A 57,671-nucleotide genomic window follows, 5' to 3' on the forward strand; every position below is an offset into this window, starting at 1 on the left:
GCCGACCTCGTCGGAGATGTCTACGTTGGTGTAGACGTTCTGTACGTCGTCGCTGTCCTCGAGCGCGTCGACCAACTTGAATACCTTGCGCGCGCCATCGACGTCGACGGCGACCGATACCGACGGCTGGAAGCCGGATTCGGCGGAGTCGTAATCGATTCCGGCATCCTGCAGCGCCTTGCGCACCGGGAACAAATCCGATGGCTCACTGATGACCTCGAAGGACTCACCGAGGTCGTTGACCTCCTCGGCGCCAGCGTCGAGCACGGCCACCAGCACGTCGTCCTCGGACAGCCCGTTCTTCTCCAGGGTCACGATGCCCTTGCGGTGGAACAGATAGGAAACCGAACCCGGATCGGCCATATTGCCGCCATTGCGAGTCATCGCCACGCGCACCTCGCCAGCGGCGCGGTTGCGGTTGTCGGTGAGGCATTCGATCAGCACCGCGACACCATTGGGGCCGTAGCCCTCGTACATGATGGTCTGCCAGTCGGCGCCGCCGGCCTCTTCACCGCCGCCGCGCTTGCGAGCACGCTCGATGTTGTCGTTCGGAACCGACGACTTCTTCGCCTTCTGGATGGCGTCGTACAGCGTCGGATTTCCCGCGGGGTCACTGCCACCAGTGCGGGCCGCCACCTCGATGTTCTTGATCAACTTGGCGAAGAGCTTGCCGCGCTTCGCGTCGATCCCCGCCTTCTTGTGCTTGGTGGTGGCCCATTTGGAGTGGCCGCTCATTCCCTACTTCCTCCAGTCGACAGCACGTTTGATCGTGCGCACGGTACCCGCACCGGCCGGGTAGACAACTCTCTCAGCCTACTCGTCCGGTTACGGCGAGTTCCTATGGGCGACTACTGGACGTCGCGAACCAGATCGACGAACATCTGGTGCACCCGCAAATCGCCGGTGACCTCCGGATGGAACGACGTCGCGACTACCTTTCCCTGTCGCACTGCGACAATGCGCCCGGCGGCCGGGCCACTGGGAACAGTCGCAAGCACCTCGACACCCGCGCCCACCCGCTCCACCCACGGCGCCCGGATGAACACCGCGCGCACCGGGCCGTCGGTCAGCCCGGCGAAGTCCAGATCGGTCTCGAACGAATCGACCTGACGTCCGAATGCATTGCGCCGCACCGTCATATCGATACCGGACAGATGCTTGGCATCCGGGCGGGTGTCGAGCACTTCGGAGGCGAGCAGGATCATCCCGGCGCAGGATCCGAAGGCGGGCATACCTTCCCGCAGTCGCGCGCGCACCGGTTCGAGGAGTTCGAAGACCTCCAGCAGCTTGCTGATCGCGGTCGATTCGCCACCGGGCAGCACCAGCGCATCCACCGCGGCCAGCTCGGAGATGCGACGCACCAGCACCGGTTGCGCACCGCATTCCGCGAGTGCGGCGACATGTTCGCGCACGTCACCCTGCAAGGCCAGCACGCCGATGGTGGGCCGGTCGGGACTGCGCTGCGCGCCCGTTGCGGGCGAGGCGACCGATGCGTTCACGCCATGAGCTTACGAGGCGCGCTACTGTGGCCCTGCTCACGGTGGTAATCGGCGTCGCATTCACCATCGCGCAGACCGGCATTGAGTCCGGGCGCTGCCCAGTCAGCGACGAACTCGAACGCGAACTACGTCGGATGACCGAAACCGTGGCGTGCCACCCGTGCATCCATGTGGCCAGCGCCCGACGAGACGCATCCGGCCGGTCAGCTGGTGAATTTGCAGCTCTGGTAGCCGGAGCTCACGTAGGTGCTGGCACCCGGATCGAGGTAGATCGAATCCCCTTGACCGTCCGTCCTGGCGTACAGCCAGACCGTCGCATTCGTCTGGTTGTCCGCCGCTCCCCGGCCGATGGCTATGTTGTAGGTCCGGTACTCGTCCGGATTATCGATCCGGTCCGAATAGCCAGATCCGTTCTGGTAGGAAAAGCTCCCGACAGCCACATTCCTGCCTCCATTCTTGACGCATTGAAACCGTCGTTCCTGGTCGGCGACTTCTTTGCGCGGCAGTCTACGAGCCGCCCGAGCAAAATACAGACCGTTCGGCATTTCCCGACACTGGGAAAACTGAGCGTTTCGGCGCTCACTCCCCGCGTAAGGTGCGAATCAAGCCCTCTTGCACAACCGCGGCAACCAACTCGCCCGCGCGGTTGAAAATCTTGCCGCCGGTCAGTGCACGACCGAAGCCCGCGGACGGCGAGGACTGGTCGTAGAGCAGCCACTCGTCGGCACGGAACGGGCGCAGGAACCACATGGCGTGATCGAGCGAGGCGTTCTGGGTCGGCTCATCGGGGTGAGTGACCTTGGAGGAGCCGAGCAGGGTCATATCGCTCATGTAGGCGAGGGTGCACACGTGCACGACCGGGTCGTCGGGCAGCGGATGCCGGTAGCGGAACCACACCTGCTGCGGGGAGACGACGCCGTCACGGCGGGTCACCACATCCTGGGGCACGGTGCGGATATCCCAGTGCTCCCATTCGCGCATCGCCCACAGTCGCTCGGGACTCATCGTGGTGCTGGCATCGGGAAGCTCATCCGGCCCCTGCACCTGCGGCATCTCGTCCTGGTGTTCCGGACCCGAGTCACCGACATGGAACGACGCCGACATGGTGAATATCGCGGCGCCGTCCTGTACGCCGGTGACCCGGCGGGTGCAGAAGGACCGGCCGTCGCGGATGCGCTCCACGAGGTACACGGTCCGCTCTTCCGGATTGCCCGGCCGCAAGAAGTATCCGTGCAGCGAATGCACCTGGAACCGCGGCTCCACCGTCCGCACCGCCGACACCAGCGCCTGGCCGGCAACCTGTCCGCCGAATGTGCGCACGAGCTGGGTCTTGGTGGACGCGCCACGGAAGATGTCCCGCTCGAGCCGCTCGATCTCCAGCGCCTCTTCGATTGTCGCCATGAGGCCGAGATTATCCCGAGCGCTGATGCGGCCTGTCGGTGACCTCTCGGCAATGTCCGTGTCCGCCGCCCAGAACGGGGTTCGACAGCATCGTTTGATGGAATGGATCGGTGCCGCATTTCGATCCGATCACCCTGGACGGCCTCGTCGAACTCGTCGTCGACCGTATCCGCGAGCTGGGCGGGCGGGTGCTGATCGCCATCGACGGTGCCGACGCCGCCGAACCCGTCACGATCGCGGACCGAATCGCCACCGCACTGCGTGACACCGGACGCACCGCCGAGGTCGTCGCGCTGCACGATTACATCCGCCCCGCCTCGCTCCGCATGGAATTCGGCCGCACCGACGAAATGTCTTATCGCACTGCCTGGTTCGATTACGCCGCACTCGACCGCGAAGTCATCCGAGCGCTACGCCACGACACCCGTTGGCTCCCGGCACTATGGGACGAGGCACGCGACCGCTCGGCCCGCTCCCCCATCCGCACTGCCGCCCCTGACACCGTCCTGTTCGTCGCGGGCCCCATGCTGTTGGGCCGCGGCCTCGACTTCGATCTGACCGTCCACCTCGACATGTCCCAACCGGCCCTACACCGCCGCACCCCACCCGATGACCGGTGGACCATCCCCGCCCTCCTCCGCCACGACCGCGACAACCCCAGCATCCCAAGCTTTTTCATCCGCTGGGACCACCCGGATCGTCCGGCACTCCGAATAGACGACACCACTCGTCGGTAGTCGTACGATCCCAGAACACTGGCCGCCCCTCCTTGCAATTTTGTTCGGTGACAGACATTTCCGCTATCCATATTTAGATGCGCATATCTACGTATCAATATGTCTGTGCACCAGGAGTCGATTCCCTTCTGGGGATCCGTTCCCCTGCGGGAGCCCGTAAGGGGCGCGAAACCCTAGGAAGAGTGGGAATATTCGCGATGGAAGACGCAGTGAGGCGGTGAGCAGGATGCTCACCGCCTCGAATCACCTACTCCCCCGGCCGAACCCACCCGCGGCCGGGATCAGGGACTAACCGCAGGCCGTCGACTGCTGACCGAGATTGGTCAACATGGTGCAGGCCCAACTCTTTTCGACCTTCCACTTACCATCCTCGGCTACGAAGGGCACATCGACGATGTTCTCCTGGCCGTTGATGGTGAACTTCGACTTGGCATTGAGTGCGTCGCCGAAGGCGCTCACCTCGATGACCTCGGCTTTGGCGCCCGCCTGCTGGTAGGCCTGCGCCAAGCGGTTCGGCAGTTCCGGATCCGCGGTCGCGCCTTGCACCAGATCCAGCTTTTCCGAACTCGGTACCGACGGGTCCAGCGCACGGAGCAACTGAGCGTTGAGATCGGCGACGCTCGGGGTCGGCGGGACGTTCGCATTCGACCTCGTGACGCTGGTCGAGGATTTGGTCGGCGTGGTCGCGGTCTTCGAGTCATCGCTGCCACACGCCGACAGGCTGAGCGCGGCCACGGCGGCCAGACCCGCGATCGCGATACGTCCGGTCTTACGAAGCTTCAACTGATCATCCTTTGCCGTTCGGACAGTCCGTGACCCTGGCGGTGCCGCGCGAACTGCCCGCACGGCCGTCGACGTACACCGAATTCCGAAGCTAGCCACCAGCTCTGTGGCGGGCATAAGACAACTGTGAGGGCCGCAACAGCTTCTCCTCCATCGCACAGAACGCGCAACGCCCGCGGCAGTGGATCAAGCAATCCCGGTGCCGCGGGCGTCGATTCGATTCAGCGGTCGATCACCAACCGCGCTCGGCCAGCCGGTGATCGACCGGCAGCTCCTCGACATTGATGCCGACCATGGCTTCGCCCAGACCGCGCGAAACCTTCGCCAGCACATCCGGGTCGTCGTAGAAGGTGGTCGCCTTGACAATGGCGGCGGCGCGTTCGGCCGGATTGCCGGACTTGAAGATGCCCGAGCCGACGAAGACACCCTCGGCGCCGAGCTGCATCATCATCGCGGCGTCGGCGGGGGTGGCGATGCCGCCCGCGGTGAACAGCACCACCGGCAGCTTGCCGGTCTGGGCGACCTCCCGCACCAGCTCGTACGGCGCCTGCAGCTCCTTGGCGGCGACGAACAGCTCGTCCTCCGGCAGCGACGACAGCTTGCGGATCTCGGCGCGAATCTTGCGCATGTGGGTGGTGGCATTGGAGACGTCGCCAGTGCCGGCCTCACCCTTCGAGCGAATCATGGCCGCACCCTCGGTGATCCGGCGCAGCGCCTCGCCCAGGTTGGTGGCACCGCACACGAACGGCACGGTGAAGTTCCACTTATCGATGTGGTTGGCGTAGTCGGCGGGGGTCAGCACCTCGGATTCGTCGATGTAGTCGACGCCGAGGCTCTGCAGGATCTGCGCCTCCACGAAGTGGCCGATACGCGCCTTGGCCATGACCGGAATGGAGACGGCGGAGATGATGCCGTCGATCATGTCCGGATCGCTCATCCGGGAGACGCCGCCCTGTGCGCGGATATCGGCCGGAACACGCTCCAGGGCCATCACCGCGACCGCGCCGGCGTCCTCGGCGATTTTGGCCTGCTCGGGGGTGACGACATCCATGATCACCCCGCCCTTGAGCATCTCGGCCATCCCGCGCTTCACGCGGGCGGTGCCGATGGTGTTGGTGGTCTCGGGCGTGGTCACGGCAAACTCCTGAGTCATGTGCGCCAATCGGGTCGCTTGGAACTAACGCCACCGATTCTAGGCGGGCCGATCAGGCCACTTGATAGCCAGTTGGACAGCACTGGCCTTGCCCCGACCAGCGAGTCTACGTCCGGCCCGCAGCCACTGGACCCGTCACGAGACGGATCCGTCGGGCCGACGCAAGTATTGCGCCGCCCCGGACGAACACCCGACAAGAACTACAGCGGGCCGACTACCAGCAACTGGGCCCAATACCCCGCGGCATCAGAACCCAACAACGGCAATAAGAAATCGAACAACAGGTAGGACATGTACTGCATACCTTCCACACGCCAACGGACCATCTCACTGCAGTGGAAGTACCACCAGAACTTCCGGTAGCGCTCCCCCACCAGCACTACCCATGCGGCAGCAATCCAGTCGCGACGCTATCACGATCGTGAAACACATCACAGCCGAAAGATCCAGGCGCGCACGCTGATCGCGCACCGGCGGCGGTAACCGACCCGAGCCCGGTGCTCGCGCCGATGCGGCGGGAAGCCGCGCAGTCGAGGCAGGAATGGGCGCTCGGGGCAATCCCCGATCACCGGATAGACCGCACCTGAGGATCGGAATCGGCCAGCGCAGCTGCGGCAGCTTCGGGAAGCAGCTGGTCCAAGTGGTACGGATAGACGGTCTCGCCGGTGTGATCCAAGGCGACGATATCCGCCCCGGTGCACCACTTGTTGTCGGTAATGCTGCGCCGCTCGACCGCGGTCAGATTGCCCGGTTCGGGGTCGAAGGCGGGGACGCGCAGGGCGAAGAACAGCTCCTCGGCGCGGATAAGTTCACCGTCGAACGGAAATACCGCGACCCGCCGCCAGATGGGACCGCGCAGACTGGTCGGATCCGCGGTATATCCAGTCTCCTCCCAGAGCTCGCGCACCGCGGCACTGCGCAGGGTTTCCCCCGGTTCCACACCGCCGCCGATCGTGAACCAGAAGAAGACGTCGGGGGTTTTCGGGTCGTTGCCGCGCATGAGCAGCACGCGGTCCTGTTCGTCGAGCAGCACTACACGCGCCGAGGTGCGCACCGTATCGACAGCCAAGCCGGTCGAGGCCGCCGGGGTGGCGCGTTCGCTGATCTCGAAGTACGTCGGGAGCGGCGCGGTGCCGCCCAGGTGCAAGATGCGTACCGGGCGGCGGGTGCGCAGGGCGAGGGTGTCGCGGACCGCGTCGTTGTGGAAGCGGCGCGCGATGAGCACCCGGGCCTCGGCATCGGCGAGTTCGGCGACCTGCTGTGGGCGCAACTGGGCGATATCGACCGTGGAAAGTGCTGCGGAAAGCTGATTTTCGATGGTTTCGCGGTCGGCGCGGCCCGCACGCTCGGCCCGATCGGCAAGTGCGGTCAGCCGTTTGGCCTGCTCGACCAGCGCGGAATCGGCGCTCGGGCCCGCTATGGCCACGGCGACCGACCTGGCCACCACCGCCCGCCGCGCCAGTGCACCGTCGAGGGCCTGCCAGGACTGATCCGACCGCACGTGCAGCCGGTCGAGCCGGTTCGCCGTCGAGGCAGCCCACAGACCGATCGCCACGACCACCGCCGCGATGAGCGCGAGTACGAGAACCGTTGTGGCGGAGAACGTAATCATGGAGCGGCCCTCACCGTGCAATCGATCATCCGGCGGCCCGCACGCGCGTATCCCCCACCGTGACGGTTTCGTAGACCCGCAGGATCTGTTCGGCGACCACGGGCCAGTCGTATTCGCTGACCACTTGGTTGGCGGTATGGATCAGGGCTTCGCGGCGCACATCATCGGTGAGCAGGGTATCCAGCGCCGCGGCGAGCAGAGTCGAATCCCCCACCGGGACAAGCATTCCCGCGGTGCCATCGCGCAATACTCGACGGAAGGCATCCAATTCGCTTGCCACCACGGCAGTTCCGGCCGCCATCGCCTCGATCAGAATGATGCCGAAGCTCTCCCCACCGAGATTCGGCGCGACGTACACATCCGCGCTGCGCATTGCCGAGGCCTTGTCCTCGTCCGATACCTGGCCGAGGAAGCGCAGGTGGCGGGCGAGCGGCCCGGCCTCGCGGCGCAGTCGGTCCTCGTCACCGCGCCCGACGATGAGGATCTCGACATCCGAGTGTCTGCGCACCAATTCGGGCAGCGCGCCGAGCAGGACTTCCATCCCCTTGCGTGGTTCGTCATAGCGACCGAGGAACAGCACCGTCCCGCCCGCGCGCGGATATCCGGGCAGCATCGGGGCCCGCGCGAACGCGGGCACATCGACACCGTTGGGGATCTCCACCGCATCCGAACCGAGCGCCTCCACCTGCCAGCGCCGCGCCAACTCGGAGACCGCGATCCGGCCGCTGATCTTCTCGTGATAGGGACGCAGCACACCCTGAAAAGTGCTCAGCACCAACGATTTCGTGGTCGAGGTGTGGAAGGTCGCGACGATCGGCCCCTCGGCGATCTTCAGCGCGAGCATGGACAGGCTCGGCGCATTCGGTTCGTGGATGTGCAGTACATCGAAGTCGTTGCCGTCGATCCAACGCCGAATCCTAGTGTAGGCCATGGGGCCGAAGGACAACCGGGCCACCGAACCGTTGTACGGAATCGCCACCGCACGACCGGCTGACACCACGAAATCCGGCAGCGGCGTGTCCTCCGATGCGGGCGCGAGCACGCTCACCTTGTGGCCGCGTTCGATGAATACCCGCGCCAATTCCACGACATGGGCCTGCACACCACCGGGGACATCGAACGAATAGGGGCAGACCATGCCGATTTTCATGGTGTCTTCTCCCCTTTGGCGCTTTCCATCCCGGCTTGTGCCGCGGCGATCCTGGCCCGCCGCTGCGCCGAAAGGTCCTGCTCCCATTGTGGCTGCAACATATGCCAATCGGCCGGGTGCTCGGCGATATTGGCCGCGAACCGGTCGGCCAGCGCCTGGGTGGCCGCCGCAACGCCGCCCGAAACATCCAGCGGCGTTTCGGTCTTCATTCCCCATCCTTCGCGACCATCGGCATCGACGGTGAACCAGAGGTGCACCGGAATCAGCGCCGCGCCGGTCTCGATGGCCAGCTTCGCCGCGCCCGCGGGCAGCCAAGTGCGCTCGCCGTACATGGTCACCGGGACGCCCTTACCGGTCAGGTCCCGCTCACCCATCAGGCATACGACATTGTTCGCGCGCAGGCGGGCGGCCAGCGCGGTGAACGGCGGCTGCTCACCACCGGTCAGCGGGAATACCTCGAACCCGAGGCTCTCCCGGTAGGCAACAAACCGCTCGAACAGCGATTCCGGCTTCAGCCGTTCAGCGACGGTCGCGAGGGTACCGCTGTGGTTGACCAACCAGACCCCGGCCGCATCCCAGTTCCCGGAGTGCGGCAGCGCCAGCACTACACCACGTCCCCGCGCCAGTGCGGCATCCAGATTCTCCACGCCCGCCACCGGCGAACCGGTCAATGAGGAGTGGTCCATCGTCGGCAGTCGGAAGGCTTCGCGCCAGTAGCGGGCGTAGGACCGCATGCTCGCGCGGATGAGTTCGTCGGGCACCTCGGCCGGGCTCACACTGAGCACGCGAGCGAGATTGCGCCGCAACTGATTGGGCCCGCCACCGGCACGGAATGCGCGATTCGCCTTGTCCGCGACCCGATTACCGCCCCAATCGAAGGCCCGCCGCGCCGTCGACTCGGGCAGCGCGCGCACCACCCGCCAACCCGCCGCATACGCCCAATCCGTCAGTCCGGACTTGATCCGTGAGCCGACGCCTTCGGACTCGGAACTCACGACCGCGCCTCGCTGGCTTTCGGCTCCGTCGTGCGCGAGAGCGCACTGTGTTGATGGTGCATTCGCTGGCGCTCGCTCACGAGGGCAACTCCGTCGCGTCCGCCGGATTCTGTGGCGGCGCGGGCGGAATCACGTCCCGCGCGCCCGGCGAATTCCGGACCGCCAGCACCCGCTGGAATACCGTGATAATGCTCAACACCGCCAGAATCCACATCGCCACGTGTACGGCCCAGGTCAGCCATTCGATCCCCCAATACCCACCGATACCGGTGAGCCCGGCGCCGACCAAAACGATGATCAGCCGATCCGGCCGCTCGATGAGTCCACCGTCCGCGGATAGGCCACTCGCCTCGGCGCGCGCCTTCGCGTACGAAATCACCTGGGAGGTAACCAGAACCACCAGGGTCGCCAGGAACAGCGGCTTACTGTTCTCGTGATACACCGCCCACCAGGCCAACCCGGCGAAAATAGCGCCGTCGGCGACCCGGTCGCAGGTGGCATCCAGTACCGCACCGTATTTCGTGCCGCCGCCACGGGCTCTGGCCATGGCGCCGTCGAGCATGTCGAACATGACGAACAGCCAGATCACCATGGTTCCCCAGAACAGATGTCCGGTCGGGAACAAGGTGACCGCGGCCGTGATCGAGGCGACGGTGCCGATCACCGTGATCGCGTCGGGAGTGAGTCCGGTACTGACAAGCGCTCTGCCCAGCGGCGCAGTCGCTTTGGAGAACGTCTCGCGGCCGAAGAAGCTGAGCACCCTACTCGACTTCCTTCCACGCCGCCGAAAGCAGCGCCCGAGTTTCCCGCAACAACTGCGGCATGACCTTCACACCGCCGACGATGGTGATGAAGTTGGCGTCCCCGCCCCAGCGCGGCACGATGTGCTGATGCAGGTGATCGGCGAGTGAGCCACCGGCCACCCCACCGAGATTCAGACCGACATTGAAACCGTGCGGCCGCGAGACCCGCTTCATCACCCGAATCGCTTGCTGGGTGAAAGACATCAGTTCGGCGCTCTCCTCGAGCGTCAGATCCTCGAGGTTGGCCACCTTACGGTAGGGCACGACCATCATGTGCCCCGGGTTGTACGGATAGAGATTCAGTACCGCGTAGACGTGTTCGCCACGAGCGATGACCAATCCGTCCTCATCCGTCATCTTCGGAATATCCGTGAACGGATGGCCCGTGGTGTCTTTCGGATTGGACGTGGCCGCCTCTGCGATATAGGACATCCGGTACGGAGTCCACAACCGCTGCAACCGATCCGGCTCCCCTGCCCCGCTATCCACGATGCTCCCGTGCTCGTCCGAGTCCGCGTTCAAATCCGCGAGCCCGTCCGGCGCCGTGCGCTCAGTCATGCTCTGTCCGTTCTGGTTTGAGCGGGGCCCCTCCGTGGTTACGCAAGCTTCTTCCTCCGGGCCCTGACCACTCATACCGTGCCCTTCACCACAAAACCCTCGGCGGTCGGCGAGGCGTTCTCCCGGTTCGCGATCCATTCCACGATCGTGGCCACCGCGGCGGCGACCGGCACGCCGTTGACCTGGGTGCCGTCGCGGAAGCGGAAGCTGACCGCACCCGCGTTCACATCGCGCTCACCGGCGAGCAACATGAAGGGGATCTTCTGCGCGGTGTTGTTGAAGATCTTCTTCTGCATCCGGTCGTCGCTGCGATCGACCTGCGCGCGAATGCCCGCGTCCCGCAGCTGTTCGATCACCGAATCCAGATGCGGCGCAAAGGTTTCCGCAACCGGGATGCCCACCACCTGGACCGGCGAGAGCCAGGCCGGGAAGGCGCCCGCGTAATGCTCGGTGAGCACGCCGAAGAAGCGCTCGATGGAACCGAACAGGGCGCGGTGGATCATTACCGGCCGCTGCTTGGTGCCGTCGGAGGCGGTGTATTCCAGGTTGAAGCGCTCGGGCAGGTTGAAGTCGAGCTGGATGGTCGACATCTGCCAGGTGCGACCGAGCGCATCCTTGGCCTGCACGGAGATCTTCGGACCGTAGAAGGCGGCGCCACCCGGATCCGGGACCAGCTCGAGTCCGGAAGCCTCGGCCACCTCGGCGAGGGTTTCGGTGGCCTCGTCCCAGATCTCGTCGGAGCCGACGAACTTCTTCGGATCCTTGGTGGACAGCTCGAGGTAGAAGTCGTCGAGGCCGTAGTCGGCGAGCAGGCCGAGCACGAATTGCAGCGTGCTGGTCAGCTCGGCGTGCATCTGCTCCTTGGTGCAGTAGATGTGCGCGTCGTCCTGGGTCATACCGCGCACCCGGGTCAGGCCGTGCACGACACCGGACTTCTCATAGCGGTAGACCGAGCCGAATTCGAACATCCGCAGCGGCAGTTCCCGATAAGACCGGCCGCGCGAGCGGAAGATCAGGTTGTGCATCGGGCAGTTCATCGGCTTGACGTAGTAGTCCTGGCCGGGCTTGCGGACGGTGCCATCCTCGTTGAGTTCGGCGTCCAGGTGCATGGCCGGGAACATGCCGTCCTTGTACCAGTCCAGGTGACCGGAGACCTCGAACAGATGTCCCTTGGTGATGTGCGGCGTATTGACGAATTCATAGCCCGCGGCGACGTGGCGACGGCGCGAGTACTCCTCGAGCTCCTTGCGGATGATGCCGCCCTTGGGATGGAAGACCGGCAGGCCGGAGCCGAGTTCGTCCGGGAAGCTGAACAGGTCCAGCTCCAGACCGAGTTTGCGGTGGTCGCGGCGCTCTGCCTCCTCGAGCAGGTGCAGATGCTCGTCGAGAGCCTCCTGCGATTCCCACGCGGTGCCGTAGATGCGCTGCAGATCCTCGCGGTTCTGGTCACCGCGCCAGTAGGCGGCGGAGCTGCGGGTCAGCTTGAAGGCGGGAATGAATTTGGTGGTCGGTATGTGCGGGCCGCGACACAGATCGCCCCAGACCTTTTCGCCGGTGCGGGGGTCCAGGTTGTCGTAGATGGTCAGCTCTTTACCGCCGACCTCCATGACCTCCGGATCGTCGATACCGGACTTATCACCGATCAGCTCGAGTTTGAACGGCTCCTTGGCCAGTTCGACGCGCGCGTCGTCGACCTCCACCACCCGGCGCGAAAACCGCTGCGCGCCTTTGACTATCTTCTTCATCCGGGATTCCAGCTTGGCCAGATCCTCGGGGGTGAACGGCCGGTCGACCTGGAAGTCGTAGTAGAAGCCGTCCTTGATGGGCGGACCGATGCCGAGCTTGGCCTCCGGGAACTCCTGCTGTACGGCCTGGGCCAGCACATGCGCGGCCGAATGCCGGATCACGCTGCGCCCGTCCTCGGTATTGGCGGCGACCGGCTCGACCTCGACATCGGTGTCCGGGGACCAGGACAGATCCTTGAGCCCCTCCGCATCGCGCACCACGACGATGGTGTCCGGCCCCTTCGTCGGCAGCCCCGCCTCGCGCACCGCGGCACCCGCCGTCGTCCCGGCCGGCACCCGAACGAGGGCGACAGGGCTGATAGGTGCTGAGGTGGTCACGGCGAGAGACTCCTTGGCGTTCGCTGGCGGGCGTGTTCCCGCGCTGGTGCGGGCGGTCGCCCACAGGTCATCGTCGGAGGCGAAATTGCTCCGGCGCGACCATGCTATCGGCACCATGGCGGCCCCGCGTCGATGGACTCGGATCGCCACGTCGTGGGCCGGCCGGCGCCGTTGCGCGAGACCCGAACGTGACATCGAGCATTCGGTTCCGTCACATGACCGCCGCCGGTTCGATGCGGTAAGCCCGGCGGCTCGACGCGCCCGAACGTGTTCGGATCCGACGCCTGGGCGAGCGATCAGCTTTCAGCGGCGAGCCGAGCCAGGAGCAGCTTGCGTTCGGCGGCGGGCCGCTTCGGGCAACTGGTGCACATTTCGCAGCTCGGCACCTCGAAGACCAGGCAGCACGAGATCCGGCGGACAAAGGCCCGCCCGTCGACATCCACGAACCGCGGTACCGGCAGTTTCCCTCCGACTTCGCTCGCAAGCCGCACCCCAGCTTCGGGCTGCCCCGCATCCAGGGCCCGATTCCCGATGGCATCGGCGGCAATCGCCCAGAGTGACGGCACTCCCGCACCAGAGACCGCCGCTACGGGGCCGATCACGGCCGCCAAGGTCTCCTGCAACGCCTTCGCGCAGGCATGGCCCAGGGCGGCGTCGGTCTCTTGCGGTGTGCCGCTCTCATCCGGCGCGGCTACGAGACCTTGACCTGCGACGGAGTGAATGCGGATGCGTTCTATGCCGCCGTCCGGGCGGACCTCGCAGTCGAGGCGGTCCAAGAACGGCTCCGGCGCGGGTCTGTCGTTCGCGTAGGCGCAGGCGAGCTGTTCGACCAGTGCCGATGCGACCATGCACCACCAGAGCGTGCCGGAGACGCGGGGTTCGGTGGTGCCCCAGGAGCGGCCCATTTCCGCGATGCGCGCCGACAGCCAGTCCGGTTCGGTCAGGGTTCGGCCGGGGACCGTGTTCACCACTGCAGGGGACCGCGCAACCACTGCCATTCGACTCCGATCCAGCCGCCGACCAACCCGAATGTTCCCAATACCCATAGTGTCGCGAGGACCAACGCGAAGGCCGCCACCGCCGCGAACACGCGCATGGCCGGCCCTCGTGCGGAGTACCACGCCATACCCTGCCGATACTTGTCACGCAGCCAGCCGAGCACCCGGCGCGCCCAGGCGAATTCGGTGGCGAGAATGCCAAGTCCGGCGAATACGATCGCCCAGCCGGGCCCGGGATAGGGAATCGCCAGGATTCCGATTGCGAGCACCGCGATACCGACCATCGCGACCCCGATCCGGTAGGCGAGGTTCAGCGTAGGTCGCGCGGCCAGCCGGGTACGGAAGGCGCGCCATCCGGTGCGCGCGGGTTCTGATTCCAACTCGACACTCATCTCCACCAGCCTACGAGCGACATGCGTGGATCCGCCCGAGCGAGGTCGGGCGGATCCAGCTGTCATCGACTCAGACGAGTTCCGGCGTGACCCGCGCGCCGTTGTCGTCGATATGGGCGACGCCGTTCACGGTCACCTCGATAACACGCGCGCTGGCGATATCGAAGAACAGGCCCGATACCGTCACATCACGCTCGCCCATCGCCGCGCGCACCGCGGGATGCCGGTGCAGCGTCTCCAACTGCACGGCCACATTCACCATGCTCAGCTGGTCGACCTCGCCGAATCCAGCGGCCGCGGCCGCCTGTGCCACCGGGTGCCCGAACTGGAACTGCTCCAGGCTCGGATGGGCATGGGCGAGCCAGGGTTCGATACCCGGTCCAGTGTCGGCGCCGGAATGCAGCGCCTTCATCGCTCCGCACGACGAATGCCCGCACACGACGATGGACCGCACATTCAATTCGTTCAGCGCGAAGACCAGTGCGGCCTCCACCGACGCGTCTCCGCTGTCCGGCACCAGATTGCCCACATTGCGCACCGTGAACATGTCACCGGGTCCGCTGTTGGTGATGACGTTCGGAACCACTCGGGAGTCCGCGCAGGTCAGGAAGAAGGTATCGGGATCCTGACGGTCACGCAGTTCGTCCAGATGCGGCCGCACCACATGGGCGTGGCTGCGATGGTAGGCGGCGACACCCGAGGTCACCCGGTCGGCATTCGCGTCGTCACCGCGCCACGGGCCGAGGATCTCGTCGAGCACCGCACGCCCGAATCCGCGGGCGGGCGGACCCGCGGTCGCGTGCGCCATCCGCGCACTGCCGATTTCCACGAAATCGACTGCGCCGCCGGTGCTTTCCTGCTGCCGCACCCAGTCTTCGATGGCTTCGAAGGCGGCATGGTCGAGGAAGTCGACCGTCATCTCGACGGTGACGTCCACGCCTGCGGGCACTTTCGCGAATTCCGCGGACAGCTTCGGCAGCGCGAGGAAGGTGCAGGAGCCGTCGATGGTCAGCAGCCAGCGCTGCGAACCGGGAATCTGCGTGGCCGCCACGGCAACTCGCACGACGCGCCACAGCAGCAGACCGAAAGCCAGTGCCAGACCGATGATTACGCCTTCCAGCAGATTAAGGAAGACCACGCTGACGATGGTGACGGCATAGATGAGCAGATCGCCGGTGCGCCTGGCCATCTTGATGTGGGCCAGCTTCACCAGCTGAATACCGATGACGATCAGCAGACCAGCGAGCGCGGACTTCGGAATCTGCTGCACCACCCCGGCCAGGACGACCGAGAACAGCAGAATCCAGCAGCCGTGCAGTATCGCCGAAGCGCGGCTGCGGGCACCCGCCTGCACATTGGTGGCACTGCGCACGATCACGCCGGTAACCGGCAGACCGCCTAGTAGACCCGAGAGCACATTGGCCGAGCCCTGACCGATCAGCTCACGGTCGAAATTGGTGCGCTTACCGGTATGCATCTTGTCCACGGCCACCGCCGATAGCAGACTCTCGACGCTGGCGATGAGCGCGACGGTCAGAATCATCAGCGCCACCGCGGACCAGTTGCCGCTGGGGAGCTGCGGCAGTCCGATGGCGTCGGACAGCGAGCCGTTCAACACGATTCGCTCGGCCTCGAAGGGCAGCACCAGCGACAACACCGTGCCGACCAAGACCGCCACCAGCGGTCCCGGCACCACCCGCACCTTGGCGGGCACCCGGCGCCAGCCGAGCATGATCGCGATGACCACCGCGCCGATGATTGCGTCATCGCCGTGCAGCGACAACAGTTGCGACGGCAACTGGGTGATGTTGTTCCAGGCGGAACTATGCGAGGACCCACCGAGCAGCACGTGAACCTGTTGCAGCGCAATGGTTATGCCGATGCCCGCGAGCATCGCGTGCACCACCACCGGCGCGACGGCCAACGCGGCCCGCGCAATCCGGCTGAGCCCGAATAGGATTTGCAGCACACCGGCCGCGACGACAATGAACGTGGTTGTCCGCCAGCCGAATTGGTTGATGGATTCGGCGACGACCACGGTCAGACCCGCGGCGGGTCCGCTGACCTGCAGCATCGAACCGCCGAGCGTGCCCGCGACGATGCCGCCGATGACGGCGGCGATGAGCCCGGCGGCGACGGGCGCGCCGGAGGCGACGGCGATGCCGAGGGACAGCGGCAACGCGACCAGGAAGACCACGATAGAGGACGGCAGATCGTGGCGCAGGATCGACGTCAGACGATCCGACAGAGGTTCGGAACTGCGATGGCCCTTGCCCTGTTCAGTGGGCGGTAACGGTGGTGCGGCTACAGCGCTATCAATAGCCATTGACTTCTCCTTCGCCGACTCGGCGCGAACGCCGAGGTCGGTTGACGATCAAAATGTCCAGCAGGGCACAGACCGCGAACCGGCATATCGCGGTGAAGCAGTTCCCGACACGGCGATGGGTCGAGAGGTAAATCGCATCAAGGCTATTGGTAAAGACTTAGCAAAGCCTGAGAACTTGGCGAAAAATGCTCGAATCCATACCTCCGAATCGGTGTGAAACGCGACACATCCGTGCCGAGTTGTCCTGTCGGGCCGCATCATTCGGCCCGACAGCACGCGACTAGACGGGCTCGGCAGCCACGCCCCGCACATCGACCAACCCATCGAACGCCTCGACCGTCAGCTCGTCGTCGAACTCGGCGATGCCGTCCATGGTCACCTCGATGACCCGGGCGGTCGCGAGATCGAAGAACAGTCCGGAGACCGCCACGCCCCGCTCCTCCATCGCCCGCCGGACCACGGGATGGGCATGCAGCCGTTCCAGTTGCACCGCCACATTCACCATGCCGAGCTGGTCGACCGGGCCGAATCCGGCGAATGCCGCGGCATCGGCGACCGGATGTCCGAGCCGGAACCGGTCCAGGCTCGGCCGCGCGTAGGCGAGCCAGTCGCCGAGCCCCGGTCCCGTGTGCACCGCTTGATGCAGTGCGTCCATCGCGCCGCAACCGGAGTGCCCGCAGACCACCACCGCCCGCACATCCAGCTTCTCCAGCGCATAGACCAGCGCGGCCTCCACCGAGACATCACTGCCGCCGGCCGGGACCAGATTGCCCACATTGCGAACGGTGAACAGATCCCCCGGCCCGCTATTGGTGATGACATTCGGCACGATGCGGGCATCAGCACAGGTCAGGAAGAAGGTGTCAGCGTCGGGCCGGTTGCGCAATCCATGCAAATGGGGACGCATCAGATGGGCGTGGCCGCGGTGATAGGCGGCGATACCGGCCGCGATCGGATCGGCCCGATTACCCGTCCGCCGCCACGGTCCGATGACCTCATCGATAACCTGACGCGAGCGCCCACGCTCGGGCGGACCCGCAACCGCGGTCGCCATACGCGCGCTACCGATTTCGACGAAATCGACTGCGCCACCCGCGACTGCACGCAGACCGGCCCAGTCGGTGATCAGCTCATAGGAGGCGTGGTCGAGGAAGTCGACCGTCATCTCGATGGTCACGTCGACGTCCGCGGGGACCTTCGCCAGTTCCGCGGTCAGCTTGGGCAGCGCGAGGAAGGTGCAGGTGCCATCGATGGTGACCAGCCAGCGGTGGGCGTCGACCACCGGTTCGGCGTGGATGGTCACCCGCACCACGCGCCACAGCAGCAGGCCGAAGGCAAGTACGAGACCGATCACCATGCCCTGCAACAGATTCAGGAACACCACACCCAGCACCGTGACCACGTAGACGAACAGGTCGCCGTTGCGCCGGGCCAACCGGATATGGGCCAGCTTGACCAGTTGCACGCCGATGAGGATGAGCAGCCCCGCGAGCGCCGCCTTGGGAATCTGCTGCACCAGCCCGGCCAGCGCGACCGCGAACAGCAGGATCCACACGCCGTGCAGTACCGTCGCGGCCCTGGTACGCGCGCCGGCATGGGCATTGGTAATGCTGCGAACGATCACTGCCGCAATCGGCAGACCACCGAGCAGACCCGACACCACATTGGCCGAGCCCTGCCCGATCAGTTCGCGATCGAAATTGGTTCGATGGTCGGGCCGCGTCTTGTCCACCGCGACCGCCGAGAGCAGGCTCTCAACGCTGGCGATCAGCGCGATCGTCACCATCGCCATCGCGACGGCGAACCAACTGCCGGACGGGATCGCGGGCAAACCGATGGAATCGAGCAGCGACCCGTTCAGCACGACGCGCTCGACATGAGTCGGCCCCACCAGCGACAGGAGCGTGGCGACCAGCACGGCGACGAGCGGCCCCGGTACGACCCGGATGGAGCGCGGGAGGAACTTCCAGCCGGTCAGGATGACGATAACCACCAGGCCGACGAACAGATCGCCGCGATGGACCGACATCAACTGATGCGGTAGCTGAGTGAGGCTGGCGAACGAGGAACTCAGCGAATTGCCGCCGAGCAGAATATGGACCTGTTGCAGCGCGATGATGACGCCGATACCGGCCAGCATCGCATGGACCACCACTGGTGCGATGGCGAGTGCGCCGCGCGCAACGCGACTGAGTCCGAACAGGATCTGCAATAGGCCCGCACCAATGGTGATGAAACAGGTAGCGGCCCAGCCGAATTGGTGCACGCTCTCGGCGACGACGACGGCAAGACTCGCCGTCGGCCCGCTGACCTGCACAGCCGAGCCGCCAAGTAGCCCGGCGACGACACCGCCGACTACGGCGGCAATGAGGCCCGCGGCGACCGGCGCGCCGGAGGCGACCGCGATACCGAGCGAAAGTGGTAGTGCGACAAGGAAAACCACGACTGAAGCGGGTAGGTCATGGCGGCCGACGGCGGCAAGACTTGCTGGAAGACTTGCGCGAAGCGGCGACGTCCGTGGTGCGGGATCGGTGTCGGTGGACATTATTCTCCTTCGCCGAAACGGCGTGAAGCCGATCGGTTCATCGGTCGAACATGTACTGGCATCGAAAGCGAGCGGCGGGCGAAGCTTTCTGGAGAACGCTGGGTGCTACGTGTGCTCCGCATGGAGCAACTTCGTGGAGCAGTGACCCCATGGCACGAAGGTCAGGCGCAATAGTAAAGACTTCGCAAAGCACATGGAAAGGTTTATGGTGCGGATGTGGTCTACTGCTATCAAAATGTGACCCAAGTCACAGCAGGCAAGAGGATTCCGATTCACGGAGCGGAGACGTGGCGGGCACTGCGCCGATAAGAAATAAGGCCGGGCACCCTTGGCGCACCGACCCTGATCGAATGGGTGGTCCCAGCTGGTTTCGAACCAGCGACCTTCCGCGTGTGAGGCGGACGCTCTCCCGCTGAGCTATGGGACCGAACTCGGCGCTCGAGCGGCGGCAGAGCAGCCGTTCGAACGAGATGGAACCTTAGCACGCACTACCGGCGTCCCACCAAATCGCCACCCCGACAGCGATGATCGGCCGTCGAGCTTTGCGACTGGCATTGGTGCGGACTCGTGAATTGCGAAGTAGTGCAGCAGCTCCCGGAGGGGTCACATCGGGTGGGTAGCCATGGATCACCCCATCGACCGCGATGCCGCTTGCCTACGTTCCCGCCCCATGGCGGTCCGGATGTGGCGCAAACGAAGGTGCGCCCCCCCTATCCGACACCTTCGCCCCGCGATGCGCCTTATCGCACCTCGCGAACAACACCGATGTAATTCAACTTCAGGCCTCTCTACCAGCGGATTTGTAGGTTGCGCCGAACGTCGGCTAATGTTCTGTCTCGCACCACGGCGGGCCGCAAGCCCCCGGAGATGCAAATGCGGATGTAGCGCAGCTGGTAGCGCATCACCTTGCCAAGGTGAGGGTCGCGGGTTCGAATCCCGTCATCCGCTCGAGGAGTAGGGCCAGGCAATAGTAAAGCCTTCCCCCTTCGCACGGTGGAGTGGCCGAGTGGTGAGGCAACGGCCTGCAAAGCCGTGCACACGGGTTCGATTCCCGTCTCCACCTCGCGCGATTAGCTCAGCGGGAGAGCGCTTCCCTGACACGGAAGAGGTCACTGGTTCAATCCCAGTATCGCGCACCACCGTTTTACCAGGTCAGCCCCGGTTCTTACCGGGGCTGACTTTGTTTGTGCCTCACGGCGCCTCACCACGCCCCTGGCGGCTACCCGAGTACGCGAACTCGCGAAGTTGCCGGATTACCTTCGGGACCATCTCGACCTCGGCGGGATGATTGATCATCGGGTCGAAGTAGTCGGTCCGCTGCTCGCCCTCGGCCAGGCGCAGGTTGATCTCGGCGAGTTTGCGGGTCCGGCCGCCGATGGCGCTGCCGATCAGATCGAAATGCACCTCGTGCTCGCGCAGATATTCTTCGAGTGCTTCGATGGAGGCGGATTTCGGTTGTGCCGCATCAGGTTCGGCGAATACCCAGGTAGGCATCGAATTGCCGAAACGGTACGGCATCAGGCCGCCGTACCTGGCGCGGGCCCAGCCGGTAGCGACGGTGATCACGAACCGACCGATTATGCCGCGGCCCGTGGTCGCAAGGGCGAAGTCCCATGGCTTGTCGTCGCGATCCAGCACGCGAAAGGCGAACCCGAGCACATCCGGTACGGCCCCCGGCAGCCCGGTGCCCTTCGACAGGCGGGCAATGACGGCCCGTTCACCGCTACCGAACAGGTTCTCGAACTCGTATTCGGCGTGCAGCCGACCCGACAGGTGCAGTCCGTCAGGATGGAAGACCCGCGCATGCCGGAGTCTGGCGCCGGCTGCGAACGCGCTTCGCACGACTGTGGCAGATAGATCGACCATGGCGAGTCCTCCGAGGTAGACGACGTTTCGTTACCCGGTTGCCCCGCGCGTAGCCGGATAAACGGTAGGCGCTCCCGAGTCCGCGATGGCACGGTCCGGAACCACCTTCGATGGCGCGCCGCCGAACGACGCATGACCGATGACAACGAGCCACGCGACCTCAGCGGCTCCCTGCACGCATGAGCGCAGGTCCTGCCGATGTCAATGGACCAGTTGGTCAGCCCACGGGGATGGCAGGGTTGCGCTGGATATGTCGGCGATTTCCCGTAGGCGGGAGGTGGGGATTCCTAAGCGGCTCAGTTGGATCAGGCCCTGGGAGATGACGATGATGTGGGCGCTGAGAGCCGAGACAATGGCGGGGTCGGCGGGGGCGCTATCGGGCAGGGCGGTTCGTAGGCGGTCGGCTACGCCTTCTTCCATGGCAGCGGTGGTGTGGGTGCCGATGATGGCGACTTCGGGAATGCGGGTGCCGAGTTGGGCGATGCTGTTGATCATCAGGCAACCGCGGCGGTCGGGCCGGGCGGCACAGTCGTCGATGACCGCTTGGAACAGGGCCCGGACGGCGGCGCGCGGTGAACCGGACGCGGATGTGACGACCTCGCGGACGAAACGAGCCCGGCGTTCGCAATAGCGCTCGAAGGCAGTGAGGAACAGGCCGCGTTTATTGCCGAAGGCGGCGTAGATGCTGCCGTTCCCGACACCGGTCGCGCGGGATACGTCCTCCACCGACGTCTCGTCGAACCCCTTCGACCAGAACAGTTCCGTCGCGGCATCGAGCAGGTTCGATTCATCGAACTGTCGCGGCCGTCCCATGCGCTCACCGTACCAACCGGGTCGTGATGTCGAGCACCTCACTTGTTCTGGAGGCGTACCTCCATAATACTGGTTGACATGTCCGTAAAATTCGGCGGTACGGCCCGCAGGCGAGTCGGTGTGCTGGTTTTCGACGGTGTCAAGATGCTCGACTTCGTCGGTCCCGCAGAGGTATTCGTGGAGGCGAACCAGTCGGTGGCGGGCTATGAGGTGGTACTCGTTTCGGCCGACGGCAAGGACGTGCACACCTCGATCGGCGCGCGCACGCAGGTGAGCTGCGCAGCGGCCGAGGCGGGTCGCTTCGACACAGTGGTGATTCCGGGCAGCGAGTTGCCCGTGGAAAAATTCGTGACTCCCGAGATGCTGGCTGCGGCGCGGTACCTGTCGTCGCATACCCGGCGGATTGCGTCGATCTGCAGTGGCGCGTTCGTCCTAGCCCAGCTCGGACTGCTCGACGGTAGGCGGGCGACGACCCATTGGAAGTTCACGGCCGACCTGGCGCGCCGGTTTCCGGCGGCGCTGGTGGAACCGGATGCGATTTTCGTGCGTGACGGCAACCTCTACAGTTCGGCCGGTGTCGCGGCCGGTGTGGATCTCGCGCTGGCGCTGGTCGAGGAGGATCATGGTGCCGATGTCGCCCGAAGGGTGGCACAGTCACTGGTGGTGTACATGCAACGTGCCGGTGGACAGTCGCAGTTCTCGGCATCACTGAGCGGGCCCGCGCCACGCAGTCCGCTGCTGCGCGGAGTCGTTGACCTGATCTGCGCGGACCCCGCGTACCCGCATACCGTGCAGAGCCTCGCCGCGCACGCGCGCATCAGCGTCCGGCACCTGACCCGGCTGTTCCGCACGGAGCTCGAACGTTCGCCCGGGGAGTATGTCGCGTTCATTCGGTTCGGGGTTGCCAGAGATATGCTGCACGCTGGACACAGCGTGACCGAGGCGGCGATGGCCGCCGGATACGGCAATAGCGAGGCATTGCGGCGGGCGTTCGTGGCGCGGCTCGGCATTTCGCCGCGCAAGTATCAGCAGCGTTTCCGGACAACCGGATCGACCATAGGCACCGAGTTCGCGGCGGCCGTGTCCTGATCGGGGGCATTTCCGGCCGGTAAAGGGGGGCGCGGGCGACAGGAGGCAGCGGAAACTGCTTTGGACACAGCGCCAGATCGAGAAAGGACCGCGATGTCCCCCGCGTCAACCCCAACCGTTGTACTCGTGCACGGCGCCTTCGCCGATGCGTCGAGTTGGTCGCCGGTCACCCAGCGGCTGCTCGACAAGGGCCACCGGGTCGCTGCACCGCCGGTGTTCAATCGCAGTCTGTCCGGCGACGCCGCCTACATCCGGGCGGTCGTCGAACAGATCGACGGTCCGGTGTTGTTGGCCGGGCATTCCTACGGCGGCGCGGTCATCACCGTCGCCGGCGTTGCCGAGAATGTCGTCGGCCTCGTCTATGTCTCCGGTTACGCGCTGGAGGAGGGCGAGAGCCTTGGCCAATTGCAGGGCCGGTTCCCGGATTCCGAGCTGGCGGCACATCTGGTCTACACCTCGTATCCGGTCGACGGCGAGACCACCGGAACCGATGTGTCCGTCGAAATCGACGCGTTCCCAGCTATTTTCGCAGCTGGAGTCGACGCCGCGAAGGCGCGGGTGCTGGCGGTGTCACAACGGCCGCTGTCGGCAACCGCGTTCGGTGAGGCCGCCACAGCCGCAGCCTGGAAGACCAAGCCGGCCTGGGGAATTGTGTCCAGCTCCGACCGCACCATCAATCCGGATGTCGAGCGTTACGGCTATCGACGGGCTGGGCTGCGGGCGGTGGTCGAGATCGACGCACCGCACCTGGTGATGCAGACCCATCCGGACCGGGTCGCGTCCGTCATCACCGACGCGATCACCGAATTGTCCTGATCCACAACACAAGAGAAAGGCACCACCATGTCAGGTAACCCGTTGGGTATCTCGCTCGAGCAGGCGGCGCAGGAGTTCGTCGACGCTACCTCGCAACCACCGTTCCTCTACCAGCTCGCCCCGGAAGAGGGACGCAAGGCGGTGGATTCGGTGCAGGACGCGGCGATTTTCAAGCCGGAGATCGATGAGCAGTGGGTCACGGTCGAGGGCGGTCCGACGGGGGCGGTGCGGGCGCGCATCGTCAAGCCGCAAGGTGTCACCGAGGTATTGCCGGTGATCATCTACACCCATGGCGCCGGTTGGGTGTTCGGCAACGCACACACCCATGACCGGCTCGTGCGCGATCTCGCCGTCGGGGTACGCGCGGCCGTTGTCTTTCCCGAATACGACCGGTCGCCGGAGGCGCGGTACCCGGTGGCCAACGAGCAGTCCTACCGGGTCGCCCAGTGGGTTACGACCGACGGCGCCGAGCACGGTCTCGACGCGTCTCGGATCGCGGTCGCGGGTGATTCGGTCGGCGGCAATATGGCCATCGCGCTGACGCTCATGGCGAAGGAGCGCGGCGACCTCTCGTTCGCGCAGCAGGTGCTGTTCTACCCGGTGACCGACGCCAACTTCGACACCGGTTCGTACCAGCAGTTCGCCGAGGGCTACTTCCTGACTCGCGCAGGGATGCAATGGTTCTGGGATCAGTACACCACCAGCGCGGAAGACCGTGCGCAGATCACCGTGTCGCCGCTGCGGGCCAGCACCGAGCAGTTGAGCGGACTGCCGCCCGCACTGGTCATCACCGCCGAGGCAGATGTGTTGCGCGATGAGGGCGAAGCCTTCGCCGGCAAGCTACGCGCGGCGGGCGTGCCGGTGACGCAGGCGCGCTACGGCGGGATCATCCACGACTTCGTCATGGTGAACGCGATGCACGATACCCACGCCGCCAAAGCCGCTGTCGCACAGGCGGTTGCGACGCTGAAGGCCGCCCTGCACACAGTGTGATCGCACCTCGTCCGCAAACAGATCAGGAGAAATCTATGACGGCTCCAACCATCGTGCTCGTCCACGGCGCGTTCGCCGATTCCTCCAGTTGGAACGGCGTCATCGAACGCCTACGCGCACAAGGACATTCCGTCATCGCCGCCGCAAATCCGCTGCGCGGCCTCGACAGTGACGCGGCTTACATCGCGTCGGTCGTCGACGGCATCGGGGGCCCATGTGTGCTCGTCGGACACTCGTACGGTGGCAGTGTCATCACCGTGGCGGCCGAGGGGAAGGCCGATGTCACCGCATTGGTTTATATTGCCGCGTTCATTCCCGACGAGAACGAGAGCGCGCTGGAGCTGACCGACAAGTTCCCCGGCTCCACCTTGGGGGCGGCCACCCGTCCGGCGAGCTACCCCCTGCCCGACGGGAGCACGGGATCCGAACTCTATATCCGCCACGAGGAGTTCCACCGGCAGTTCGCCGCCGACGTTCCGGCGGAAACGGCTGAGCTGATGGCCGCGACACAGCGGCCGGTCGCCCTTGCCGCGCTGCAGGAGACTGCTTCCGCGGCCGCATGGAAGTCGGTGTCCGCGTTCGCATTACTGACCACCGACGATAAGAACATCCCCATCGAGGTGCAGCGGTTCATGGCCGAACGCGCCGGTGCCGGCACCGTCGAAATCTCCGCCTCGCATGCGGTCTCGGTATCCGAGCCGCAGGCGGTCACCGACCTGATCGTCGGGGCGGTCGAGCGCTAGCTCGTCTCGAACCGGCTCGCGCCGCGGGGAATTGCGGCGTGAGCCGGGGTCAGGTCGGTGTGGTTTCGGGCGGCTGGGTTCGGCGGCGGGGCGGATGTCGATGACGCCTCGAGCCGGCGGACTCATATGGGCCCGATTCGGCGGCCGGTGGTGGGATGGGCCGGGTTGTCGGTGGTCGGCATTAGGCTTTGGCGCACATGTCGAGTGGAGCCGAGTCGTGGTCAGGGGTGCAGGTGACGGCAAACGAGCCCGATGGGCGCGATCGCGCCGCTGACGATGCCGAGGTGCTCGACGATATCGCCGCGGACGTGTCGTTCGATCTCGAGGAGATCAACGAACTTCTGGGGGAATTGATCGACATGCGCGGTGACCGCAAGCGGCGCGATGCCGAAATCGTGGGGTTTCGGCTGGGGGTGAATGGGCAGGCACCGGAGACGTTGGCGCGGATCGGTGCTCGATTCGATCTGTCGCGGGATCGGGTTCGACAGTTGCATACCCGGGCGGTGGCGCAGATTCTGCGGGAAGCGCAGTTGAGTGGACATCGAGCGGCCGAGGTCTTCGGGGCGCGGTATCCGGTAGGGACACGGGATCAGCAGTTGGTGCGGGCGCTGTTGGTGGAGACCTACGCGACCGATACCGATCTGGCCGCCAATGAGTTGGCTTACCTGAAGTTGCGGTTGGCAGGGCATGCGGGCGAGGATGCCAAGCGGGTCGCCGGATACGTCATGCAGCGGATCATGGCATGGCAGAAGAAGACGAACCGGCGGTTGGCGAAACTGCACGAGCCGCTGGCGACAAGTGAGCTGAATTCATGGCTGGGACAGGTCGATTGGCCCGCCGCCGCACCGGGCCCCGCTCCCCTGCCGCTCGCCTCGGCGCGGACAGTGGACGGCGATGACGAAGGACGCGGGCGGTTCTATCTCGACAAGGTCGGACGTGATATCGGGTTCGATTCCGGTCTGGAGGCCCGGCTGCTGCGGACGGTGAATGTCAGCGATCTGGTCGAGACGTTCCAGGAGCAACCGAGTGCGGTCGCCTACGAGGTAGACGGCGCGGACCGGATCTACTACCCCACCATCGTCGCACGACTTGCCGATGGCCGCGTGGTCCTGATCGATGTCGAACCGCTTGGACACGTCGGCTTCCATATCAATCGGATCAAGTCGGCGGCCGGTCGCGCCCATGCGCATGCAAACGGCTGGGGCTGGCTGGTGTGGACCGGCAGCAAGGTCGGGATTCCAGATCTGTTGCGGCGCAAGGTAGCTGCGCGGTCCGAAAGTCGGCTGCGCGAGCAGGTCGAGCGCGGACCGGTGGATTGGTCCGCGCTGCGACAGTTGCGCGCCGAGGTCGAGCTGGATCTGCTCGACCTGATCGCGGTGGTGCTGCGCAACGAATGGCGTTGGGACCGTGCGCCATTCCGCTTGAGCGGCACTCACCCGAACTGAACCGGCTCAGCGCACGAACATCGCTCCCGCGATGAATGTCACGATCAGCATCATCGCGCAGTAGGTGATCAGCTGCCAGTGACCGATCGCCTTCTGCATGCTCGCGATGGTGCCACGCAGGCTGGCGTCGATCCGGTGGTGATCGTCGAGCTTGCGCCTGACCTCGGCCAGCGAGTCCGCGTGTTCTTGCGCGGACTCCTCGGCGCGTTCCAGCCGGGTGGTAAGCTTCATGATCTGTTTCTGCTTGTCCCGCACGGTTTTTCGGGACACGGCCAGGGTGGTGCGTTGGTTGACCAACTCCTGGCGCTGCCGAGCGATGACGCTGGCCTGCGTCCTTGTGTGGTGTTCCCAGTCGGTCACGGTGGCCCAACCTCCTGTCATCACATCGCGGTAGCCCCACGCGATTTCACCCCGCACCCAGCCCTCCAGGAAATCGCGCAGTTCGTAGGGTTCCCGGCGCGGTACGACGAGCGCGCTGTTCGAGGCGTCCAACATGCCATCTTCGGCCCGGTAATCGCAGGCGGGCGGCGCGAAATCGGCGATGCCGAGCGCGGGCAGATGCCCGACCCAGTAACCCGGCGGGCACAGCCACAGCACCGTCACAGCCGGAGGTGCGCAGCCGCATCGTGTGGTGCTGCGCCGATTCCCGGTCCAGCGGCCCGGTGCGGACCTCGATGGCGTACTGCCGCTCGCCGCTGCGCCAGAGCACGTCCACCGGGACGTCACCCACCCGGCGATCCACCTCGGCCAGGTCCGCGCCGTAGGACGCGAGCCGACCGCACAGCCAATACTTGAGCCGCTGGATATCCCATTGCGCGGCGGCACATTCCGGACATGTGCAGCCGTACCCCCCAGCCCCCACCGCTGCGCGCACGGGTGCGCGACCATCCGGCACCCGGGTATCCGCGACGCGACCATCCGACAACCCCAATTCGGCGAGCATCGCCCGACGCCCGCACGCCCGCTCGACGCGCTGCTTCGTTCTCACGCAACCTCACCCCTGCCCAAAACCACCGCAGGTCAGGTACGACCTACGCCATAGATCAAGAGTGCGTCAGCTTTGGCCCGCCCGCCAGCCCCCTATACCCCGCGCTCGGGTGCGCCACAACCCGCGAATATGCTCCGACCAGCCGATGTGTGCTGTCTCACAAGCGATTTCACTGCGACACGCGAGAGCATCGCCACAGTTATTCCCATGATTGATAGTTGCGGCCATTCCTGGGACACGGACCGATACTCCGAACCAGCGGACGAAACCGGACGAAAAGTGCACAGCGCGGCCCCGGCCGGTACTCGAACCGGCGTCGGTACCGATCGACAGATAGAATCGGCCGGCCACGAGCGGAGTTTCGGGCAATACGGGGAAGAAGGTATGGGATGGACCACGACGAGCGGAGTGGCGAATCGATCGGCGCACTCTTGTCGAGTCTCGCGACGACCCTGCGCGAGGTGAGCAATAAACTCGACGCGGTTGCCGCGCACGTGGACGACGATCGTAATCTCGCCGGTCGCTTGGCCAAGCTGGAGGCGTGGGCTTTCCGTACGGGGGAGGATGTTTCCAAGATCGGGTCGCGGTTGGAGCAGGTCGTCACCGTCGAGCCGAGTGACGAACCGGCCGAGCCCGCGCTGCGGATCCATCCGGAGCCCGCTCCCGTGGCCAGGGAACGGCGCGAACCGATTCCATCGCGTCGCGACCGTCTCGATGCCGTCAACGGACGGGCCGACACCACGAGTGCGCGTGCCGAGACCGGACGCACCGACCTCCCGGATATCACGACCGTGCTCAGCGAGACGCCGACCGGACGCAACAACCGCTCCAATACCACCGGAACAAACGAGCGCCTCGAGCCCGCGACCGGCCGCAATGAACGCATCACGCCCGCCACCGGAACCAACGGGCGGCTAGGGAACACGACGGGACGTCAAGACGCCCCGACCGGACGCAACGAGCGACTTGAAGCGCCCGAAGACCCCGCGAACATCGCGCCCCGCCCCGCACGGACCGAGTTCACCGCGCCGATCGCCCGCACCGAACACCTCGAACCCTTCGGCCCCGCAACACCCAACGACTCCCTGCCCCTCCCTTCGCGGACACCGCAGCCCGTGCCGCCCGCGGTCCCTCCGACCTACCGCAGCGAACCGCTGTCCGCACCCACCGCCCGCCCCGATTGGCTCGACTCGGCCACACCGGCCAGCACCGAACCTGCCGCGCCGACCTACACCAACTCGCAGCCGGCGACCAGCGGCGACCGGCTCGAATACGGCTCGATCGGCACGAGCAACGGCCGCCTGGAGCCGCTCACCTCCCCGCCCCGCAACGGCTACGAACCCGCAACGCCCACAACCCGTCCCGATAACGGCATGACCGCGCCCCGCGCCGAGGACAAGGGCGCACTGACCCCTGGCGCGCACCGCGCGGACACCGGGGAGGATTCCTCCCACGTGGACAAGTTGCAGGCCATGCTCGACGAACTCAAGCGCAATCCCAACGGCCCGTTCGGCCGCCCCGAACCGACCTCCGCACCGAACGAGCTACCCGGCGTGGACCCGAACTTCGCGATCCGTACCGAGGGCTGAGCAACTCACCGGCCGGACGAGTCCAGACCGGCGAGGGTGCCGCGAATCAATTCGCGCAGCCATCGGTGGCCGTTGTCGGCGGTGTTACGGGGGTGCCATGCCATAGCGATGGCGATTTCGGGGAGGGGTAGGGGGATTTCGAAGGCGCACAGGCCGAGTGCGGTGCGAGTTGTCGCGGTGAGAGCGGCGGGGACAGGGCAGACCAGATCGCCGGAGCGGACCGCTAGCAGGGCGCTGGTCAGGTCGGGAACGGTGGCCACGACTCGACGGGTGCGGCCGTGCAGCGCCAAGCGATCGTCGATGGGACCGCGGGCGCGGCCGCGGCGGGAGATGCCGAGTTGGGCGGCCGCGGCGAACCGCGCCACGGTCACGCGGTCGGTGATCAGCGGATGTTGTGGTGCGGCAACGCCGATTACGCGGTCGCGCAGTACACGTTGCACAGTGGTCTCGGGATCGGTGTGCTCGATGACGCCGACCGCGATATCGACGCGGCCGTCGCGTATCGCGGCGGTGCCCTCGTCGCGGTCCGGGAGCAGGTGCATTGTCACTCCGGGCGCCTGCGCGCGGACGGCGGCCAGCAGCGGCGTCGCCAATTCGCCGAGAACCATATCGCCCGCTCGCACCGAGAAGTCGCGTTTCAACGTTGTCGGGTCGAGGGGGCCGCGCGGGGTGAGCAGCGTCCGTCCACGCTCCACCAGAACGCTTACCTCATAACGCAATTCGAGTGCGCGCGGCGTCGGCACCAGGTTACGGCCCGCGCGCACCAGCAGCGGATCGCCGAGCACGCGTCGCAACTTTGCCAGCGTTCGACTCATCGCGGGCGCCGAGGTGTGCAGCCGCTCGGCGGCCCGGGTGACGCTATTGGTCTCCAGCAGCGCATCCAGAGCAACCAGCAGATTCATGTCGAGGGCGTCCACTCCTGGATTATCCAGAATGGAATGACTGATAACCAACATTGCATTGGCGATAATCCGTCATGTCGGCCTCGACAGCACCGTCCCGCCCGATTGTCGACTCACGTCGAAAGGATCGCGCCCCCCGTGCGGCGTCGGTCACACTCTGAGCTTCTTCGACTCGAAACCCATAGTCGCACTGCGAAAATCGACATGCCCCCCGACCTTCTTTCGATCCCGCTTCCTTCCGGCGACCGCTGTCACGCGGGCGATTGGCCGGGCGAGGACCGCGAGATCCCTCCTCTGCGATCGTCGACGCCGATCGAACCCGTAAATGGGCGTACGCATGCCCTCTCGATGCCGCAGCCGAGATATAACGCGACAGCGTCGAGGAGCGCCCAGCCATCCCCGGGCGCATTGCGGGCAATCTACCTAGGGTGTGCGCTGTTCGACGGAGACCGCAGGGACGGTCTCCGGCGCGGGGGTCCGCACCGGTCCCTTCGACCGCTCCGCCAGCCCACGATACGAAGACGGCTTGATCATCCGGAACCATTGTGCCGCACGGGTTCTGCGCGGCAGCCGGAATTTCAGGTCGGCGAGCATCTCGTCGATATTGTGAATCGAGAACGGGGTGATGGCGCCGCCATGCGCGTGATGGCCGCCCGTGCGTTCGGCCATCCAGCGCAGCCGCTCATCGACGTGCGTGGTCATCTCCTCCTGCGTCGGCAGGGCGAGGCGGCCGCGCAGCAGTGCCGCGGTCCAATGCGCGCCGACCTCGGCGCTGAGCGTGCTGATGACCGAGGAGTTGTACCCGACGAAGCTCAGGTTGGGCACGCCGATCGGCAGGATCTGCCGGTACAGGCGGAAATTGCCGTCGTCGTCGGTGAGCTGACGCTGTACGTACGGGGTGAGGAACGGCACCCGCTGGTGGAATCCGGTCGCGCAGATGACGATATCGGCCTGCAGGGTCGTCCCGTTGGACAGTCGCACCTGGTTCGCGGCCATCTCGGTGATGGTGCTGTCGCGGTGCACCGCGATCAGTCCCATTCCCACCCGCTCGAAGAAGTCCTCGGTGACCAGGCTGACCGTGCTCTCCGCGATGTCCTCGAAGCGCCCCTCCGGCACCAGACCCAGCTCGCGCAGATGCGACTTCTTGGTGGCGAGCTCCTGGATCACATCCAAATTGCTGTCGCGGAAGCTGCGCCCAGAACCGTGCAGGAATCGCTCGATCCGCCCGAGTTCCTGATAGCGGAAGTGCGCCTCGCCCAGCCTGGTCAGCATCAGCCGCTCGTAATCCGCCAGCCCGCGCGCCAACTTGCGCGGCATCTTCCACAGCAGCCGCCGGGCGACCACATTCGTCGAGGCCGCGACATGACTGACCGCCTCAGCGATATCGCAGGCCGATTTGCCGTAGCCGACCACCACGACCGATTTACCGCGCGCCCACTCCACATCCAGGAACTCCGAGGCGTGCCCGATCTGCCCGCCCGCCTGCCGGAACCGCTCGACGCCCGGATAGTCGGGTATCGCGGGCTCATTGAAAATTCCGTTCGCGATGACCAGATGGTCGCAGGAGGTGCGGTGAACGCCGATATGGTCGCGGATCTCCAGCAGCCAGCCACTGTCCACCGGATCGGCCGCGACCACCTCGGTGCCCAGACGCAGGCTCTCGCCGAAGCCGAAGTGCCGCACGTACCCGTCGAGGTACTGCTGCATCTGCTGTCCATCCGGCACGCGCGGATAGTCGTCGGGCATCGGGAAGTCGGAGAAGTGATACGTGTGTTTGCTGTTCTGTGCGCGCAGACCGGGATACCGGCGCGTCGCACTCCATACGCCGCCGACGTCCGGGGTCCGATCGAATACCTCGACCGGAAATCCCTCTTGGCGCAACACTTTCGCGCAGGCAAGGCCTGCAATGCCCGCACCTACGATTGCGACGCGGTTCCCGCTCGTCATGGCACGGAGATTACGTCGCTCACGCGAATGCGGCAAAGCCTCGGTGCGATTTCACGAAGTTGAACGTGGGGTGACTACAATCCTGGCCTTCTCGCGCGGCACGGTGGTGATATTGCGCACCCGTGCGCGCTCGGATTTTGCCCCCTCGGGCGCGGCCAGGGTGTAGCGGGACAGGATCTCGCGCAGCACCGTGGTGCCCTCCATCAGCGAGAATCCGGCGCCGATACAGCGGCGTACCCCACCGCCGAAGGGCAGCCAGGTATTCGGTTCGACCTCCCCGTCCAGGAAGCGCGACGGACGGAAGCTCCAGGTGTCGGGATAGTTGGCCGGGCTGCGGTGCGCCAGCAGGATCGAACAGCTGACCACGGTGCCCGCGGGCAGCTCCCAGCCGCCGATGGTCATCTCCCTGGTGAGTTTGCGCACCGCTCCGGGTATGACAGTGCGCAGCCGCATCGCCTCCTTCACGACAGCCTCTAGCGCCTTGTCGTCATTGATGCGGACCGCTTCATGGGCGTCGCGTTGTACCTGCGGGTTGACCGACAGTTCGTGTAGCGCCCAGGACAGCGCCGCCGCGGTGGTTTCGTGACCGGCGAGCAGCAGGGTGATGAGTTGGTCGCGCAGTTCGGGGTCGGTGAGCGGCGGATCGGATTCGGTATCCCCGCCCACTTGCAGCAGCCGGGACAGGACATCGGTGCGTTCGGCGAGGTCGGGTGCGGTGCGCCGATCCGCGATCTCGGCGTACAGCAGATCATCGATGGCGGCCATATTGTCGTGGAAGGACTTCCACGGCGGAAACTTCTGCAGCGCCGGTTTCATCAGGCCGAGGTACTGCAGCGGGCCGACATCGACGATGCGGCCGAGGCGCGGTGCGAGCGAGGCCCGGGTGCGCTCATCGGTGACGCCGAAGACCACCCGCATGATCACCTCGAGGGTGAGCGCGTTCATCCGGTCGAGGGTGATCACCGTCGAACCGGGCCGCCAGCGGTCGACCTCCACGGCCGCGATCTCGGCGACCAGATCGCGGTAGCCGCGCAGGGCCGCGCCATTGAATGCGGGAATGAGCAAGCGGCGGGCCCTGGCGTGTTCGGCCTCATCGGTCAGCAGCACCGAATGCTCGCCCATGACCGGGCCGAGGATCTGGTTGCCTTCGCCCGCGTGCAGGTCGCGTGGGTCGCCCGCGAAGATTTCCTTGATGTGTTCAGGGTGGGTGAATACGACGAGGTCCCGCGCGAACGGCGGCACACGCAGCGAGAACACATCGCCGTAGCGCCGCCGCAACGGTGGCAGCATTTGGGCGCGGTTACGGATGTACAGCAGGCCCTGCAGAAATGCGGGGATAGGCGGACCGGGTGGATACGCCGCAGTCATCTTCCCTCCGCATCCGCCACCGGACGCATCGTTACGACCGGTTCTCTGCACTGTTGCACAGTTGTCCGGCATGACGGAAGCCCCTGGGGCACAACGCCTGATCAGCTGGGCCGTCCGCCGTTGGGCGCACAACCCACGCCGGACTCAACGCAGTGCGGGCGCTTCGGCCAATTCGACCGGAAGATCCTGCAATCCCCGAATGAGCATGCTCTCCCGCCAACGCAATTCCCCACCCTCGGCGGCCAAGCGCAGATCCGGGTACTGCTCGACCAAGCGTGTGATCGCGATGCGCGCCTCCAGCCGAGCCAGGCCCGCACCAAGGCAGTAGTGGATGCCGTGCCCGAACGCCAAATGACCGGAAGTGGAGCGCTGCGGATCGAACTCTGCGGCGTCGGCGAAGTGCCGTTCGTCGTGGTTGGCCGACCCCAGCGCGACGAGCACCATCTCGCCCGAGGGGATTTCGATGCCGCCCAACGTGACCGGTTCAGTCGTGTAACGCAACGTCGCGACATTCACCGGACCGTCGTAACGCAGCATCTCCTCGATCAGGGCGGGCACGGCCTCGGTATTGCCGTGCAGCGCACGGTAGCGCGCCGGATCCGACAACAGGGTGAGCACCGTATTACCGATCAGATTGACCGTGGTCTCATGACCCGCGACCAGGATGAGGAACACCATGGAGATCAGCTCGTCATCGGTGAGGCGGTCACCGTCGGCATTGGCGACGATCAGGTCCGAGACGAGATCCTCCCCCAGCCCCTCGGCCCGCCGTCGAGTGACCAGCCGCTCGAAATATTCGGCGATGGCATCGGTCGCTTGCCGGACCTCCTCGGGCGTCGCGGTGGACAGCTCGACGATGATGCGCGACCACTCCCGGAAATCCGCGCGATCGGCCACCGGCACACCGAGCAGTTCGCAGATGACGGTGATGGGCAGCGGAAATGCGTACTCCGACAACAGATCCACCCGGCCGGCGCCATCCGCGGCGATCCGGTCGAGGAGTTCGTCGGCGATCGCAAGCACGCGCGGGGTCAGCGCCTCGATCCGGGCGGGCGCGAATGCGGGCGCGACCAATCGGCGCAGCCGGGCGTGCCCCGGCGGATCGGTATTCAACAGGTGGTAGCTGATCCGGGCATTCACCGCACCGACGCCGGTGTCATCGATGGGCAGGCCGCGGGCCTTGCGGCTGGCGTCGGTGCGAGGGTCCTTGCGAATGGCCGGATGGCGCAGCACCTCACGCGCGACGTCCAGATCCACCACCAGCCAGGCGCGGACGCCGCTATTCAACTCGACCGGGTGCACGGGGCCTTCGGCGCGCAGCTCCTCATAGAAAGCATACGGTGTATGAAAGAAGTCCTGCGGCAGCTTTCTCATTCGACGGCCCTTCCCGTTCGCGAGTTGTCTTGCGCCCCTTCGATAGTGGCACGCGACACCGATCTCGACCACCCGCGCGCCGACCGTAGCCACCGAATCTGACCAGAGGATGACCTTCGCGCGCACCGCATCCGACGAAAGGATGACCGCGACAGGTTCACCAGGCACGGCCACGACGGGGCCGATACTCTCCGCAGATGGGACCGATTTCTCCTGTCCTGCGCGGAGCCCGGATCGCGAATTCGTTCGCCTTCGGGTTGCAGGGCTTTTTCTTCGCGGTGGTGCTCACCGAACTGCCCCAGCAGAAGGATCGGTTCGGCCTGTCCGATGGCCTGATCGCCGGTTCGGTGGTGCTGGTTTCGATCCTCGCGGGCGTCGGCAGTGTGGCGGCCGAGCAGGTGGCCACGCGATGGTCGAGTCGAGTCACGGTGCGGATCGGATTGCTGGGCATCACGGTCACCGGATGCGCCATCGCGCTGGCACCCGATACGCCGGTGCTGCTGATCACCCTCGGGCTCTACGGAATCGCGGTCGGCATTGTCGACGCGAGCACGAATATGCAGGGTGTGTTCATTCAGCACGGGTACGGGACATTCATCCTGTCCTCGTTCTACGCGGTGTGGAGTGCCGGATCAATACTCGGCGCGCTGTTCGTATCCGCCTGCGAGGCATTGGATGTCACACTCCGCGAATCGCTGTTGACGGCGGCGGGCATAGTTCTCGCGATCGGATTGCTGATAGGCCCACGCCTGCTCGGGGCCGCGGCGGCCGAGTCCGGCCCGGCGGAGGTGGCCAACGGCGAATCCTCGGCATTCGGGATGGTTCCGCTGCGCATGTACCTCGCCTTCGGGATCGCGGCATCGCTCGTATTCGCCATCGATCTCGCCGTCAGCAACTGGTCGGCGTTGTATCTGAAGGAGGATCTGCTCGCCAGTTCGTCCACGGCGGCGTTGGCGTTGGCGGTCTATCAGTGCGCGTCGCTGGCGGCCCGACTCAGCGGTGATCTTTGGGTTCGGCGGCTCGGTGGACGCCGGGTGGTGCGCATCGCGGGGGCGGTCGGCGTGCTCGGACTGGCCGTCGCGGTGGTCGCGTCCGGGCCGGTTGTCGCGATCGTCGGCTTCCTGATCGGCGGTTTCGGTACCGGCGTCGTCGCACCGCTGTGCTTCAGCGAGGCCGGCCAGCTGACCAGTGGGCGCCGGCTCGACGCACTCATCGCACGCCTGAATCTGTTCAACTACGCGGGCACACTCGTCGGCGGCGGACTGGTCGGTGCGATCGCCGCCGGGTTCGGACATCGGATCGGTTTTGTGATTCCCGTTCTGTTCATGGCAATCGTTATCGGACTCGCGCGTGTATTCCATTCCCGTTCCGAACCGGATGAGCTTTCGGCCTCCAGCGATGGTCGTGCTGTACTGGACACATGAGCAACATCCCAGTCACCGTCGACCGGGCCGGATTATGGGACGCCGAGGCCCTCAGTGACGTTGCGGCCGCGACCTTTCCGCTCGCCTGTCCCCCGCACGCAACTGCGGACGATATCGAGATCTACATCGCCGAGGCGCTCTCCGGTGAACGCTTCGGCGAATATCTGACCGACCCCGCCCGGATCGTGCTCAAGGCGGTGGCGGCCGGCGATATCGTCGGCTATGCGATGTTGCACTACGGCGACCCGGCCGATCCCGACATCGCCAAGGCCGTCGACCTGCGGCCGGCCGTCGAGATCAGCAAGATGTACGTACTGCCCGGCCACCATGGCGCCGGTGTGTCGAAGGCGCTGATGAACGCGTCGCTGGAACTGGCCCGCGAGGAGGCGGTCGCCGGGGTCTGGCTCGGGGTCAACCAGGAGAATGAGCGCGCCCAGCGGTTCTATCTCAAGCACGGGTTCGAACGGGTCGCCACCAAGACGTTCATCGTGGGCAGCCAGTTGCACCACGATTTCGTAATGCGGCGGGTTTTCTGACCGGATCAGGCCACGAACTCGACCAACGCCGCATGGAAATTCGGATCCACCACGGCCATCAGGTGATCGCCGGGCACGATCCGCAGCGTCGCGTCGGGTAGTGCGGCCGCGAGCCGATCGGGCTCGGCGGCGAACGGGTCCTTATCGCCGGCCAGGACCAGGCTCGGCACCGTGATATCGGCCAGGGTCTTTATCGGCTCGTCATCCAGGGCGGTCGCGACCGCCTCGATGGCATCGCGATCGGCGCGTACCGCGTCGGCGAGAATCCGGAACATCATCGCGATCGGTGGTGTGCCCGCGCCGTCACCACGCATGGCGGCGCGCAGATCGTCGATATCGATGACGCGCCGGTCGACGCCGCCGCAATCGAGCACACCCGAGCCGATGCCGCCCACAGCCAGCTTGCTCACCCGCTCGTCGGCACCCGCCACCAGCAGCGAGATGATCGCGCCCATCGAATAGCCCACCTGAACAACACGATCGAAGCCCAGTTCGTCGTAGAGCGCGCTGACATCGCGTGCCATCCCCGCCCACGAATACCGCGACGGATCATGGGGTTTCTCGGAACGACCGTGACCGCGCGCATCCAATGACACCACGGTGCGCCCGGCGGCCCGCAGGGCGCCGACCACGCCGGTGGCCATCCAGTTGGCATTCGTATCGGCAACCACGCCGTGTTGCAGAACGACCGGAGTGCCTGCGCCCTCCCACACGCGGTAGTTGAGCTCCAGTCCATCCCAGGTCTTGAACGTCGTCATGCCCGGATCGTAGCCCGACAGCGGAATTGACAAGTTCTGCTTGTTCAGTATGCACTGAACATCTCAGTCATTTTTGAACTTGCAGGAACTAGAAGACTTCTCGAAGGAGCGTCATGACCACCGCCGCGATCCGCACCGAGGGCCTGACCAAGCACTACGGCAAGCATGTCGCACTCACCGAACTGAACCTCGAGGTCGACCAGGGCGAGGTGTTCGGGTTTCTCGGGCCCAACGGTGCGGGCAAATCCACCACCATCCGCATCCTGCTGGATCTGATCCGACCGACCGCGGGCCGGGTCGAGGTGCTCGGCGTCGAGCCGCGCCTCGCCGGCGCGCAATTGCGCAAGCGCATCGGTTACCTGCCGGGCGAACTCGAGATCGAGGGCCGAAATACCGCACGTGAGCTGCTCACCTTCCTCGGCGATCTGCGCGGCGATGTCGCACCGAGGCGGATCACCGACCTTGCCGATCTGCTCGATCTGGATCTGTCCAAGAAGGTCGGCGCGATGTCCAAGGGCAATAAGCAGAAGGTCGGCATTATCGCCGCCTTCATGCACAACCCGGATCTGCTGATCCTCGACGAACCCACCTCCGGACTGGATCCGCTACTGCAGCAACGCTTTCTGGATCTGGTCGGCGCGGCCAAGCGCAATGGGCAGACGGTGTTCATGTCCTCGCACATTCTCAGCGAGGTACAGCAGAGCGCCGATCGGGCGGTCATCATGCGCGCCGGTCAACTGCTCGGCACCGAGAATGTCGAGGATCTGCGCAGGCGTTCGCCGCGCTCGGTCGAATTGGTCTTCGGCGAAGACATTTTCGGCGACGACTTCGCCAAGCTGCCCGGCGTGCGCGATTTGTCCGTCGACGGAAAAACCTTGCGCTGCACCACCGAGGGCGAGGTCGACGGCCTGTTCAAGGTGGCCGCGAAATACCAACTGGTGAGTGTGCTGTCCACCGAGCCGGACCTCGAACAGATCTTCTTCAGCCGCTACGGCCGCTGATCCTGCATCACCCGAATCATTAGCGCATAGGAGAATTCGTCATGACTCGCTCGATCTTCACCCAGACGTTGAAGGAACAGCGGCGCGGCCTGATCGGCTGGTCGATCGGCTTCGCCATCATCCCGATGATGTACCTGCCGTCCTATCAGTCACTGAAGGAGCAGGGCTCGCTCGATCTCGAGCAGAACAAGATGTACGACGCCATGGGCGTCAGCGATTTCGCCAGCGCCAGTGGATATTTGAACGCGACGGTGTACTCGCTGATGGGGCTGGTCCTGATGCTGATCTTCGCGGTCACATTCGCGAGCCGTTCGGTGACGCAGGAGGAGAACGGGGTGCTGGATCTGCTTCTCGCACAACCGATCAACCGGATGAATCTGCTGCTGCAGCGGTTCGCCGCGCTGTCCGCGCAGACCGCGATCGCCACCACCGTGCTCACCCTGAGCGTGATTGCGGGGGCCGATCAGGGTGGGCTGGACGTACCCACCGGCAATATCGTGGCCGCAAGCGCCGGCCTCGGATTGCTGGCGCTGGTCGTCGGCGCGATCACGCTGCTGATCGGCGCGGCCACTGGAAAGCGTTCGGTGACACTGGGTTCGGCGTCGCTGATCGCGGTGGCGGGCTATTTGGCCAATAACCTCGGCGGTGACTTCGTGCGCAAGCTGTCGCCCTTCTACTGGGCCAATGGCGGCGCGCCGCTCGTGCACGGCTGGAACGGTATCCATCTGGTGGTGCTGGTCGTCGTGGCCGCGATCGCCCTGGTGCTGGCGCTCGGTGCCTTCGATCGCCGCGATCTGGCGGTCTGATCGACCGATCCGGGGCGGTCCGACACGGTCCGCCCCGTGTACCGCGACCCGGATTCTAGAAGGGATACTTCTCCGATGGGCACCACCGACAACGAGCAGACAACCGAACCGAGCCCGGAAAAGTTGGCATTCGTCGAGGATTTCGCGCTCGTACTGGAGCGGATGGGCCTGGTCCGGATGACGGGTCGGGCCGCGGGGTGGTTGTTGGTCAGCGATCCGCCGGAGCAGACCTTCGGCCAGATCGCCGATGCGCTGCAGGCGTCCAAGGGTTCCATTTCATCGGCGTTGAAGACGCTGGTCACCATGCGCTGGGTGGACAAGATCTCCAAGCCGGGCGATCGCAAGGACTACTACTCGATCCGGCCCGGAATCCTGCCGGAGCTGACCCGTCAGCAGAGCGGTATGTACACCGACCTCACCAATATGACCGCGCGCGGGCTCGCACTATTCGACGATCCGAATGGTGCCGATGCCGAACGGGTTCGGGATATGCACGAGTTCTTCGTGTGGATGGGTAAGGAGCTACCCGCACTGATCGATCGGTGGTATGCGGAACACCCCTAGACGAGCAGCTTCGCCTTCAGTGCGGCGATATCGGTAGCCGACAGCTTCAATCCCTCGCGCACGTAGTTGTCGAAACTGCCGTAGCTCTGGTCTGTCTGATCGAAAGCGGCATCCAGCCAGGCGGCCGAAACACCGTTGAGCGGGTCGTTCGGGCTGGCGTTGCGGTACTGGTTGGACAGCAGGTAATCCTGCGTGACGGTGTCGCGGTCCACGCCGAGGACGCTCAGCAGGACGGCGGAAGTCCAGCCGGTGCGGTCCTTACCGGCAGTGCAGTGAAACAGCACGGCGCCGTCGGCGTCGATGATGTCGCGCAGCACCGAGGCGAAGGCCTCGTCCGCGCCGGGCGCGGTGATGAATGCGCGGTACAAATCGCTGCCGCCCGTGAGGGTGGTAACCAGCGTTTGCGGCGGGGCTTGCCCAATGACGTCGTTCCAGTTCGCGACCGCCTCCGCGGGCACGCGGTCGGCCGCGATGGTCCGCTCGTAGACGGTGCGCAGATCGTCGACCACGCGCACCTGACGGCCGGTCAGCACCGCCAGATCGGCCGGAGTCGCATTGTTGAGCTGGCCGGTGCGGTAGACCAGCCCGGTGCGCACCCAGTGCCCGTCGGTGGTGCGGTAGCCGCCCACGTCGCGTCCGTTCTGCACGCCTTGCAGGTTCAACGCGCGATCGAAGGTCACCGGATCGGCGACGCTGACCGGGTCGGCCAGCGCGAAGCCTGCCACCGGACCGAAGGCGACGGTGAGACCGGCGGCGAGCGCGACCGGAACCCGAACGGAACGACGGACCATGCCTGCTCCAATCATCGGTGTGAACGACCATCACACACAATCAAGTGAAGTATGAGTTGGTCAACTTTCCCGGGCGGATCGGCCGGGTAGGTCCGTCCTCGACAGTTACGCAGCAACCTCGAAGCGCGAAAGCGCCAGCAGACGCGAAATCGCGCGCAGGTACTTCTTGCGGTATCCGCCGTCGAGCATCTCCTTGGAGAAGATCTCGTCCAGCTTCGCACCCGAAACCGTCACCGGGACGCTCGCGTCGTACAGCCGGTCGGCGAGCACGACGATCCGCAGCGCGACCGCCTGATCGGTCACCGGATGCACATTCGAAATGAATACCGACGACACACCGGAGATCAGCGCGCCGTACTTGGACGGGTGCAGTGTGCTCAGATGCTTCAGCAGCGCATCGAATTCGTCGAGTGTGGAACCCGGTGTGGCAGAAGCACGTTCAGTGAGCAGCTCCGGCGAGGTGGGTTCCGGAGCGGGCGGCAGATCGCGGTGCCGGTAGTCCGGACCGTCGACGCGCACGGCCTCGAAGATCGAACCGAGCTTCTTGATCTCGCGCAGGAAATCCTGGGCGGCGAAGCGGCCCTCGCCAAGCTGGCCGGGCAGGGTGTTGGAGGTGGCGGCGATGGAGACGCCGCGCGCAGAAAGCTCGGTCAACAGCCGCGAGACCAGCATGGTGTCGCCGGGATCGTCGAGTTCGAATTCGTCGATGCACAGCACGCTGTTCGCCGCGAGCCGCTCGACGGCATTGTTGAAGCCGAGTGCGCCAACCAGATTGGTGAGTTCACCGAAGGTGCCGAAGGATTTCGGCGCGGGCGCGCTGTGGAAGATGGAGGCCAGCAGGTGGGTCTTGCCGACACCGAAGCCGCCATCGAGGTAGAGCCCCGCGCCGCTGACCGGCTTCTTCCTCCCGAACAGGCTCTTCTTGTTCGCAGCCTGATGGATCTTGGCGACCTGACCGGCAAAGCCCTCTGCCTTGCCGACCGCGGCCGCCTGGGACGGCTCCTTGGGATCGGGAATGTAGGAGGCGAAACTGACCTCGTCGAACATAGGCGGTGGCACCATCTGGGCGACCAACTGGTCCGCCGGAACCTCCGGATGGCGATCGACAAGGCGCTCTTGCATGCTGGAAGCCTAATGACGTGGTGTGATCTTTGTTCATGCAGCGTATCCACAATGCGATCCAGCTCACAGGACTGAGCCGGGACGAGCTCGCCGACCTGTACGCCTACCCCACCGAACTCCAGGCCCCTTGGATCCGCGCCAATTTCGTCTCCAGCATCGATGGCTCCGCCACCAGCGACAATGTCTCCGAGGGCCTCGGGACCCCCGCCGACAAAACCGTCTTCATGCTGCTGCGTCAATTGGCCGATGTGATCGTGATCGGCGCGGGCACCGCGCGGGCGGAGAACTACGGCGGCGCCGCGACCGACCCCGTCTTCCGGCGGGCACTGTACGACCGCGGCATCGGCGGACATCGCGACGGCGCACCGCCACCGATCGCCGTGGTCACCGCGAGCGCTTCGCTGGAGCCGGGCGCGCGGCTGTTCACCGAGACCAAAATTCCGACGCTGATCATAACGACCAGCACCGCACCGGAGGATCGCAAACAACAGCTCGCCGATGCGGGCGCGCATGTCATCGAGGCGGGCGGTGTCGCGATCACCCCGCAGGGCCTGATCAACACACTCACCGACCTCGGACTGCGGCGTGTGCTGTGCGAGGGTGGCCCGCATCTGTTCGGTGAGCTGCTGGAGGCGGATGTGGTCGACGAACTGTGCATCACCACCGCGCCGATCCTGGTGGGCGGCACCGCGCGCCGAATCTCATTGTCCGCACACGAGTTCCGGGTACCGATGGTGCGCAGGCATATCCTGCTCGACGACGACGGCACCATGCTGACCCGCTGGACCCGTTCATGAACAACCCGCACGAACCTGGCAGGCTGTAGCGCATGCGCTGGACTCGGGCCGTCGTGCTGGCATCGACACTCTCGATCATGATCGCCGGATGCGGTGCGGGACCTTCCGATCGCCCCGGCGTCGCCGTCGAGCGCGCGCCGCAGGGCGGGGCGGGTCCGCACCCGACCACGGTCATCGCACCGCCACCGGATGCCGGTGTCCCCAAAACCGATCTGACCTGGCGCGATTGCACCACGCCCACGCTCGACCTACTCGGCCTCGGTCCCGCGCCGTCCGGCCTGGTCCTGGACTGCGCCGAATACACCACCCCGATCGATTCGACCGGCGGTGTGCTCGGCAACTTCCGCACCGGCGCCATGCGGGCCCGGCTGCCGCAGACCCCGACCGATGTCGCGCCGCTGGTCATTACCTCCGGCTCGGACCGCTCCTCCACCGCGACACTGGCCGGAATCGCCGTCGGCGCGGGCGGTGGGCTGCTGGCCAGTCGCCCGATCGTCGCGGTGGATCGGCGCGGCCTCGGTACCTCGCAACCGATCGACTGTATGACCGTGGAGGCCCGCCGCGGCCTGGCCGATAACGGGCAATTCGGGCCGGGCGCAAGCGATCCCGTCGAAGCGGTGACCGGATTCAGCCAGGACGCCACCATCGCCTGCCGCGACTTCCTGCAGCCCTATGAGGGCACCTTCGACGCACCGCACGCCGCCGACGACATCGAGCAGTTGCGCAGGCAGTGGCAGGTCGATCGGATCGACCTGCTCGGATCGGGCAACGGCGCGAAGGTCGCGCTCAGCTACGCGCGGAAATTCGGCGACCATCTGGCGCGTCTGGTGCTGGACTCGCCGGAGGCCGTGGGGGCCGATGCCGTCACTCGCACCGAACAGCGCGTCCAGGGCGCGGAGGCGGCGGTTACCGCATTCGCCCAGCGATGCACAGGAGTCAACTGCTCACTCGGCGCCGACCCGCGAGCGGCGATAATCGATCTGGTGCGCAAAGCCAGCAGCGGCGGACTCGGCGATATCTCCGCGAGTGCGCTGCTGACCGGGCTGTCCGGCTTCCTCGCCGGTCCGCGCGACCAGTCCGCGCATATCACCGAACTCGCCGACGCGCTCTCGGCCGCCGGGCGCGGCGATCGCGGCCCGCTCGGGACACTGATCCAGCGCGAAAGCGCCGCCACCGCGGCCGACGGTCAGTTCGTCAACCGCTGCACCGATAGCCAGCTGCCACCGAGCCCCACCAAGGCCAAGGAGCTCGCCGACACATGGGGCACCAAATATCCGGTCTTCGGCAGGTCCGCCGCGATCGGGATGATGGAGTGCGTTGCCTGGCCGGTCAGTGCCGCGCCGCCGCTGCCGGAGAAGCTGGACCTGCCGGTTCTCGTCCTCGGCGGGGTCGCGGATCCACTGGTCGGCGACGGCGGTCAAGCCTCGGTGACCGGTGCGCTCGGCGCCGCGGGTGCGCGCAAGGCCGCCATCACCTGGCAGGGGTGGGGACATCCGGTTTTCGCCCATTCCGGTTGTGCGCAACGGGCTCTCACCGACTATCTGAAGGACGCCAAGCTACCTGCGGATGGCACTGCTTGCCCCGCATAAGCGAGCGAATCAAAAGGCACAGCCCTTAGGGGAATAACGGAGCAAAGCGCCAGCGAGGCACGGTCATTTCCCCTAATGTCGGCGCGCCAGGTAGGTCCCGGCAACCGTCGTATACGGATCCGGTGTACCGTGCCCCAGTGTTACTTCGACAGCTCGAGCCTCGCACCGCTCGCACCACCGCCGAGGTGATCAAGTTCGCACTCTGGCCCCTCGCGGTCATGACTGTGCTCAACCGGATCTTCATCAAGGCAGTCAACGGGTTCATCACCGATGACTTCAAACCGGTCTACAACGCGTCGCTGGCCTTCCTCAACCACCAACCGGTGTACACGGCGAATTACAACCTGGTGGATCCGCACTACCTGTATCCCCCGAGCGGCACGCTGCTGATCGCGCCCCTGGCGCTGATCGACCCGGAGAAGTCGCGCTGGTGCTTCATCCTGCTCAATGCCGCCGCCATCATCGTGGCCTGGTATCTGCTGCTCAAGCTGTTCAAGTTCACGCTGTCGTCGGTGGCCGCGCCAGTGCTGTTGCTGGCGATGTTCAGCTCCGAAACCGTGATCAACACACTGGTTTTCACCAATGTGAACGGATGCGTACTGCTGGCCGAGGTGGCGTTCATCATGCTGCTGCTCGCGCGACGGGATCTGTGGGCCGGTGCGATATTGGGTTTGAGTATCGCGGTGAAACCGACGCTCGCACCACTCGTGCTGATCGCGGCGGCGCGCGGGCAGTGGAAGGTGTTCTACACCGCTATCGGGGTCCCGGTGGCGCTCACCGCGATCGCCTGGCCGCTGTCGAAGGACGCGGACAAGTTCTTCACCCGTACCGCGCGCTACCTCTTCGAATCCCGGGACTACTTCAACAGCGCGATTGTCGGCAATGCGGCGTATTACGGTCTGCCGCTGTGGCTGACCTGGGGTATCCGGATCATTATGGGCATCGTCGTCGCCATCACGCTGTGGTTGCTGTATCGCTACTACCGCGAGGACGAACTGTTCTTCGTGACGACCTGCTCCGGTGTGCTGATGACCGCGTTCTTCCTGCTGTCCTCACTGGGGCAGATGTACTACTCGATGATGCTGTTCCCGCTGCTGATGTCGGTGGTGCTGCGCAATTCGGTGATGCGGAACTGGCCGGCGTGGCTGGCGGTCTTCGGATTCATGTCCTACGACAAGTGGCTCTCGGACCGCTGGCAGGGCTTCGGGCGCAACCTGGAGTATCTGCGGATCACTTTCGGCTGGGGTCTGCTGCTGATCGTCATCGCGTGTGTGCTGGTCGATCGGTATCTGGCGGCGCGACGGGAAGGTCGGCTGCCGTTCGGAATCGATCCGGAGTGGATGCGCTCGGCACCGGATTCGCGGGATGCCGCCGAGGACGCGCCGCGGGTGGCCGAGCCGGCGACGGCATACGAAAACACTCCCGACAAGGCGACGAACGGCAGCGAATTGCTCGATGAACCGCGGGCGAGTGCACTCAAGTAGCGATGAGGCAGTCGGCGCAGGCGTCGAAAACCTATTAGCGTGGAGCAATGAGTTCTGACGCCGACACGTCCCTGCCCGCACCCCGGATCCAGCTGACCCCACAGGAGTGGAAGGCCAAGCTGAATCCGGAGGAGTACGCGGTGCTGCGACAGGCCGCGACCGAACGTCCGTTCACCGGCGAGTACACCGACAACAAGACCGAGGGTGTTTATGTGTGCCGGGCGTGCGGGGCCGAATTGTTCCGCAGCACCCAGAAATTCGATTCCCATTGCGGTTGGCCGTCGTTCTTCGACCCGGCGAAGTCGGAGGCGGTAATTCTGCGTTCCGACGACACACTGGGCATGCACCGGGTCGAAGTGCTGTGCGCGAATTGCCACAGCCACCTCGGCCACGTCTTCGAGGGCGAGGGATACAACACGCCCACCGATAAGCGCTATTGCATCAACTCCATCGCCCTGCAACTGCACCCCTCGGGCAGTGCAGCGGAGTAGAACGAACGCGGCGCTGAGCGAAATATACAGACCGACCGGCTTGTTGCGCATGCCCCGAAAAACTGGGGCATGCGCGAACGGTTGGTGAATCAGGGCAGCGCGGCGATGAGTTTTTCGATTTCGACGCGAGGGCCGGTGAAGAAGGGCACCTCTTCGCGCACGTGCAGGCGGGCCTCGGTGGCACGCAGGTCTCGCATGAGGTCGACGATGCGGTGCAGTTCCGGGGCCTCGAAGGCAAGGATCCATTCGTAGTCGCCGAGAGCGAAGGAGCTGACGGTGTTGGCGCGCACATCCGGGTAGCCGCGTGCGGCCTTGCCATGGTCGGCGAGCATCTTGCGGCGCTCGTCGTCGGGCAGCAGGTACCACTCGTAGGAGCGCACGAACGGGTAGACGCAGATGTAGTTGCCCGGATCCTCACCGGCCAGGAACGCCGGAACGTGGCTCTTGTTGAATTCGGCGGGCCGATGCAGCGCCACATTGCTCCAGACCGGCGCGCTGGCCCGGCCCAGTTCGGTGGTGCGCCGGAAATCCGCGTACACCGACTGCAGATCCTCGACCCGCTCGGCATGCGACCAGATCATGAAGTCGGCATCGGCGCGCATCCCCGCGACGTCGTAGATTCCGCGCACCACGACCTCGCGCTCGGCGAGCCCATCGAAGAATGCCCGCGCCTCCTTGATGGCGGCCTCACGGTCGTCCCCGAGCACCCCCGGCTGCACCTGGAACACCGAGAACATCAGGTAGCGGATGGTGGAATTGAGTGCTTGATAGTCGAGTCGCGCCATGATTCCTATCGTGCCACTGCGGCGGATCAGGGTATCCGCGCGGGCCGGTCCCAGCGCGGGTGCTCGCGCCGTGTTTGCGGCGCGAGCAGACTGCCCGCATCGGGCCGGTGTCCAGTCGCCAGTCGGTCGGGGTGAACTGTTCGATGTGAACACGTTCCTCGGGTACGGCCGCGGCGAGCAACCTGGGCGCGGACCGCCTGCAGGAATCCGGTACCGCCGCAGACGTAGATATCGGCGTCGGCAGGCAGCGCAACCCGCGACAAGTCGAGCATTCCGAGGTGCGCGCCCTCGATTTCCTGTTCGTACGGCCGGCCGCCTCGTCACTCACCGCCAACCGCATGATGGCCCGCAGGCCGATATCGGTGAACCGTGAGAGCTGCATGAACCCGCCGCCACCGGCGAGCAACCGCTGCCACGGCGATGGTGTCCTTAATTACGCGATACGGTGCGGTTTTTGACCCACCGACAATGCCGGGGATACCGGAACCGTCACCATCCGACGGGATGCACATCACATGGTCGGCTATCCCGGCCGGCCACACCGGTCTACATTCCGGTATCCGTCATTGCTATCGCGTGGCGGCAATTCGCGGTGTCGCGGGACCCGATCAGGGTCTGGTGGTATGGGTCAAAGTGGTGGCTATGCGATGGGCGGCGGCGGTGCCGGAGGCTACGCAGGCAGGGACGCCGACGCCGTGGAGGTAGGCGCCTGCTATCGCGAGGCCATCGAAATCGGCTGTGGTGGATTCGATTTCGGCTATGCGGTCGAGGTGGCCGGGAGCGTATTGGGCGAGGCCGCCCGGCCAGCGTTGCACCACGGCGGAGATCGGTTCGATGGCGGCCCCGGTGACGGTGGCGAGGTCTTCGGTGGCGGCTGCGATCAGGTCGGCGTCGGACCAGGTCTGGGAGGAGTCGTCGCCGAATTTGCCGAATGAGGCTCGGACGGCGGCGGTTTCGCGTTCAGCGAGGTGGGTCCACTTACGGCTCGACAATGTGAAGGCCTTGGCACGCAAGGGTTCTCCGGTGGCGACCAGAACGCCGGAGTTCTGCGGCAGCGCGGTGTCACGTGGGAGGGCAAGGGCCACAACGACGGACGAGGACAGCTCGACACCCGCGGCAGCTGCTGCGGCGCCGGGCGCGAAGGGGCGCAGCAGGTTCGCGGTCACCGGAGCGGGGGTAGCGAGCACCACCGCGTCGACCGCGCCGATCGGTTCCAGTACCCAGCCGTGGGTCGCGCGGATCAGATGGCTGGCCGAGGTCGCGGTGACGAATTTCGCCTCGGACTTGGTGGCCAACGCGTCGAGGAGCACCCGATAGCCGTCGCGAAGGCCGCCGAAAACCGGCGCGTTCGAGGGCGGCGGCATGGCGGCGGCCACCGCCTGAGTGAGGCTCGACGCACCATCGTCGAGTGCGGCGGCCAGGGTCGGCAGTGCGGCGCGCACCCCGATGGACCGCGAACTGCCCGCATAGACGCCACCGAGCAGCGGATCGACGCTGCGTTCGGCGACCTGCGCACCGAACCGGTCGGCGACCAGGCTGTAGACGTCGATATCGGCGTCCGGGTACCAGGCCAGCGGCCGGCGCGCCTCCGCATCGATCCGCTCGAGCGTCTCGGCATCGACCAACCCGCGCATCGACTCGGCATCCGACGGAATGCCCATCAGTGTGCGTTCCGGCAGCGGATGCGCGCTCCCCTGCGCCCAGACCAGCGGACGCAGCCCCGCGGGCACCACCAACTGCGACTCCAGACCGAGCTCGCGCAGCAATGCGGGCATCTCCGGCCGCCGCCCGACGAACGCCTCGGCCCCGAGATCCAAAGGCTCCCCGGCCAATTCGCCGGTATAGAGAATGCCACCCAATCGCGCGCCCCGATCGATGACCACGATCTCCGCCTGCGCCCCCAGCAGCCCCCGTAATCGGTACGCCGCGACAAGTCCGCTGATCCCGCCACCGACCACCGCGATTCTCATGTCGCGACCGTAGCCCTTCCGCGGATTCGCACCGTCCACACCCCTCACCTTCGTGACCGCGCACACGGTCGGGACCCAGGAGGGGTGTTTTCAACGGTCGCCGCGCAGCTGCGCCCGGATCTCCGGCTTGAGCACCTTGCCGATTTTCGAGCGCGGCAGATCGGGCCAGATCTCCACCTGTTTAGGAGTTTTCACCCCACCGAGGCGCGCCTTGGTGTGCTCGCGCAGTTCTTCGACGGTCACGGTATGGCCGAGATGCAATTGCACGACGGCGGTGACCCGCTCGCCCCACTTATCGTCCGGAAGTCCGATAACCGCGCAGTCCTGGACCGCTGGATGAGTCAGCAGCGCCTGCTCGACCTCGGCGGAGTACACATTGAATCCCCCGGTGATGATCATGTCTTTGGCGCGGTCGACGATATAGAGGTAGTTGTCGGCATCGAGGTAGCCGATGTCCCCAGTGTGATGCCAGTCGTACCGCGACACCTCGGCGGTCGCATCCGGATTCTTGTGGTACCCGGCCATTACCAGCGGACCCCTGACCACGATTTCGCCGCGCTCCCCCGCGGCAAGCAGCTGACCATCGGCGGCCATGATGGCCACCTGGGTGAGCGGGGTCGGCCGTCCGGCCGATGACAGTCGTTCGGTGGCGATCGAGCCGTCGGGACGGAAGTGTTCTTTCGGCGCCAGCGTGGCAACCATCATGGGCGCTTCGGACTGCCCGAACAGCTGCCCCATGACCGGTCCGATCCGATCCAGCGCCGCCGCCAGCCGGGCGGTCGACATCGGCGCAGCGCCGTACCAAAGACACTGCAGCGAGCCGAGATCGGCTTCCGACAGCGCCGGATGATCCAGCAGCATGTAGATGAGTGTCGGAGGCAGGAAGGTGTGGGTGATCCGGTGTCGTTCGATCAGTGTGAGGAATTCACCGAGATCTGGGGCGGGCATCACCACGATCTCACCGCCGAGGGTCAGGATCGGAAAGCACAGCACGCCCGCCGCGTGGGTCAGGGGTGCCAGTGCCAGGTAGCGGGGCCGGGGTTCGAACGGATAACTCATCAGGGTCAGTGCGGTCATCGTCTCGATATTGTGGCCGGTGAGCCGGACCCCCTTCGGCCGTCCGGTCGTGCCACCGGTGCCGACAAGCATGGCGAGTTCATCGAGCGGCTCGACCTGCCACGGATCATCAGGACATTCCCGCACCCAGTCGTCGAAAGATGATGCGTCGGAGGCATTTCCGTCCAAACAGACCAGTTTCCGCAGCCCGGGTAGGCGCGGTGCGACGGCGGATACCAGTGGCGCGAAGGCGGATTGGAATATCAGGCAGGTGCAGTCGAAGAGGTCGAGCAGTTCGTGATTCTCCGCCGCCTCGTTGCGCGGATTGATCGGACACCACACCGCACCGGCGCGCGCGATGCCGAAAACGCAGGCGAAGGCCAGTGTGTCGTTCGCTGACAGGATCGCGACCCGTTCACCGGGCCGGATACCGGATCGCGCCAGTGCCCGGGCGATGCGCCACGACAACTGTTGCACCTGCGCATAGGTCAACGTGTGCCCGTTCATGGTCAGGCAGGGCGCAGTGGCGCCGAGCGAGGCGCCCTTGTCGAGATAGTCGGTCAAACGCACGGCAATCCTCTATGGAAGCTGTTGTGGAAATGGCTAATTCGGGCCACGGGGGGCAAATTCCCCCGCGGCCCGAGGCCCTGATCAGCGGTGCACGTTCAGTACCGGTTCACCGACCAGCCCGAAACCGCGCAGCACCCCCAACAGCTCCCGATGGCCGAAGGCCTGGCACGCCGATGCGAACCCGGTTCGCATCGGTGCGGTCTGCAGCAGCGCGTTCGCGGCGAACGCCTGCAGCACACCGGTCTGCTTGTAGTTGCAATTCCCGTGGATCACGCAGTGGGCACGCCCCAGCGGTCCGGACGCGTGCACGGAATCGAGCGAGGTATTGATGCGCGGATTCTCCCGCGGCGGCATCTCGTCGCGAACCAGTGCGGCCTGTTCGGCAAGGACACGGTATTTCTCCTGCACCGGAAGGTCTTTTACCTGTTCGACGACCGCCTGCACGATCTGCGGCACGCCCTGCATCAACGGCCGATTGAATACACCGCCGAGCACCTTCACATTCGCGACCCGCGGATCGCGTTTGAACCACACCGGATGGGAGGTGCCGCCCCAGGGCAATGCGAGCCCGATCTCATGCTGACCGGGCACGACCACATCGTAGAGTCCACCGTCCGCGGGCCACTCCACATACTGGTTCTGTTCGAGGTAGTAGGCCTTGGACAGTGCGGCATTGACCAGGATCGTCTTCGTGGACGCGACCGTCGGGAATCCCTTCCAGAAGACCTGGATATCGAGGGTGTCCAGACCGGGTGTTTCCAAGCAGATGTTCGCGGCGATCTCACCGGTGGTGTACATCTGCGCGACGCCCGGCGCGAGCAGCAGCCCTCGCGCGGCCATCTCGGCGCCGTATTGCTCATCGCAGTCGATCAGCCAATCCTGTTCGCCGGTGGTGTCGAGGTAGTGGGTCCCCGCGGCCACGCAGGCTTGCACCACCTCGTGGCCGTACTGCGCGAACGGCCCGACGGTATTGCAGACAACCGCGGCGCCACGAAACAGCTCGCTCAAGGGTGCGACCTCGTGCGCGACCTCGACGACCTCATGCGCCACGGTGTCGATGCCGGGAATCTTGTCGATCGCCTCCTGCAGCCGGGTCTTGTCCCGGCCCGCGGCAACGAACGGAATATTGAATTCGCGGAGGTACTCACAGACCAGTCGGCCGGTGTATCCGGATGCGCCGTAGACGACGACGGGCTTATCGGTGCTCATGGGATCTCGAACCTTTCGTTGTCGTCGGTGCTCACATGCCCATGCCGCCATCGACCGGCAGACCAGCACCGGTGATGAAGCGCGCGGCATCGGAGGCGAGGAACACCACCGCGTCGGCCATATCGGTGACCTCGCCCAGCCGCCCCTGCGGTGTCTGTTCGATGACCGCGCCGACAGCCGCTTCGGCACTGGGGAACAAGCCGATCCGAGCGACATCGTCGGCCAGCCGGGCACCCATCTCGGTCGGCACGAGTCCCGGGTACACGCAGTTCACGCGCACGCCGTAGCCGAGTTTCCCGGACTCCATCGCCGCGACCCTGGTGAGCCGATCCACTGCGGACTTGGTCGCCGAGTACACCGAAATGCCGGGAAAGGCGATGGTCGCGGCGACCGAGGCGATATTCACGATGGCGCCGCCGCGGCCCGCCGCGCCGCCGGGGCGCATCGCGCGCAACGCGTGCTTGATGCCCAGCGCGGTGCCGAGCACATTCACCTCGAGCATCCGGCGCACTTCTTCCGGGTCGAGATCGACTATGAGGCTGGTGATTTCGACGCCGGCGTTGTTCACCACGATGTCCAGACCGCCGAGCGTGGCGACGGTATCGGTGACCGCCTGGGCCCAGTGCGCGTCGTCGGTGATATCGAGCGGCACGAATTCAGCCGTCGCGCCGCTGGCCCGCAACGCCTCAACCGTGTCTTTGCCCAGATCCTCGCGCACATCGCCGATCGCGACCGCCGCTCCGGCGCGGGCCAGCGCCTCGGCCATACCCGCGCCGAGCCCTCGCGCACCACCGGTTACCAGGGCCGTGCGCCCGGTCAGGTCGTACCCACTCATCCGCCCACCTCTTCCTCGAGATCGTCCATTCGGCTTTCGCATTCGACTGATCGGATGCGACGTGGATCACAGTGTGCGCCCATCCTTGACAACCGTCAAGAATTTTTTTGACAGTCGTCAAGCTTTTCTTGCACGACCGTCAAACCAGCTGGTCGCCCGTTCCCGATACCGCGATACACTGGGCGAATTCACATGAGCGGTGACGGAGAGAAGCCACGATGACCGAAATCGTCGAGTCCAGGCGGGCTCGCATCGCGCGCCGGCAGGTCGACAAGTTCGGCGAGCGGCGCGCACAGCTGGCCGCCGCCGCGCTGCATACCCTCGCCGAACTCGGTTACGCCCGGACCAGCCTGCGCGAGATCGCGCAGAAATCCGAGTTCACCCACGGGGTGCTGCACTACTACTTCAACGACAAGGTCGAACTGATCACCCACGCGGTGCGGCAGTACGAGCAGGTGTGCGTCACCCGTTACGACGACATCGTCGCCGCCGCGACAACGGCCGAGCAGCTCCGGCACGACTTCGGCGCCGCGATGGCGGCCACGCTGGACGCCGACGCGCTACTGCACCGGCTCTGGTACGACTTGCGCAACCAGAGTCTGTTCGAGGAGTCCTTCCGCGATGACGTGCTCGAAATCGACGGCCATCGCGAGGAGATGATCCGCAACGTCGTCGACCGCTTCGCCGAACTGTCGGGTCGACCGCTCCTGGTCCCCTCCGCCACGGCCTACGCCATCTTCGACGGTTTATTCCAACAGGCGCTGCTGCGCAAACTCGCCGGACACAGCGATGCCGTCGACATGCTCGCCATCGAAGCCGCCGCCCTGCTCGACGTGGTGATCGGACAGCGCAAGCCCTAGCCAACCTCCGGAATTGCACTGTTGCACAGCTATTTACGGCCGCACATAAGGCGCTGTCCGCGCGACGCGTCCGTTACGTCATTCGTTTACGGGGGGTCAAGGCGCACCGGGGATGATCAGGTCCACATGGTCGCGTGTGTGTTCGGTGGCGAAATGGGCGTCTTCGGCGGCCATCCACTGCTCCCACAAGGGCAGGGTGTGCGCGCCGTCGCGTTCGAGACCGCGCGCCAGGCGCACCGCGCGCGGGGTGTCGATCCATACCGCGAGCGATAGCCGATCGCGGACGACAGCGCGAGCCGAGGAGACACCTTCGAGAATGAGCACTCCCCCGGGCCTGACATCGTGCCATTCGGCCAAATCCCGCTTGTTCCAGTCGTATCGCTGATATCGACCGACTCGGCCCTGGGCGATCGGCACCAGCACCTGCTGTTCGAGCCGCGGCCACCAGGGGAGTTCGTTGTTTCCGGCCGCGAAGTCGTCGGCGTGTACCACCTGGGCATCGCACAGTGCCGCCAAAGACGCTGCGAACGTTGACTTTCCAGCTCCAGCCGGCCCGTCCACCGCTACCAGGCGGGTCGAACCGAGTCGCGGCGCGAGAACGGCGACCCGACCCGCGATCTTCTCGACCACCGGACTCCTACCCAGCGGCACAGGCCGACCGGTCGGTCACAGCTCGTGGACGAGTTGCACCAGGGCGCTCAGCACGCCCGGATCGGTATCGGGCAGCACGCCGTGTCCGAGGTTGAAGATGTGACCCGCCGCACCCATGGTGATCGCCTCGTCCGCCTCGTGCGCTATGCGCCGCGCTTCAGCCTCGACGGCGGCGGATCCGGCGAATAGCACGGCGGGATCCAGGTTGCCCTGCAACGCTTTTCCGGGTCCGACCCGGCGCACCGCCTCGGTCAGCGGCACCCGCCAATCGACGCCGACGACATCGGCGCCCGCCTCCCCCATCGCACCGAGCAACTCACCGGTCCCGACCCCGAAGTGGATCCGCGGGACACCGGCCTCGGCGACCTCCGCGAACACCCGCTCCGAATGCGGCAGCACAAATTCGCGATAGTCGGCCAGCGAGAGCGCACCGGCCCAGGAATCGAACAATTGCACCGCGTCCACACCGGCGGCCAACTGCGCCTGCAGGAAGGCGATGGTGATATCGGTGAGAACGCCGAGCAACTCGTGCCAGGTCGCCGGGTCGGCGTGCATCATCGCCTTGGTGCGCTCGTGGTTCTTACTCGGCCCACCCTCGACCAGATACGACGCGAGCGTGAACGGCGCACCGGCGAATCCGATCAGCGGCGTGTCGCCGAGCGCGTCGGTCAGCAGCCGCACCCCGTCGGTCACGGCGCCCACCTCTTCGGGCCGCAGCCGCGGCAGTGCGCGCACATCCGCGATGGTGCGCACCGGCGCGGCGATCACCGGTCCGACGCCGGCCACGATATCGAGATCGATACCGGCGGCCTTCAGCGGAACGACGATGTCGGAGAACAAGATCGCCGCATCGACACCGTGGCGCCGGATCGGCTGCATGGTGATCTCACACACCAGCTCCGGATCGAAGCACGACTCCAGCATGCCGATGCCCTTGCGCAGTTCGCGGTACTCGGGCAGCGACCGTCCGGCCTGCCGCATGAACCACACCGGACGACGGCTCGGTGCGGCGCCGGTGGCGGCGGCCAGGAACGGGGCATCGGTCAACCGGCGACGGGTATGAGTGCTCATCACCGCCTATCGTATGCGGCCCGCAAGGCCATCTAGCGGCGCGCCTCCGACTGCGCCGGGCACGCAAGGTCTACCGTCGCTTCCGTGACACCGCTCGACTTCCGCGACGGAGCCGCACCGACCGAAGGACCCAACGGCGAGCCAGCTCAATTTCGCGCCGCGGTCGATGCGATGGGCACCGCAACCGTGCATCCTCGAATCGAGCTGGCACCGATCCGACCGCCACAACGCCTGGCACCGTTTTCCTACGCACTAGGCGCGGAAGTCAAACACCCCGAAACGAATGTGGTGCCGGTCGATTCCGAGGGCGATGCCTTCGGCAGGCTGATCCTGCTGCACGATCCCGATGGCGCCGAGGCCTGGCACGGCATCTTCCGCTTGGTCGCCTACATCCAGGCCGATATCGATGCCGCATTGGCCACCGACCCACTGCTGCCGGAGGTCGCCTGGAGCTGGCTGGTCGACGCGCTCGAAACCCGCGGTGAGCCGTTCACCGCGCTCGGCGGTACCGTCACCTCCACCAGTTCGGTGCGCTACGGCGATATCGCCGGACCCCCGCGCGCACACCAGTTGGAGCTGCGCGCCTCCTGGACCGCGATGACCACCGATATGCGTCCGCATGTGGAAGGCTTCTGCGAAGTGCTGGCCTACGCGGCCGGTTTGCCGCCCGCCGGAATCACTCATCTGCGACCGGAGTCGTATACCAGCAACGACCACACCTGATCGCCACGTAAAGTTCAGGTTTATGTCGTTAGCAGACGAGTCCGAGCAAAGCAACACACCACCAGAAAGCACGGCAGAGCCGCTGCTCATGCCAGCTGACGGTGTACCGCCCGTGCTCGTCACCGCCGATGAGGTCGCCGATGCCGCCGCGCGGCTCGCAGCGGGGACCGGTCCGCTGGCCGTCGATGCCGAACGCGCCTCCGGTTTCCGGTATTCGGCGCGCGCATACCTGATCCAATTGCGGCGGGCGGGTGCGGGCACCTTCCTGATCGATCCGATTCCGGTCACCGACGCGCTCGAACCGCTGGCTGCCGCGATCAACGATCTGGAATGGGTACTGCATTCGGCGGACCAGGATCTGCCCGGGCTCGCCGAACTCGGTCTGCGGCCCGCGCGCCTGTTCGACACCGAATTGGGGGGCCGGCTGGCCGGATTCGAGCGCGTCGGACTGGCGGCCATGGTGGAGCGACTGCTCGGCCGGGCGCTGCGCAAGGGTCACGGCGCGGCCGACTGGTCGACCCGGCCGCTGCCCGACGATTGGCTGAACTACGCGGCGCTCGATGTCGAATTGCTGCTCGAGCTGCGCGACGAGGTGGCCGCCTCGCTCGAGGCCCAGCACAAGACCGACTGGGCCACACAGGAATTCGAACACGTCCGGATCACCGAACCCGGCACGCCCAAGGCCGACCGCTGGCGGCGTACCTCCGGCATCCACACCCTGCGCCGCACCCGCCAACTGGCCATTGTGCGCGAACTGTGGACCACCAGGGATACCCTCGCGCGTACCCGCGATGTCGCACCCGCCCGCATTCTCCCGGATGCCGCGATCATCGCCGCCGCGAATGCCGAACCGCGCACCATCGCTCAACTGCGCACCCTGCCGGTCTTCGGCGGACCACGCCAACGCCGCTATTCCCGCGACTGGCTCGCCGCCGTCGACCGCGGCCGCACCCTTCCCGACACCGATCTACCACCCCTGACCCAACCGTTCGAGGGTCCGCCGCCGGTCAACCGATGGGAGCGCCGCGATCCGGCCGCCGCCGCACGACTGCTTCGAGCGCGCGCGGCAATGGGTGAACTGTCCACCGAGTACGCGATTCCAGTCGAAAATCTGGTCTCCCCCGACCTGGTGCGCCGCTTGTGCTGGGACGGACTCCCCGATTACGACCGTGTCGGCGATCCGGACGACCTATCCGCTGCGATCGACGGGTTCCTCAAGTCGGGCGGCGCCCGGCCTTGGCAGCGCGAGCTCGCAGTCCCCCGGCTCGCCGCCGCCCTTACCCCGACCCCCGAGTAGGCCAACGACTTAGTTGGTGGCGGGCCATCATCGAGGCGATTCAGCTCGCCAGGCGCTGACAACGCCCGTGTCCCTCACCTCGAACGCCGCGTCGCCCGGTGCACGCGGGCGTCGTCGACGCGCGAGTCGAAGGATTGCCCCCCAGGCGTGCGCTCCAGGCGCGCGCGGCGCTCCTCTACACGTCGATCGCCCGGGCTGAGCGGCGACCGAACTCTGCTCTCAGGACGAGGTCGAGGCGGCAGTCTCGACGGTCTGCTTGAAGACCTGCAGGCC

At 65.7% G+C, this 57,671-nt stretch carries 54 protein-coding genes and 4 tRNA genes (1 of these 58 only partly in view); 22 read left to right on the forward strand and 36 right to left on the reverse strand.

The genetic code is table 11. The features are described from left to right. The 4 genes from ACIBJI_RS06710 to ACIBJI_RS06725 form a co-directional block, all read right to left on the reverse strand. Positions 1-735 (reverse strand): YebC/PmpR family DNA-binding transcriptional regulator (locus ACIBJI_RS06710; protein ID WP_396955018.1); only part of this gene is annotated, 735 nt, incomplete at its 3' end. A 113-nt stretch (positions 736-848) separates the two neighbouring features. Further along, positions 849-1,499, reverse strand: a complete 651-nt coding sequence (pdxT, locus tag ACIBJI_RS06715; RefSeq protein WP_364340009.1) for a pyridoxal 5'-phosphate synthase glutaminase subunit PdxT — start codon at positions 1,497-1,499, stop codon at positions 849-851. 203 nt (positions 1,500-1,702) lie between these two features. After that, positions 1,703-1,939, reverse strand: coding sequence for a hypothetical protein (locus ACIBJI_RS06720; protein WP_364340007.1), 237 nt, complete (start codon positions 1,937-1,939; stop codon positions 1,703-1,705). A gap of 139 nt (positions 1,940-2,078) precedes the next feature. After that, positions 2,079-2,900: an acyl-CoA thioesterase II gene (locus ACIBJI_RS06725; RefSeq protein ID WP_364340005.1), complete on the reverse strand. Its 822-nt coding sequence runs from the start codon at positions 2,898-2,900 to the stop codon at positions 2,079-2,081. A 110-nt stretch (positions 2,901-3,010) separates the two neighbouring features. Between ACIBJI_RS06725 and ACIBJI_RS06730 the strand changes: the two genes are divergently transcribed. Then, positions 3,011-3,637: a hypothetical protein gene (locus ACIBJI_RS06730; protein WP_364340003.1), complete on the forward strand. Its 627-nt coding sequence runs from the start codon at positions 3,011-3,013 to the stop codon at positions 3,635-3,637. A 288-nt stretch (positions 3,638-3,925) separates the two neighbouring features. Here the strand turns inward: ACIBJI_RS06730 and ACIBJI_RS06735 are convergent, their stop codons facing one another. The 14 genes from ACIBJI_RS06735 to ACIBJI_RS06800 form a co-directional block, all read right to left on the reverse strand. Beyond that, a complete protein-coding gene (locus ACIBJI_RS06735; RefSeq protein ID WP_364340001.1) occupies positions 3,926-4,420 on the reverse strand; it encodes a hypothetical protein in 495 nt (164 codons plus the stop codon). A 232-nt stretch (positions 4,421-4,652) separates the two neighbouring features. Continuing rightward, positions 4,653-5,555, reverse strand: coding sequence for a pyridoxal 5'-phosphate synthase lyase subunit PdxS (gene pdxS, locus ACIBJI_RS06740; RefSeq protein ID WP_040692437.1), 903 nt, complete (start codon positions 5,553-5,555; stop codon positions 4,653-4,655). 218 nt (positions 5,556-5,773) lie between these two features. Next, positions 5,774-5,947 carry a hypothetical protein gene (locus tag ACIBJI_RS06745; RefSeq protein ID WP_364339999.1) on the reverse strand — a complete coding sequence of 58 codons (174 nt, stop codon included), beginning with the start codon at positions 5,945-5,947 and terminating at the stop codon, positions 5,774-5,776. 191 nt (positions 5,948-6,138) lie between these two features. Beyond that, positions 6,139-7,182 carry an NUDIX domain-containing protein gene (locus tag ACIBJI_RS06750; RefSeq protein WP_364340700.1) on the reverse strand — a complete coding sequence of 348 codons (1,044 nt, stop codon included), beginning with the start codon at positions 7,180-7,182 and terminating at the stop codon, positions 6,139-6,141. Between the two features lie 28 nt (positions 7,183-7,210). Beyond that, a complete protein-coding gene (locus tag ACIBJI_RS06755; protein WP_364339997.1) occupies positions 7,211-8,335 on the reverse strand; it encodes a glycosyltransferase family 4 protein in 1,125 nt (374 codons plus the stop codon). After that, positions 8,332-9,330 carry a phosphatidylinositol mannoside acyltransferase gene (locus ACIBJI_RS06760; RefSeq protein ID WP_396955016.1) on the reverse strand — a complete coding sequence of 333 codons (999 nt, stop codon included), beginning with the start codon at positions 9,328-9,330 and terminating at the stop codon, positions 8,332-8,334. The genes ACIBJI_RS06755 and ACIBJI_RS06760 overlap by 4 nt, the downstream gene beginning before the upstream one ends. Before the next feature lie 76 nt (positions 9,331-9,406). Next, positions 9,407-10,090 carry a phosphatidylinositol phosphate synthase gene (gene pgsA, locus ACIBJI_RS06765; RefSeq protein ID WP_364339993.1) on the reverse strand — a complete coding sequence of 228 codons (684 nt, stop codon included), beginning with the start codon at positions 10,088-10,090 and terminating at the stop codon, positions 9,407-9,409. Position 10,091: 1 nt separating this feature from the next. Beyond that, positions 10,092-10,691, reverse strand: coding sequence for an HIT domain-containing protein (locus ACIBJI_RS06770; RefSeq protein ID WP_364339991.1), 600 nt, complete (start codon positions 10,689-10,691; stop codon positions 10,092-10,094). 71 nt (positions 10,692-10,762) lie between these two features. Further along, a complete protein-coding gene (thrS, locus tag ACIBJI_RS06775; RefSeq protein WP_364339989.1) occupies positions 10,763-12,814 on the reverse strand; it encodes a threonine--tRNA ligase in 2,052 nt (683 codons plus the stop codon). Positions 12,815-13,110: 296 nt separating this feature from the next. Continuing rightward, on the reverse strand, positions 13,111-13,782 hold the full coding sequence (locus tag ACIBJI_RS06780) for a (2Fe-2S)-binding protein (RefSeq protein ID WP_364339987.1): 672 nt from the start codon (positions 13,780-13,782) through the stop codon (positions 13,111-13,113). Continuing rightward, complete coding sequence (locus ACIBJI_RS06785) at positions 13,779-14,204, reverse strand: TIGR02611 family protein (protein ID WP_364339984.1); 426 nt, start codon at positions 14,202-14,204, stop codon at positions 13,779-13,781. Before ACIBJI_RS06785 ends, ACIBJI_RS06780 begins: the two co-directional genes overlap by 4 nt. 70 nt (positions 14,205-14,274) lie before the next feature. Continuing rightward, positions 14,275-16,530, reverse strand: coding sequence for a bifunctional SulP family inorganic anion transporter/carbonic anhydrase (locus ACIBJI_RS06790; RefSeq protein ID WP_364339982.1), 2,256 nt, complete (start codon positions 16,528-16,530; stop codon positions 14,275-14,277). Between the two features lie 280 nt (positions 16,531-16,810). Next, positions 16,811-19,075 carry a bifunctional SulP family inorganic anion transporter/carbonic anhydrase gene (locus ACIBJI_RS06795; protein ID WP_364339981.1) on the reverse strand — a complete coding sequence of 755 codons (2,265 nt, stop codon included), beginning with the start codon at positions 19,073-19,075 and terminating at the stop codon, positions 16,811-16,813. A 355-nt stretch (positions 19,076-19,430) separates the two neighbouring features. Then, a tRNA-Val gene (locus tag ACIBJI_RS06800) sits at positions 19,431-19,502 on the reverse strand. Positions 19,503-19,950: 448 nt separating this feature from the next. Between ACIBJI_RS06800 and ACIBJI_RS06805 the strand changes: the two genes are divergently transcribed. From ACIBJI_RS06805 to ACIBJI_RS06815, 3 genes are all read left to right on the forward strand, one after another. After that, positions 19,951-20,023 (forward strand) — tRNA-Gly (locus ACIBJI_RS06805). Positions 20,024-20,067: 44 nt separating this feature from the next. Then, positions 20,068-20,138: transfer RNA gene (locus ACIBJI_RS06810), tRNA-Cys, on the forward strand. Position 20,139: 1 nt separating this feature from the next. After that, a tRNA-Val gene (locus ACIBJI_RS06815) sits at positions 20,140-20,214 on the forward strand. Between the two features lie 52 nt (positions 20,215-20,266). Here the strand turns inward: ACIBJI_RS06815 and ACIBJI_RS06820 are convergent. Continuing rightward, on the reverse strand, positions 20,267-20,941 hold the full coding sequence (locus ACIBJI_RS06820) for a phosphodiesterase (protein WP_364339979.1): 675 nt from the start codon (positions 20,939-20,941) through the stop codon (positions 20,267-20,269). A 201-nt stretch (positions 20,942-21,142) separates the two neighbouring features. Next, complete coding sequence (locus ACIBJI_RS06825; protein WP_397083303.1) at positions 21,143-21,754, reverse strand: TetR/AcrR family transcriptional regulator; 612 nt, start codon at positions 21,752-21,754, stop codon at positions 21,143-21,145. Positions 21,755-21,832: 78 nt separating this feature from the next. Here ACIBJI_RS06825 and ACIBJI_RS06830 point away from each other — a divergent pair, with 78 nt between their 5' ends. From ACIBJI_RS06830 to ACIBJI_RS06850, 5 genes are all read left to right on the forward strand, one after another. Further along, positions 21,833-22,843: a GlxA family transcriptional regulator gene (locus ACIBJI_RS06830; protein WP_364339975.1), complete on the forward strand. Its 1,011-nt coding sequence runs from the start codon at positions 21,833-21,835 to the stop codon at positions 22,841-22,843. 93 nt (positions 22,844-22,936) lie between these two features. Beyond that, a complete protein-coding gene (locus ACIBJI_RS06835; protein WP_364339973.1) occupies positions 22,937-23,659 on the forward strand; it encodes an alpha/beta hydrolase in 723 nt (240 codons plus the stop codon). A gap of 27 nt (positions 23,660-23,686) precedes the next feature. Further along, a complete protein-coding gene (locus tag ACIBJI_RS06840; RefSeq protein ID WP_364339971.1) occupies positions 23,687-24,652 on the forward strand; it encodes an alpha/beta hydrolase in 966 nt (321 codons plus the stop codon). Positions 24,653-24,687: 35 nt separating this feature from the next. Further along, entirely contained in the window at positions 24,688-25,395 is a 708-nt protein-coding gene (locus ACIBJI_RS06845) for an alpha/beta fold hydrolase (RefSeq protein WP_397083305.1), read from the forward strand. 233 nt (positions 25,396-25,628) lie between these two features. Beyond that, positions 25,629-26,840 (forward strand): sigma factor-like helix-turn-helix DNA-binding protein, encoded by a 1,212-nt coding sequence (locus tag ACIBJI_RS06850; RefSeq protein WP_364339966.1) that lies wholly within the window; start codon positions 25,629-25,631, stop codon positions 26,838-26,840. A gap of 6 nt (positions 26,841-26,846) precedes the next feature. Here ACIBJI_RS06850 and ACIBJI_RS06855 read toward each other — a convergent pair whose 3' ends face one another. Continuing rightward, complete coding sequence (locus tag ACIBJI_RS06855) at positions 26,847-27,443, reverse strand: hypothetical protein (protein ID WP_397083309.1); 597 nt, start codon at positions 27,441-27,443, stop codon at positions 26,847-26,849. Positions 27,444-28,217: 774 nt separating this feature from the next. Between ACIBJI_RS06855 and ACIBJI_RS06860 the strand changes: the two genes are divergently transcribed. Next, positions 28,218-29,417 carry a hypothetical protein gene (locus tag ACIBJI_RS06860; RefSeq protein WP_364339962.1) on the forward strand — a complete coding sequence of 400 codons (1,200 nt, stop codon included), beginning with the start codon at positions 28,218-28,220 and terminating at the stop codon, positions 29,415-29,417. A 5-nt stretch (positions 29,418-29,422) separates the two neighbouring features. Here the strand turns inward: ACIBJI_RS06860 and ACIBJI_RS06865 are convergent, their stop codons facing one another. The 4 genes from ACIBJI_RS06865 to ACIBJI_RS06880 all read right to left on the reverse strand — a co-directional run bounded on the left by ACIBJI_RS06865 (position 29,423) and on the right by ACIBJI_RS06880 (position 35,008). Beyond that, positions 29,423-30,373: a LysR family transcriptional regulator gene (locus ACIBJI_RS06865; protein ID WP_364339960.1), complete on the reverse strand. Its 951-nt coding sequence runs from the start codon at positions 30,371-30,373 to the stop codon at positions 29,423-29,425. A 369-nt stretch (positions 30,374-30,742) separates the two neighbouring features. Then, on the reverse strand, positions 30,743-32,266 hold the full coding sequence (locus ACIBJI_RS06870; protein ID WP_396955007.1) for a flavin-containing monooxygenase: 1,524 nt from the start codon (positions 32,264-32,266) through the stop codon (positions 30,743-30,745). 51 nt (positions 32,267-32,317) lie between these two features. After that, positions 32,318-33,634 (reverse strand): cytochrome P450, encoded by a 1,317-nt coding sequence (locus tag ACIBJI_RS06875; protein WP_397083313.1) that lies wholly within the window; start codon positions 33,632-33,634, stop codon positions 32,318-32,320. Between the two features lie 144 nt (positions 33,635-33,778). Continuing rightward, positions 33,779-35,008, reverse strand: coding sequence for a cytochrome P450 (locus ACIBJI_RS06880; protein WP_364339954.1), 1,230 nt, complete (start codon positions 35,006-35,008; stop codon positions 33,779-33,781). Between the two features lie 197 nt (positions 35,009-35,205). Here ACIBJI_RS06880 and ACIBJI_RS06885 point away from each other — a divergent pair, with 197 nt between their 5' ends. Continuing rightward, entirely contained in the window at positions 35,206-36,432 is a 1,227-nt protein-coding gene (locus ACIBJI_RS06885; RefSeq protein WP_364339952.1) for an MFS transporter, read from the forward strand. After that, the gene (locus tag ACIBJI_RS06890) at positions 36,429-36,968 is read left to right on the forward strand and encodes a GNAT family N-acetyltransferase (RefSeq protein ID WP_397083316.1); all 540 of its coding nucleotides are present in this window, start codon (positions 36,429-36,431) and stop codon (positions 36,966-36,968) included. Before ACIBJI_RS06885 ends, ACIBJI_RS06890 begins: the two co-directional genes overlap by 4 nt. Before the next feature lie 5 nt (positions 36,969-36,973). On the opposite strand, the gene ACIBJI_RS06895 is transcribed toward ACIBJI_RS06890, so the two are convergent. Further along, entirely contained in the window at positions 36,974-37,726 is a 753-nt protein-coding gene (locus ACIBJI_RS06895; protein WP_397083319.1) for an alpha/beta fold hydrolase, read from the reverse strand. A gap of 113 nt (positions 37,727-37,839) precedes the next feature. On the opposite strand from ACIBJI_RS06895, the gene ACIBJI_RS06900 reads away from it, so the two are divergent. The 3 genes from ACIBJI_RS06900 (at position 37,840) to ACIBJI_RS06910 (ending at position 40,097) form a co-directional block, all read left to right on the forward strand. Next, entirely contained in the window at positions 37,840-38,727 is an 888-nt protein-coding gene (locus ACIBJI_RS06900) for an ABC transporter ATP-binding protein (RefSeq protein WP_364339948.1), read from the forward strand. Between the two features lie 41 nt (positions 38,728-38,768). Then, entirely contained in the window at positions 38,769-39,533 is a 765-nt protein-coding gene (locus ACIBJI_RS06905; protein WP_364339946.1) for an ABC transporter permease subunit, read from the forward strand. Between the two features lie 75 nt (positions 39,534-39,608). Then, positions 39,609-40,097, forward strand: coding sequence for a GbsR/MarR family transcriptional regulator (locus tag ACIBJI_RS06910; protein ID WP_396955000.1), 489 nt, complete (start codon positions 39,609-39,611; stop codon positions 40,095-40,097). Here the strand turns inward: ACIBJI_RS06910 and ACIBJI_RS06915 are convergent. Both ACIBJI_RS06915 and zapE read right to left on the reverse strand, forming a co-directional pair. Next, positions 40,094-40,888: a tyrosine-protein phosphatase gene (locus ACIBJI_RS06915; RefSeq protein WP_364339943.1), complete on the reverse strand. Its 795-nt coding sequence runs from the start codon at positions 40,886-40,888 to the stop codon at positions 40,094-40,096. The two genes, ACIBJI_RS06910 and ACIBJI_RS06915, sit on opposite strands and share 4 nt — an antisense overlap. Positions 40,889-40,993: 105 nt before the next feature. Beyond that, complete coding sequence (gene zapE, locus ACIBJI_RS06920) at positions 40,994-42,010, reverse strand: cell division protein ZapE (RefSeq protein ID WP_364339941.1); 1,017 nt, start codon at positions 42,008-42,010, stop codon at positions 40,994-40,996. Positions 42,011-42,045: 35 nt separating this feature from the next. Here zapE and ACIBJI_RS06925 point away from each other — a divergent pair, with 35 nt between their 5' ends. The 4 genes from ACIBJI_RS06925 (at position 42,046) to msrB (ending at position 46,371) form a co-directional block, all read left to right on the forward strand. Further along, positions 42,046-42,807 (forward strand): pyrimidine reductase family protein, encoded by a 762-nt coding sequence (locus tag ACIBJI_RS06925; RefSeq protein ID WP_364339939.1) that lies wholly within the window; start codon positions 42,046-42,048, stop codon positions 42,805-42,807. A 32-nt stretch (positions 42,808-42,839) separates the two neighbouring features. Further along, on the forward strand, positions 42,840-44,396 hold the full coding sequence (locus tag ACIBJI_RS06930; RefSeq protein WP_397083322.1) for an alpha/beta hydrolase: 1,557 nt from the start codon (positions 42,840-42,842) through the stop codon (positions 44,394-44,396). A gap of 122 nt (positions 44,397-44,518) precedes the next feature. Further along, positions 44,519-45,880, forward strand: a complete 1,362-nt coding sequence (locus tag ACIBJI_RS06935; protein WP_397083324.1) for a glycosyltransferase family 87 protein — start codon at positions 44,519-44,521, stop codon at positions 45,878-45,880. A gap of 47 nt (positions 45,881-45,927) precedes the next feature. Continuing rightward, complete coding sequence (gene msrB, locus ACIBJI_RS06940; RefSeq protein ID WP_364339933.1) at positions 45,928-46,371, forward strand: peptide-methionine (R)-S-oxide reductase MsrB; 444 nt, start codon at positions 45,928-45,930, stop codon at positions 46,369-46,371. An 89-nt stretch (positions 46,372-46,460) separates the two neighbouring features. Here the strand turns inward: msrB and hemQ are convergent, their stop codons facing one another. From hemQ to ACIBJI_RS06965, 5 genes are all read right to left on the reverse strand, one after another. Further along, on the reverse strand, positions 46,461-47,156 hold the full coding sequence (gene hemQ, locus ACIBJI_RS06945) for a hydrogen peroxide-dependent heme synthase (protein ID WP_364339931.1): 696 nt from the start codon (positions 47,154-47,156) through the stop codon (positions 46,461-46,463). A gap of 608 nt (positions 47,157-47,764) precedes the next feature. After that, the gene (locus ACIBJI_RS06950; protein ID WP_364339929.1) at positions 47,765-49,126 is read right to left on the reverse strand and encodes a protoporphyrinogen oxidase; all 1,362 of its coding nucleotides are present in this window, start codon (positions 49,124-49,126) and stop codon (positions 47,765-47,767) included. Positions 49,127-49,216: 90 nt separating this feature from the next. Further along, entirely contained in the window at positions 49,217-50,752 is a 1,536-nt protein-coding gene (locus ACIBJI_RS06955) for a long-chain fatty acid--CoA ligase (protein WP_397083327.1), read from the reverse strand. Between the two features lie 81 nt (positions 50,753-50,833). Continuing rightward, positions 50,834-51,961: a DUF5938 domain-containing protein gene (locus ACIBJI_RS06960; RefSeq protein ID WP_364339925.1), complete on the reverse strand. Its 1,128-nt coding sequence runs from the start codon at positions 51,959-51,961 to the stop codon at positions 50,834-50,836. A gap of 31 nt (positions 51,962-51,992) precedes the next feature. Then, positions 51,993-52,796, reverse strand: coding sequence for an SDR family NAD(P)-dependent oxidoreductase (locus ACIBJI_RS06965; RefSeq protein WP_364339923.1), 804 nt, complete (start codon positions 52,794-52,796; stop codon positions 51,993-51,995). A 218-nt stretch (positions 52,797-53,014) separates the two neighbouring features. Here ACIBJI_RS06965 and ACIBJI_RS06970 point away from each other — a divergent pair, with 218 nt between their 5' ends. Then, a complete protein-coding gene (locus tag ACIBJI_RS06970; protein ID WP_397083329.1) occupies positions 53,015-53,656 on the forward strand; it encodes a TetR/AcrR family transcriptional regulator in 642 nt (213 codons plus the stop codon). A 96-nt stretch (positions 53,657-53,752) separates the two neighbouring features. Here the strand turns inward: ACIBJI_RS06970 and ACIBJI_RS06975 are convergent, their stop codons facing one another. Both ACIBJI_RS06975 and hemE read right to left on the reverse strand, forming a co-directional pair. Next, entirely contained in the window at positions 53,753-54,286 is a 534-nt protein-coding gene (locus tag ACIBJI_RS06975) for an aminodeoxychorismate synthase (RefSeq protein WP_364339919.1), read from the reverse strand. 36 nt (positions 54,287-54,322) lie between these two features. Beyond that, on the reverse strand, positions 54,323-55,378 hold the full coding sequence (gene hemE / locus ACIBJI_RS06980; RefSeq protein WP_397083331.1) for a uroporphyrinogen decarboxylase: 1,056 nt from the start codon (positions 55,376-55,378) through the stop codon (positions 54,323-54,325). Positions 55,379-55,549: 171 nt separating this feature from the next. On the opposite strand from hemE, the gene ACIBJI_RS06985 reads away from it, so the two are divergent. Next, entirely contained in the window at positions 55,550-56,101 is a 552-nt protein-coding gene (locus tag ACIBJI_RS06985; RefSeq protein WP_364340696.1) for a DUF3000 domain-containing protein, read from the forward strand. A 22-nt stretch (positions 56,102-56,123) separates the two neighbouring features. Further along, a complete protein-coding gene (locus tag ACIBJI_RS06990) occupies positions 56,124-57,398 on the forward strand; it encodes a ribonuclease D (RefSeq protein WP_364339915.1) in 1,275 nt (424 codons plus the stop codon). A gap of 219 nt (positions 57,399-57,617) precedes the next feature. Here ACIBJI_RS06990 and ACIBJI_RS06995 read toward each other — a convergent pair whose 3' ends face one another. Then, on the reverse strand, positions 57,618-57,671 hold the final stretch of the coding sequence (locus ACIBJI_RS06995) for an SRPBCC family protein (RefSeq protein WP_364339914.1). 363 nt of this gene lie beyond the right edge of the window; only the last 54 of its 417 coding nucleotides appear in the window; its start codon lies off the right edge, out of view; its stop codon occupies positions 57,618-57,620.

Source organism: Nocardia sp. NPDC050408 (assembly GCF_044458905.1).
Lineage (GTDB): Bacteria > Actinomycetota > Actinomycetes > Mycobacteriales > Mycobacteriaceae > Nocardia.

Bases quoted from the DNA above. Each gene is read 5' to 3' on its own strand.
- ACIBJI_RS06835 (WP_364339973.1), top strand. From the start codon at position 22,937: ATGTCCCCCGCGTCAACCCCAACCGTTGTACTCGTGCACGGCGCCTTC.
- ACIBJI_RS06860 (WP_364339962.1), top strand. From the start codon at position 28,218: ATGGACCACGACGAGCGGAGTGGCGAATCGATCGGCGCACTCTTGTCG.
- ACIBJI_RS06785 (WP_364339984.1), bottom strand. From the start codon at position 14,204: ATGAGTGTCGAGTTGGAATCAGAACCCGCGCGCACCGGATGGCGCGCC.
- ACIBJI_RS06865 (WP_364339960.1), bottom strand. From the start codon at position 30,373: ATGTTGGTTATCAGTCATTCCATTCTGGATAATCCAGGAGTGGACGCC.
- ACIBJI_RS06825 (WP_397083303.1), bottom strand. From the start codon at position 21,754: ATGGGACGGCCGCGACAGTTCGATGAATCGAACCTGCTCGATGCCGCG.
- ACIBJI_RS06845 (WP_397083305.1), top strand. From the start codon at position 24,688: ATGACGGCTCCAACCATCGTGCTCGTCCACGGCGCGTTCGCCGATTCC.
- ACIBJI_RS06790 (WP_364339982.1), bottom strand. From the start codon at position 16,530: ATGGCTATTGATAGCGCTGTAGCCGCACCACCGTTACCGCCCACTGAA.
- ACIBJI_RS06725 (WP_364340005.1), bottom strand. From the start codon at position 2,900: ATGGCGACAATCGAAGAGGCGCTGGAGATCGAGCGGCTCGAGCGGGAC.
- hemE (WP_397083331.1), bottom strand. From the start codon at position 55,378: ATGAGCACTCATACCCGTCGCCGGTTGACCGATGCCCCGTTCCTGGCC.
- ACIBJI_RS06960 (WP_364339925.1), bottom strand. From the start codon at position 51,961: ATGAGCACCGATAAGCCCGTCGTCGTCTACGGCGCATCCGGATACACC.
- hemQ (WP_364339931.1), bottom strand. From the start codon at position 47,156: ATGGCGCGACTCGACTATCAAGCACTCAATTCCACCATCCGCTACCTG.
- ACIBJI_RS06875 (WP_397083313.1), bottom strand. From the start codon at position 33,634: ATGACTGCGGCGTATCCACCCGGTCCGCCTATCCCCGCATTTCTGCAG.
- ACIBJI_RS06770 (WP_364339991.1), bottom strand. From the start codon at position 10,691: ATGACTGAGCGCACGGCGCCGGACGGGCTCGCGGATTTGAACGCGGAC.
- ACIBJI_RS06755 (WP_364339997.1), bottom strand. From the start codon at position 8,335: ATGAAAATCGGCATGGTCTGCCCCTATTCGTTCGATGTCCCCGGTGGT.
- ACIBJI_RS06895 (WP_397083319.1), bottom strand. From the start codon at position 37,726: ATGACGACGTTCAAGACCTGGGATGGACTGGAGCTCAACTACCGCGTG.
- ACIBJI_RS06795 (WP_364339981.1), bottom strand. From the start codon at position 19,075: ATGTCCACCGACACCGATCCCGCACCACGGACGTCGCCGCTTCGCGCA.
- ACIBJI_RS06970 (WP_397083329.1), top strand. From the start codon at position 53,015: ATGACCGAAATCGTCGAGTCCAGGCGGGCTCGCATCGCGCGCCGGCAG.
- ACIBJI_RS06915 (WP_364339943.1), bottom strand. From the start codon at position 40,888: ATGGTCCGTCGTTCCGTTCGGGTTCCGGTCGCGCTCGCCGCCGGTCTC.
- ACIBJI_RS06990 (WP_364339915.1), top strand. From the start codon at position 56,124: ATGTCGTTAGCAGACGAGTCCGAGCAAAGCAACACACCACCAGAAAGC.
- ACIBJI_RS06950 (WP_364339929.1), bottom strand. From the start codon at position 49,126: ATGAGAATCGCGGTGGTCGGTGGCGGGATCAGCGGACTTGTCGCGGCG.
- msrB (WP_364339933.1), top strand. From the start codon at position 45,928: ATGAGTTCTGACGCCGACACGTCCCTGCCCGCACCCCGGATCCAGCTG.
- ACIBJI_RS06820 (WP_364339979.1), bottom strand. From the start codon at position 20,941: ATGGTCGATCTATCTGCCACAGTCGTGCGAAGCGCGTTCGCAGCCGGC.
- ACIBJI_RS06905 (WP_364339946.1), top strand. From the start codon at position 38,769: ATGACTCGCTCGATCTTCACCCAGACGTTGAAGGAACAGCGGCGCGGC.
- ACIBJI_RS06890 (WP_397083316.1), top strand. From the start codon at position 36,429: ATGAGCAACATCCCAGTCACCGTCGACCGGGCCGGATTATGGGACGCC.
- ACIBJI_RS06900 (WP_364339948.1), top strand. From the start codon at position 37,840: ATGACCACCGCCGCGATCCGCACCGAGGGCCTGACCAAGCACTACGGC.
- ACIBJI_RS06985 (WP_364340696.1), top strand. From the start codon at position 55,550: ATGGGCACCGCAACCGTGCATCCTCGAATCGAGCTGGCACCGATCCGA.
- ACIBJI_RS06830 (WP_364339975.1), top strand. From the start codon at position 21,833: ATGTCCGTAAAATTCGGCGGTACGGCCCGCAGGCGAGTCGGTGTGCTG.
- ACIBJI_RS06880 (WP_364339954.1), bottom strand. From the start codon at position 35,008: ATGAGAAAGCTGCCGCAGGACTTCTTTCATACACCGTATGCTTTCTAT.
- ACIBJI_RS06910 (WP_396955000.1), top strand. From the start codon at position 39,609: ATGGGCACCACCGACAACGAGCAGACAACCGAACCGAGCCCGGAAAAG.
- ACIBJI_RS06870 (WP_396955007.1), bottom strand. From the start codon at position 32,266: ATGACGAGCGGGAACCGCGTCGCAATCGTAGGTGCGGGCATTGCAGGC.
- ACIBJI_RS06925 (WP_364339939.1), top strand. From the start codon at position 42,046: ATGCAGCGTATCCACAATGCGATCCAGCTCACAGGACTGAGCCGGGAC.
- ACIBJI_RS06965 (WP_364339923.1), bottom strand. From the start codon at position 52,796: ATGAGTGGGTACGACCTGACCGGGCGCACGGCCCTGGTAACCGGTGGT.
- zapE (WP_364339941.1), bottom strand. From the start codon at position 42,010: ATGCAAGAGCGCCTTGTCGATCGCCATCCGGAGGTTCCGGCGGACCAG.
- ACIBJI_RS06840 (WP_364339971.1), top strand. From the start codon at position 23,687: ATGTCAGGTAACCCGTTGGGTATCTCGCTCGAGCAGGCGGCGCAGGAG.
- ACIBJI_RS06930 (WP_397083322.1), top strand. From the start codon at position 42,840: ATGCGCTGGACTCGGGCCGTCGTGCTGGCATCGACACTCTCGATCATG.
- ACIBJI_RS06885 (WP_364339952.1), top strand. From the start codon at position 35,206: ATGGGACCGATTTCTCCTGTCCTGCGCGGAGCCCGGATCGCGAATTCG.